The following is a 56940-nucleotide window of genomic DNA, read 5'->3' on the forward strand; positions in this document are numbered from 1 at the left end:
CATCCGCAATGGTCTGGCTGATCACTGGAGCCAGCTCGAAGAGGCGCTGATGGGCGAACTCAAATCCAGGCAGCGCAAGAAACTGGCTGAGCGTCTCAAGCGTTTCGTAGAGTTGCTGCGCCTCTGATCGGAACCTGACAGGTCCATTCAGCTTCGGTTCAGGCGCAAAGGCGTTTTCTGTCGTTCAAAGGCATTCACGTGCCGCAAAACGAAGGAGATCAACAATGGCTCTCAGCAAGAAGATCATGGCAGGTGGCCTCGCGGCACTGGCGCTTCTGGCGACGACTGCGACCGCATTTGCCGCCCCGGCCTATGCTACCGGCAACGTCAATGTGCGTTCGGGTCCAGGCACCGGATACGCCCGTGTCGATACCCTGCGCCGAGGCGAACAGGTCGATGTGCAGCAGTGCCGCGGCAGCTGGTGCTACGTGGAGAAGCGCGGCCCCGATGGCTGGGTTTCGGCCAATTACCTGAGCCGCAGCGGCGGCGGTTGGGACAATGACGACGATTGGGATCGCCCGCCCCACTGGAATCCGCAGCCGCCGCGCCCGCCGCATTGGAACCCCTATCCCCCGCGGCCGCCGCATTGGAATCCGCGTCCGCCGCGTCCGCAGCCCTGGCCGACCCATCCGGGCAACAATAGCGGCAGCGTCTGCTTCAACGGCCCCAACGGCTATTTCTGCATCGGCAACTAAGCCATTTCGAGCGCCGCCCCCAAAATTCCGGGGCGGCGTTCTGCTATTCCTGCCCCGGCATTGTCGGGGTGGCGACCACGGGCACGCGCTTCAGCCGCTCGCGCGCCATCACCACCAGCCCTGCCGCCACGATGATCGCCGCGCCGGCCAGCGAGATCGGGTCGATCCAGTGGCCGAAGACGAAGGCACTGAGCAGGATCGCCCAGGGCAACGAGAAATAGTTGAACGGCTGCACCACGCTGGCCGGCGCCATGGAAAGCGCGAACACCATCACCCCATGCCCCGCGCAGGTCGTCCCCATGATCACCACCACCAGCAGGAAGTCGCTCCAGCCCATCGGCTGCCAGAAAAACACGCCGACCACCCCTGACAGCACCAGCCCGATGGTCGCCGTATAGACCATGCTGGTCGCCGCGCTGTCATACTGGCTCACCTTGCGGGTGATGACGATATAGATCGAATAGAGCGTCGCCGAGGCCAGTGCGAACCCCACGCCCCAGTCGAGCGGCAATCCGCCCGGCCGCACGATCACCAGCGCCCCGGCAAAGCCGACGCCGACAGCCACGAAGCGGAACACCCCCACCTTCTCGCCCAGGATGGGAATGGCGAACAGCGTCACCAGCAGCGGATAGACCACGGTGATCGCCTGCAACTCGCCCAGCGGCACCGTGCGCAAAGCCAGCGCGAAAAACCAGATATCGGCCATCAGCAGCACGCCGCGCAGCACCTGCAGCACCGGCACTTTTGAATTCAGCGCCTGGCGCAGCGGCGCCTGCCGCATCACCAGCAGCAGCGAGAAGGCGGCAAAGCCCCAATAGCGCATCATGGTGATCTGGAATGGCGAATAGGTCTGTACCAGCACCTTGGACACCGCATCCTGCACGCCGAATACCCCGATGGTAATGAGCGTCAGGACGATCGCGCGACCGACATTGTCGGTGCGGATATCGGTGGTTGGGGAAGCCATGACGGGTACAATCAGCAGGACACGAGAAAACGCCCCGGCTTGGCTGCCGGAGCGTTCAAAGCGCTATCGCAAAGCCCGGAGCGTTTCCAGCAAAAGCGGATACGGCTTTGCGATTCGGAAACGTGGCAAATCAGGCCTTGGCCATAGAGGACTTGATGAGGCCGGCAATGGCGGTGAGAATACCGCCGCTGACCAGGCCCGTTGCGCCCTGGCCTGCCAGGGCGCCAAGATCGAGCCCGCCCGCCGTGCCTGCCGCACCGGCGGCGGCGCCGACCAGGCCGTCAAGCCCCGGGATCATCCCGGCAAGCCACGTCCCGGCGATGCCGCCAATCGCGCCGACGATCGAGTTGCCGGCCGGACCGAGATTGAGCGATTTGACGATTTGCCCGATGACGTTGCCGCCGACACCGCCGGCGACAAGCTGGACCAGAATAGGCACGATGACTTCCATTTGCTTCCCCCTCATGGAATGCCCCGCGGGGCCACCTGCCGCGCGATGACAGAGGGAGCCTACGCCCGAACCCCTGCCAACAAAAGGACAAGACTGCTGTCCGAACCTGTCAGCAGACCCCAGCAAATCTGCCATTGTCGACGATATTGAACCGGGGGCCCAAAGCGGCCTATGGTCCGCCCACAAGGTCTTGTATGCCCATTATGTCGAATCGCCCCACCCCATCACCGGCCTCCTCCGTCGCCCTCGTCACCGGCGCCGGCGACCGCATTGGCGCCGCCATCGCCCTGGCTCTGGCCGATGCCGGCCATGCCGTGGTCATCCACTATCGCTCCGATGCCGACGGCGCCCGCCAGGTGCGCGACCGCATCAATGCCACCGGCGGCCGCGCTGCCACCCTCAAGGCCGATCTCGCAAAGCGTAGTCAGCGCGCCGCTCTGATCGAAAAGGCGGCCGGCCATTTCGGTCCGCTGACGGTGCTGGTCAACAACGCCTCGGTGTTCGATCCCGACAGCGCCCGCGACATCGACGAAAAGCTGTGGGACCAGCATTTCGCCATCCATGCCGAAGCGCCGGTCTTTCTCGCCCGCGATTTTGCCGCCCAGCTCCCCGAGGGCGCCGAAGGCAATATCATCAACATCGTCGATGAGCGCGTGCTGCACCCGTCGCCGGCCTATTTCAGTTACACTCTGTCCAAGTCCGTGCTCTGGACCGCCACCCGCACGCTGGCCCAGTCTCTGGCGCCCGCCATCCGGGTCAACGCCATCGGGCCTGGCCCCGTATTGCCCCATTCGCGGCAGGATGAGACCACCTTCCGCGCCAATGTCGCCGCCCTGCCCTTGCGCGTCCATGCCGGCCCCGAAGCCATAGCCGACGGCGTCCTCATGCTGCTCCGCACGCCATCCATGACCGGCCAGATGCTGGCGCTCGATGGTGGCCAACACCTCGAATATCCGGCGCGCCGCGCGCCCACGCCCCGATCATGAGCGACGATACCGCCCCCCCGCCCCCCAGCGGCCACGAGGTCATCCGCGCCTTCGTCCGCACCCTGCCTGCGGCCCCCGGCGTCTATCGCATGCTCGATGCCGAGGGCGCGGTCATGTATGTGGGCAAGGCCCGCAATCTCAAGGCGCGCGTCACCAACTATACCCGCCCCGACGGCCTCGAAGTCCGCCTGCAACGCATGATCGCGGCCACCGTGACCATGGAATTCGTGCGCACCGAGACCGAGTCCGAAGCGCTGCTGCTCGAAGCCAACATGATCAAGCGGCTCAAGCCCCGCTTCAACGTGCTGCTGCGCGACGACAAGAGCTTCCCCTATATCCTGATCGCCACCGATCACGAGGCGCCCGAGCTCACCAAGCATCGCGGCACGCGCCGCCGCCAGGGCCACTATTTCGGCCCCTTCGCCTCGGCCACCGCCGTCGGCCGCACCATTGCCAGCCTGCAAAAGGCCTTCCTGCTCCGCAATTGCTCGGACAGTTTCTATGCAGCCCGCACCCGCCCCTGCCTGCAGTTCCAGATCAAGCGCTGTGCCGCCCCCTGCACCCGTGAAATCAGCCTCGAAGGCTATGGCGAGCTGGTCGAGGATGCCCGGCAATTCCTGTCGGGCAAGTCTGACGCCGTCCGCAGCCACCTGCAGTCGGATATGAACATGGCGGCCGAACAGCTCGATTTCGAACGCGCCGCTCTGCTGCGCGACCGCCTCTCGGCCCTCGCCCTCATCCAGAGCCAGGGCGACGCCACCGCCCGCTCGGTGGAAGAAGCCGACGTCTTCGCCATTCATCACGAGGGCGGCCAGTTCTGCGTGCAGGTCTTCTTCTTCCGCGCCTTCCAGAACTGGGGCAACTACCCCTATCGCCCCCGCGCCGACGCCAATCTCTCCGACGCCGAAGTGCTCGAAGCCTTCATCGGCCAGTTCTACGAAAATCGCACCCCGGCGCGCCTGGTCCTCATCAGCCATGAACTCAGCGAACACGCGCTGATGGAGGAGGCCCTTTCCACCCGCGCCGGCCGCCGCGTCTATATCGAGCAACCCCGGCGCGGCGAAAAGCGCGACCTGGTCAACCACGCCCTCAACAATGCCCGCGAGGCCCTCGGCCGCCAGCTTGCCGAGGGCGCCACCAACCGCACCCTGCTCGAAGGCGTGGCGGAAACCTTTGGCCTCGAAGAGGTGCCGCGCCGCATCGAGACCTATGACAACTCCCACATTTCAGGCACCAACATGGTCGGCGCCATGGTGGTTGCGGGCGAGGAAGGCTTCTCCAAGAAGCACTACCGGACCTTCAACATCAAATCCGACATCGCGGCCGGCGACGACTTCGGCATGATGCGTGAAGTGCTGACCCGCCGCTTCACCCGGCTCGCCAATGAGAGCGAGAACGACGCCGAAGACGACAATACCGGCATGCCCGACTGGCCCGATGTCGTCTTCATCGACGGCGGCGCCGGCCAGATGAGCGCCGTGCGCGGCGTCATCGCCGAATTGAACCTGCCCAAGGAAGTGACCTTCATCGGCATAGCCAAGGGCGAGGAGCGCGACGCCGGCCGCGAAAAATTCTTCATGGAAGGCCGCGAGGCCTTCATGCTGCCCCATCGCGATCCCGTCCTCTACTACGTCCAGCGCCTGCGCGACGAAGCCCACCGCTTCGCCATCGGCACCCACCGCGCCAAGCGCAAGAAGGACCAGGTCAAGAACCCGCTCGACGAGATCGAAGGCATCGGCCCCACCCGCAAGCGCGCCTTGCTCAACCATTTCGGCTCCGCCAAGGCCGTCGGCCGCGCCAGCCTCCTCGACCTGCAGGCCGTCCCCACCATCTCCAGCGCCATGGCACAACTGATCTACGATCACTTCAACCGGGTGGAATAGGAGGCCCCGCGCCAAAAGTCGGACTCGACAAAGGCCAAAATCCCGCGCTACAAATCCCGCATGATCCGTTCCGTCGCCACCGTTTCGTTTTGGTTTAGCTATCCGCTCCCGGCGGAGGCTACCGCGCGCTTGATCTGATCTCACAAGATACGACCAAACCCGAAGCCAGCCGCCCCCCAACGAGGCGGCTTTTTTGTTGGCCGCCTCCGATCAGAAATCCCGAGGAGACCATCAAGTGCTCAAATCCACCGACGACCTTCGCATCACCGCGATCAAGCCGCTGACCACCCCGATCGAGGTGATGCGCCAGCATCCCCGCACCGACGCCGCCACCCGCACCGTCATCAGCGCCCGCCACGCCTTCCACAACATCCTTGCCGGCACAGACGACCGCCTCGCCGTCATCGTCGGCCCCTGCTCCATCCACGATCCCGCTGCGGCGCTGGATTACGCGGAACGCCTGGTGGCGCTGCGCGAATCCCTGGGCGACCGGCTTGAGATCATCATGCGCGTCTATTTCGAAAAGCCCCGCACCACCGTCGGCTGGAAAGGCCTCATCAACGATCCCAACCTCGATGGCAGCTTCGATATCGATACCGGCCTGCACACCGCCCGCGCCCTGCTGCTCGACGTGGCCAATCTCGGCCTCCCCGCCGCCTGCGAATTCCTCGACATGACCACGCCGCAATACATCGCGGACCTCGTGAGCTGGGCCGCCATCGGCGCCCGCACCACCGAAAGCCAGATCCACCGCGAACTGGCCTCCGGCCTCTCCTGCCCGGTCGGCTTCAAGAACGGCACAGACGGCAACGTCAAGATCGCGCTGGATGCCGTGGCTTCGGCCGGCCAGCCGCACCATTTCCTCGCCGTCACCAAGGACGGCCGCTCCGCCATCGCCGCCACCACGGGCAATGAGGATTGCCACATCATCCTGCGCGGCGGAAAGGCCCCCAACTACGACGCCACCAGCGTCGATACCGCTGCCGCTGCCGCCGAGAAAGCGGGCCTGCCGCCGACCATCATGATCGACGCCAGCCACGCCAACTCCTCCAAGAACCCGGAAAACCAGCCCCTGGTCCTCGCCGATATTGGCAATCAGCTCGCCGCCGGCGACCGCCGCATCATCGGCGTCATGATCGAGTCCAACCTCGTGGCCGGCCGCCAGGACCTCGTCGAAGGTCGCGAGCTGGTCTACGGCCAGTCCATCACCGACGGCTGCATTGACTGGGATACGACGGTCGCGGCGCTGGAGGCATTGGCGGAATCCGTGACGCAGCGGCGTGCGGCGACCAACCAGGCGGTGGCTTAGGCGCCGATCCGTCCACCGCCCCCTCCCCCTTGTGGGGAGGGAAGCGAGATAGGACTTGGCGTCAGCCAAGTCCGTTGAATCGAGCAGGGTGGGGGTGAGTAAGCCCCGATTTCCGGGCCAAACGCCCCCACCCTCATTCCCTCCCCACAAGGGGAAGGGAGGCGATGGAGCCAACAATGCAGGTCAAACCAACACCTTGACCCCCTCCCACCATTCCTGTTCTGTCCCTCCATGGCCAAGAACCCGCTGCTGCTCGTCCCCAATCTCATCACCATCGCCCGCATCCTGGCGATCATCCCCATCGTCTATCTGGTGATGCAGGGCGACATCATCCTGCGGCTGGTCGCCCTCATCCTCTATGTCATTGCCGCCGCCAGCGACTGGCTCGATGGCTATCTCTCCCGCGCCTGGAATCAGCATTCGCCTTTCGGCCGCATGCTCGATCCCATCGCCGACAAGCTGCTGGTCGGCATCCTCATCGCCGCCCTCGCCTGGGACGGCAGCTTTTCCGGCTGGGACATGATCCCGGCTTGTGCCATCCTGTTCCGCGAATTCTTCATTCCCGGCCTGCGCGAATTCCTCGGCAATATCAAAGTCGTGCTATCGGTGACCTGGCTCGCCAAGTGGAAGACCACGTTGCAGTTGGTCGCCCTCGCCGTGGTGCTGCTCGAGCGCGTCATCCCCGGCCTGGGCCTCGTCAGCGACATCCTGCTCTGGGTCGCCGGCATCCTGACACTGTGGACCGGCTGGCAATATCTGCGCGCCTCCTGGCCCCATCTGGTCGAAGAGCAAAAATGAAGATTCTCTATTTCGCCTGGCTGTGCGAGCGCCTCAACCGCGGCGAGGAAGAGGTGTCCCCGCCCGCCAGCGTGGTGACCATTGCCGACCTCATCGATTGGCTTGCCGGCAAAGACGAAGCCTTCGCCCTCGCCGTCGAGAAGCGCAGCCTCATCAAGGCGGCGGTCGATGCGAAACTGGTGACCCACGGCACCCCCATTGCCGGCGCCAGAGTCGTCGCCCTGTTCCCGCCGATGACGGGCGGCTGACATGGCTGTCCGCGTCTCCACCGACCCGTTCGATCCCGGCGCCGAAACCAACGCCTTCCTCGCCGCCGGCCAGGGCGCCGGCGCCGCCGTGACCTTCACCGGCGTCGTCCGCAGCCGGCCCGATGACCCCATCACCGCGCTGACGCTCGAATGCTATCCCGAACTGGCCATCAACCAGCTCGCATCAATCGTCGAGCAGGCCACCAGCCGCTTCGGCCTCCTCGCCGCCACCGTCATCCATCGCTACGGCACGCTCGCCCCCGGCGAGCCCATCGTCCAGGTCATGACCCTCTCCCCCCACCGCGAAGCCGCCTTCAAGGGCGCCGAATTCCTGATGGACTACCTCAAGACCGGCGCCCCGTTCTGGAAACAGGAAACCGGACCGAACGGCACGCATTGGGTCGAGGCCAAGGCCGAGGATGATGTGGCCAAGGCGCGGTGGGAGTAATGCCACGCCCTCGTGGCACGAAACCAACAAAAAAGCCGGGCACTTGGCCCGGCTTTTTCACAAACTGATTCCGTTTATTCCGCCGCAGCGCGCTTGGGCTGAACCTCTGCGCTATAGGCATCGATCAGCGTCCTGCACCCTTCGCCCGACGTGAACTTGTACTGCCCGATCTCGCTGACCGGCGTGACCTCGGCAGCCGTACCCGTCAGGAAGCACTCGTCGAAGTCGGCAAGCTCTTCCGGCAGAATATGGCGTTCGGTAACCGTGTAGCCATTGCGCTTGGCCAGGTCGATCAGCGTCTGCCGCGTAATACCATTGAGGAAGCAGTCCGGGGTCGGCGTGGTGATGTCCTTGCCCTTGATGAAGAACACGTTGGCGCCGGTGGCCTCGGCCACATAGCCGCGATAGTCCAGCATCATGGAGTCGGCATAGCCATTGGCCATGGCCGCGTCCTTGGACAGCGTGCAGATCATGTAGAGGCCGGCGGCCTTGGCCGAGGACGGAATCGTCTCCGGGCTCGGGCGCTTCCACTTGCTCCATTCCAGGCGAATGCCCTTGAGCTTTTCCTCGACCGAAAAATAGCTCGGCCACACCCAGGCGGCGATCGCCAGATGCACCGTATTGTTGCGCGCCGGAACGCTCAACTCTTCCGAGCCGCGCCAGGCCACGGGACGCACATAGGCATCGACCAGGCCGTTCTTTTCCAGCACCGCGCGCTTGGCTTCCTCGATCTGCTCCACCGACCACGGCATGGGCATGTCGAGCGTCTTGGCCGAGCGGATCAGCCGCTCGGTATGCTCGCGCGACTTGAAGATTTCGCCGCCATAGGCGCGCTCGCCCTCGAATACCGAGCTGGCATAGTGCAGCCCGTGCGTCAGCACGTGAATCTTTGCGTCTTTCCACGGTTTGAATTCGCCATCAAACCAGATCCAGCCATCGCGCTGGTCCATCGGCACGCCTGCCATCGTCCTCTCCCGCATATTCCTGTTGGGCGCCGCCACACGCGGCCATCCGTTTGGCGCCAATCATGCCTCAGGCCCAAGGCCTTGGCAAACCACAAAGGCTGAGGGATAAGACGGAACGGCGTCCTGATGGGAAGACAATGGCAGCGCACCAGAAAAATGTCAACATAGCTGACATAAATTCCGCCCCGCCCGGCGGCGAGGCGCTGCCCCTCGACATTATGGGCCTGTTTTTCTTCGCCTATCGCGATTTCACCGGCGATGCCGATGCCCTGCTCGGCCGCCAGGGCTTTGGCCGGGCGCATCACCGCGTGCTCTATTTCGTCAATCTGCGCCCCGGCATGCCGGTGGCCGACCTGCTCGATATTCTCAAGATCACCAAGCAGAGCCTGGCCCGCGTGCTGCGCCAGTTGATCGACAACGGCTATATCGAGCAGAAGACCGGCCATTCCGACCGCCGCCAGCGCCTGCTCCACGCCACCGACAAGGGACGGCAATTCTTCGCCACCCTGTCCGCCACCCAGGCCAGCCGCATCACCGCGGCCATCGCCGCCCTGCCGCCCGATTCCCGCCGCGTGGTCACCCGCTTCCTCGCCGGCATGGTCGACCCCGCCGACCGCCCCGTACTGGACCGGCTGAACCTGACGAACGGGCTGTAGCCTAGATCGGCAGCCCGGTTCGCGCCTTGACCGTGCGGATGCTCATGTTCGAGTGAATTCGCGCCACCCCGGGCAGGCGCGCGCTGAGCCGCCGATGCAGCCGCTCGAAATCCTCATGGTCCTGGCAGACCACCCGCAGGATATAATCCGATTGCCCAGCCATCAGGTGGCATTCGAGCACTTCGGGAATGTCTTGCACTGCGGCTTCGAACGCGTCCAGCGCCGCCTCGCTCTGGCTGGTCAGCCCCACCTCGATGAAAAACTGCATCGAATAGCCCAGCCGCCCGGCATTGAGCACGGCGCGATAACCCTCAATCAGCCCCTGCTCCTCCAGCGCCTTGAGCCGCCGGTGGCAGGCCGAGGCAGATAGGCCCACCGCATCTCCCAGCACCTGCACGCTCTTGCGGCTGTCTACCTGCAGCGCCCGCAACAGCTTGCGGTCCACACCATCGATCTGCAATGTCATTGCGCGTTTTCCGTCCTGCCTCGAATGTCATTCGACATTTCAGCGGCGGGCGCCCGAGTGCAAGCCAAAAAGAAAAGGGCGCGAAACCGAAGTCTCGCGCCCCCACCGGAGACACCACAAAGGAGCGTCAGCCTCTGCAGCAGTCCACCGATCGCCTGGCGCCCGGGAGGAACAGGCACCAAAGCCAATCCCGGACTACCGCGGTGGACCGCGGCCGGGTTCAGTCGGATAACGATGCTGACCGGCAAGAGTTCCCGGCGACCGGCCCTGCCTAGAAATCGCCGCGCAGCGACAGGCCGATGCCCGCCTTGTCGTAGCTCTCGCCGGGATCGGCATGGCGCGACCACGATAGCGTCGCCCGATAGGTGAAGCGTTCGGACACGGCATAGCTTGCCCCCACCATGGCCGTGCGCACCGAACGGCTGATACTGTCGTCGAACAACCCCCATTCCTGCTGCGCCGCGAGGCTTGCCGACAGCGCAATATCCGGCGTCAGCAGCCATGTCGCGCCGAGATCCAGGGCGGCCGTTCGTCCCGCCGCCCCATCGAGCGGATCGGCCAGTTCGACTCCGGTTTCCGCATTGAGCGCCAGCGTCACCCCGGCCATCGGCACCACGCTCGCCGAGACCGAGACATAGGGCATGGTCCAGATCATCCCGCTCAAACCCTTGGGCCAGACCAGGTCGAGGCCACCGGCCCCCTCTGCCGACCAGCCGCCATCGGCCACCCTCAAGCCGGCGCTGACCCGGCCGCCATCGACCGGGATGCGCAGATAGGTGATCCGGTCGGCTTCCGGGATCAGCGTGAACCACGCCTCCAACCCCGTCAGCATCGCCAGATTGGGCGACAAAGCCCGCTCCCAGTCTATCCGCCCCGCGACCGAACCCACCTGGGGCGTCAGCCGCAATGGCGGCAGGCCGAGCCCGCCCAGCACGCTCTCGCCAGGCAACACCCAGTCGCCCGTCACCGCCACGACTACCTGCTGGTCGACCCCTCTCAGGGTGAACTCGGCCACATATTCATGCTCGCTCGCCGGGCTGCGCACCGGAACCACGAGCCCTCCGACCGACAGGTCATCCCCGGTCCAGCTCTGCGTCACCGCATAGCCCAGCCGCAACGCCGCCGCCCCCAGCGCCAGTTGCGCCTCGATGGCGCCGGTCACTTCCGCATCATCCTCGAACCTAAAGGTCGCTAAGCGGGTCTGGCTCATGGCCAGGCTGCCACGCAGCAGCAGGTTGCCGGTCTGGCCGGTCAGCGACATGTCGTGGCTATGGGTCACGTAGAAATCCGCCCCGCCCGCCGCGCTGTCGGTGGCGTTGGAGGTCCAGCCGGTTTCGATTTCGCTCGACAGCGCCAGGGGCGATTGCGCCACGCTCGGCGCGGCGCCCAGAATTGCCATCAACACCGGAGCAACGCAAAGCCTGCCCATCCCCGCCTCCTGTCACGGATGCAGGATCGACGGTTTCGGTAACCAATATTTCACGTAGGGGCTAAGTCATTCCCCGTATTTGTCCTGGTTGAAATTGACCATTAACGCAGGAGAACCGGTTTGTAAGTATTTGATTAACTATATTCTTCTTCGCTCAACCCGGATTTTGTCGGGCATGATGCTCAAGCACGATCACGACCGGACCGAAGAGATTTGCGGCGAATTGCGCGCCTGGCGTATCCGCTCGCGGCTGCGCCAGGATGCCATCGCCAAATGCCTGGGCGTGGCGCAAAGCCAGATCAGCCGTTGGGAAAGCGGGCGGGAATTGCCGCGCCCGCACAATATCGAAGCCATTCGCCGGCTCATTCGCGGGCCGGAAATCGATCCGCTGCTGGCGCTCAAGCATTTCGTCATCCATTCCAGCCAGCACCTGCTGCTGTTTGATGACCAACTCGCCATCCTGGCGCGCAGCCTGCCCTTCCAGGCCTCGCCCAATCCGCTCGACCGCTTCGGCTGGGTGCTCGATCCCGAGCGCAACCCGCCCTTCGCTCCGGTGCAGCGGCGCTATCTTGAATTGCTGCGCGATCCCGGTGGCGTGGTCGGCCTTACCATCACCCTGCCCTTCCGCCATGAAGGCACGCACTGGACCGCCAGCATCGGCAAGACCATTCATTCCATTGCCGGCATCAGGGTGTGCCTCTGCGAATTGAGCTTCGGTCCTGCCGGCCCCGGCGCCGCCGATATCCGCGTCGAGGAAGTCCGGCTCGATCCCACCGGAGAAACGCGCCGCTCCATGACCCTCTGGCATTTGCCGCAATAGGAAAGGTCCGCACCGGGGCAGCGGCGCGGACCCTCCGGGGTGGGGCCTGGAGGTCTGGCCCCAGGGGAGCGCGGCCTACCAGTGCCTGCGGTTGTGGCCGCCCAGCCCAAGAATGCCGTTGCCGCTCAGCACGCCGTTCAGCAGGCCGTTGCCGCTCAGCAGGCCATTGGCATTGCCGTTGCCGATCCCCGACAGGATGGAGCTGTTATTGCCCACCGCGATCGTATTACCGTTGAGCACGTTGATGTCGCGCGTGGTCAGCCCCACGGCGATACCGGTGATATTGGACAGCAGGTTATTGCTGACCCGCTTGTGAAAGAAGCCGCCGGCCTGGGCGCCCGAAGTCATCGCCATGACGGCAACGACCGATACCGCGATCAAGGTCTTCATCTTACGCATACTCCCGATTTTTCTGTGTCGTATTCGACGCAGCAACGGAAACATCGAGCACCGGCGCCCGGCAATCTTGCCCCCCGATTTTATGCGTTCCATGCGAACTATGCGTGCCAAGGGCGTCAAACCGGTCGAAAACCGCCATAATCGGCCGCCACTTTGCCCGCAAATCAGGAGATGCCCCATGCTGTCCCGAACCCTGCTGAGCCTCGCCGCCTTGGCCCTGTTGTCGATCCCCGCCGCCGCCGATGGCGACCCGCTGGCCGATCTCATCGGCACCAATTGGCAACTGGCTGCGCTCGACGGCGCTCCCGTCGACACGAAAGTCACCTCTACGCTGGTCATCTCGGCCGACAGTATTGGCGGCAATGGCGGCTGCAACACCTATGGCGGCAATCTCGCCGCGACGCCTGATGGCATCGACATCACCGAGGTCTTCTCCACCATGATGGCCTGCGATGGCCTGGCCCAGGAACAGGCCTTCTTCGCCGCACTGGAAGCGACGGACGGCTTCGCCATTGTCGATGGCAACCTGCATCTGCTGGAAGGCGACACCATCGTCGCCGAGTTCACGCCGGGTAGTTAAACCAACGTGCCGGTATCGCCGCGCATGTAACCCGCCCGTGGCTTCAATCACGGTGTCCTCCGGGCGCGGATAGACCTCAAGATGGATCCTGGCCTTCGCCGGGATGACATCGCCTAAGCGAATGCTCATGAGTTCAAAGTGAACACGAAAATCAAAAGCCCCACGCCCGGAGGCGCGGGGCCGAGGGTGTTGGTGCAAACAACCTCTGCCGAAGAAAAATCTTCGGTGCGCCGAGTTTAGCCCAACCCCCGGCCCCGGTCACCCCGCCGCCCGATTTTCGTGCAGCGATCCACCGGCATTGCACGATCTGCACATTATTTAACCACACCTCGATATACCCGCCTCGAAAACAGGCAATCGCTTGGCGCTGGCTGGTTGTGGTCAGGCCGCAGGTCACGCAGCACTTCCTCATACCCACATTGAATCAAAGCCTTAGGGCTTGCCGCCCGGCGCTGGCATGGCCTTTGCAATTATTCCGACGGTGCAAACACATATCTGTCGGAGGTAAACATGACAGGAGTAAACCGCGCTATTGCGGGGCTGGGGCTGGGCGTGGCTATGACGATGGGCGCAATTGCCGTTCCGGCAGTCGCCCAGGACGACACCATCAAGGTCGGCGTCCTCCATTCGCTGTCGGGCACGATGGCCATTTCCGAAACGACGCTCAAGGACACGATGCTGTTCCTGATCGACGAGCAGAACAAGAAGGGGGGCCTTCTCGGCAAGCAGCTTGAAGCCGTCGTGGTCGATCCCGCCTCCGACTGGCCGCTCTTCGCCGAAAAGGCCCGTGAACTGATCGAAGTCAATGGCGTCGCCGCCGTGTTCGGCTGCTGGACCTCGTCTTCGCGCAAGTCGGTCCTGCCGGTCTTCGAGGAACTGAACTCCATCCTCTTCTACCCCGTGCAATACGAGGGCGAGGAAAGCCAGCGCAACGTGTTCTATACCGGCGCCGCCCCCAACCAGCAGGCCATTCCGGCCGTCGATTACCTCATGGAAAATGCCGGCGTCGAACGCTGGGTGCTCGCCGGCACCGACTATGTCTATCCGCAGACTACCAACAAGATTCTCGAGCAATACCTGCTCGATCACGGCGTTGCCGCCGAAGACATCATGATCAACTATACCCCTTTCGGCCATTCCGATTGGCAGACCATCGTCTCCGACATCAAGGCCTTCGGCTCGACCGGCAAGATGACGGCGGTGATCTCGACGATCAACGGCGACGCCAACGTGCCCTTCTACAAGGAACTGGCCAACCAGGGCATCAAGGCCGAGGACATTCCGGTCATCGCCTTCTCGGTCGGCGAAGAAGAGCTTGCCGGCTTCGACACCACCCCGCTGGTCGGCCATCTCGCCGCCTGGAACTACTTCCAGTCCGTCGATACCCCGGAAAACGAAGCCTTCATCGCGGCCTGGCGGGCCTTCATGGGCAATCCGGACAAGGTGACCAACGATCCGATGGAAGCCACCGTTATCGGCTTCAACCTCTGGGTCCAGGCCGTCGAAAAGGCCGGCACCACCGATACCAATGCCGTGCTCGACGCCATCATCGGCCTCGAAACCCCGAACCTGACCGGCGGCATCGCCAAGATGCTCCCGAACCACCACATCACCAAGCCGGTGCTGATCGGTGAAATCCAGGCCGATGGCCAGTTCGAAGTCGTGTCGGAATCCGACCTCGTCCCGGGCGACGCCTGGTCTGACTTCCTGCCCGAATCCAAGCTGATCGAGGCCGACTGGACCGCCCCGATCTCGTGCGGCAACTACAATACCGAAACCAAGACCTGCGGCGGCGACGTAGCCGCGGTGCAGTAGCGGCCAATTGATTGCGAGGACGGCTTCGGCCGCCCTCGCCCAGCGATCTCTCAAAACCCGCGATGTCATCCCGGCGAAGGCCGGGATCCATCCTGAGATCTCAAGACGGGTCCCGGCCTTCGCCGGGATGACACCGAGTTACTGGTCAGATCGGGGCTGCCATGGCGTTCTCCAAAATACTAGCAACCCTGATCATATTGCTGGGCGCCGTCCCGGCCTACGCCCAACTCGTCGACACCGAACTCACCTCGCTCATCGACGCCCTCGCCCCCGGCAGCTTCAAGGACCGCGAAGCCGCCATCGGCACACTCGTCGCCACCGGCGACCAGCGCGTCGTGCCGATCCTTGAAACCCTGCTCGAAGGCGAGCTCTACTTCGATGAACCCAGTGGCAAGGTGGTCTTCACGACGCAACCCGGTGGCAAGGGTGACCTGACCGATCCGCTCACCGAAGCAGAATTGGCGCCGCTCACCGGCGACAACCTCGAAAAGGTCAAGGTCAATAACGGCCTGCGCCGCGTCCTGCGCACCGCCATCGGCCAGATGACCCTGCTGAGCGAAAACAGCTCCGTGCGCCTTTCCGCCGCCCAATCCATCCTGCGCGATGCCGATCCGGCCCAGCTCGAACTGCTCGATAGCGCCCTGGCTGCCGAGGCGGACCCCACCATCAGGCGCGTGATGGAACAGGCCCGCGCCGTCATCATGCTCAAGTCACCTGATGCCTCGATCACGGACAAGACCGCCGCCATCGCCGTCGTCCAGGCCATTGGCGGCCGCGACGCGCTCAATACGCTGACCACGGCCCTCGCCAGCGCACCCGATGAGCTCAAACCTTCTATTCAATCCGCCATTGATGGCCTCGCCCGCGACCAGGCCGTCTGGGACGTGGCGCAGAACGTCTGGTTCGGCGTCTCGCTCGGCTCCGTCCTGTTGCTCGCCGCCATCGGCCTCGCCATCACCTTCGGCGTCATGGGCGTCATCAACATGGCCCATGGCGAAATGGTCATGCTCGGCGCCTACACCACTTTCGTGGTGCAGGAGATCATCCGACAGAATGCCCCCGGCCTGTTCGACTGGTCCCTGGCCATCGCCCTGCCCCTGGCCTTTCTCTTCACCGCCCTTGTCGGCGTCGCCATCGAGCGCGGCATCATCCGCTTCCTTTATGGCCGGCCCCTCGAAACCCTGCTCGCCACCTGGGGCCTGTCCCTCATCATCCAGCAGGCGGTGCAGCGCATCTTCACCGCCAATATCCGCGAAGTCGGCAATCCGAGCTGGATGTCCGGATCGTTCGAGCTGGGCGGCCTCGCCATCACCTGGAACCGCTTCTACATCGTCATCTTCGCCGCCCTGGTCTTTGTGGCCCTGCTGCTGGTGCTCAAGTACACCGCCATTGGCCTCCACATGCGCGCCGTCACGCAAAACCGCCGCATGGCCTCCGCCATGGGCATCCGCACCCCCCTGGTCGATGCCCTGACCTTCGGCCTCGGCTCCGGCATTGCCGGCCTCGCCGGCGTGGCCCTCAGCCAGATCGGCAATGTGTCGCCCAATCTGGGCCAGGGCTATATCATCGACAGCTTCATGGTCGTGGTCTTCGGCGGCGTCGGCAATCTCTGGGGCACCCTGGTCGGCGCCCTGACGCTGGGCATCGCCAACAAGTTCATCGAGCCCTATGCCGGCGCGGTGCTCGGCAAGATCATCATTCTCGTTCTCATCATCCTGTTCATCCAGCGCCGTCCCCGCGGCCTCTTCGCGCTCAAGGGACGCTCGATCGAAGCATGATTGCTGCTTTCAACAAAACCCCCTCATCCGTCGCTTCGCGCCACCTTCTCCCACGAGGGGAGAAGGGTCCTGACTGCGGACTCACGGCTCAATCCCCTTCTCCCCTCGTGGGAGAAGGTGCCCGAAGGGCGGATGAGGGGTCCTTCCTTGGAGGCGCGTTGCCATGCTGACCCAGGCCCTGTTCCGAGCCCTCGACAAAAAGGCCCTCATCCTGGTCGCCATCCTCATCCTGGTCGCCGTCGCCGTGCCGGCCTCCAACCTGCTGCTGCCGGCCGACAACCCGTTCCGCCTGCCCAACTATGCCGTGCCGCTCTTCGGCAAATACCTGACCTACGCCATGCTCGCCTTGGCCCTCGACCTCGTCTGGGGCTATTGCGGCATTCTCTCGCTCGGCCACGGCGCCTTCTTCGCCATCGGCGGCTATGCCATGGGCATGTATCTCATGCGCCAGATCGGCACCCGCGGCGTCTACGCCAACCCGACCCTGCCCGATTTCATGGTCTTCCTGAACTGGAAGGAACTGCCCTGGTACTGGCTCGGCATGGACAATTTCGCCTTCGCCATGCTGATGGTCGTCCTCGTCCCGGGCCTGCTCGCCTTCATCTTCGGCTTCCTCGCCTTCCGCAGCCGCGTCACCGGCGTCTATCTCTCCATCATCACCCAGGCCATGACCTATGCCCTGCTGCTGGCCTTCTTCCGCAACGATATGGGCTTCGGCGGCAATAATGGCCTGACCGACTTCAAGGACATCCTCGGCGTCCCGGTCCAGGCCACCTCCACCCGCGCGGCCCTCTTTGCTGCATCGGCCATCGCCCTGGCGCTGGCCGTCCTTGCCTGTTCGATGATCGTCAATTCCAAGCTCGGCAAGGTCATGGTCGCCGTGCGCGACGCCGAAAGCCGCACCCGGTTCCTCGGCTACCGCGTCGAATATGTTAAGCTCTTCGCCTTCGTGGTGTCGGCCATCATCGCCGGCATAGCCGGAGCGCTCTATGTGCCCCAGGTCGGTATCATCAATCCGTCCGAATTCGAGCCGGCCAACTCCATCGAAGTGGTCATCTGGACCGCCGTGGGTGGCCGCGGCACCATTATCGGGCCAATCATCGGCGGTATCCTGGTCAACGTGGGCAAGTCCTACTTCACCGGCGCCTTTCCCGAATACTGGCTCTTCGCTCTCGGCGCCCTCTTCGTCGTGACGACGCTGTTCCTGCCCAAGGGCATTGTCGGCCTGATCGGCCAATATCGCGCCGCGACAACCAAGCGCGAGCAGCATGATCGCGACGCGCCGACCCCGATGCAGGTGGAAGCCGGCACCGATCCCCAACCCAATCCGGCGGAATAGGCCATGACCACCGACAAGACCGGCACCATGCTCTATCTCGACGGCGTCTCCGTCGCCTTCGACGGCTTCAAGGCCATCAACAATCTCTCGATCATCGTCCACCCCGCCGAAATGCTCGCTATTATCGGCCCCAACGGCGCCGGCAAGACCACGATGATGGATATCATCACCGGCAAGACCCGCCCCGATGATGGCCAGGTGCTGTTCGACGGCCGCACCGATCTCACCAGGCTCGACGAAGCCGCCATCGCCAACCTCGGCATCGGCCGCAAGTTCCAGAAACCCACGGTCTTCGAAAGCCACACCATCTGGGACAATATCGAGATGGCGCTCAAAAAGCCGCGCGGCGTCTTCCCGGCGCTCTTCTATGTCGCCGACGAAGCCGATATCGCCCGCATCACCGAAATTCTCGAGACCGTGCGCCTGCTCGGTCGCAAGGACGACTATGCCGCCAATCTCAGCCACGGCCAGAAGCAGTGGCTCGAAATCGGCATGCTGCTGGCCCAGGATCCCAAGCTGCTGCTGGTCGACGAGCCCGTCGCCGGGATGACCGATGCCGAAACCATCGAAACCGCCAAGCTGCTCAAGCAGATCGCCCAGACCCGCTCCGTCGTCGTGGTCGAACACGACATGAGCTTCGTGCGCGAACTCGGCTCCCGCGTCACCTGCCTCGCCGAAGGCGCCGTCCTGGCCGAAGGCAGCCTCGACCAGGTCAGCGCCAATCCCGTCGTCATCGAAAGGTACCTCGGACGATGAGCACCGCCCTCTCCATCAACGCCGTCGACCTCCATTACGGCGCCGCCCAGGTCCTGAAATCGGTCTCCATCACCTGCAAGCCCGGGCGCATCACCGCGGTTCTGGGCCGCAACGGCGTCGGCAAATCCTCCACCCTGCGCGCCATCACCGGCATCAACACCATCACCTCGGGCGAAATCACCTTCGGCGACGAAGTCCTGCGCAAGGCCCCGCCTTACAAGCGCGCGCGCCTGGGTATCGGCTACGTGCCGCAGGGCCGCGAGATTTTCCCGCTGCTGACGGTCAAGGAAAACCTCGAAACCGGCTATGCCGGCCTGCCGCGCGCCGACAAGAACATCCCGTCCTACATCCTGGAGCTCTTCCCCGTGCTCAAGTCCATGCTGGGCCGGCGGGGCGGGGACCTCTCGGGCGGCCAGCAGCAACAGCTCGCCATCGGGCGCGCGCTGGTCACCCGACCCAGGGTGCTGGTACTCGACGAGCCCACCGAGGGCATCCAGCCTTCCATCATCAAGGATATCGGCCGCGCGCTGCAATTCCTGCGCGACGAAAAGGGCATGACCATCCTGTTGGTCGAACAGTTCCTCGATTTCTGCCGCGAGATTGCCGACGATATCTACGTCATGGATCGTGGTGAAATTCAGCATGCCGGTCTGGCCAGCGACCTCGACCTGCCCGATGTCCGCCGCCACCTCATGGTCTAGACGAAAAAACGCCCGGCAATGCCGGGCGTTCAGAATATTGGGAGGATAGTTTACTGCGGAGCGGCAACGGGCTCTTCGATGAAGCCGGCTTCCAGGCAGTTCTCGAGGGTAACCTGTTCGATATCGACAGCACCCAGGGTCGTGCCACCTTCTTCGGTGACCGAATCCTCAGTAGGTTCGCTAGAGTCGGTTTCGGACGTTCCGACAGCCTGGTTGGCTTCGGTCTGCAGGTCCACGCAATAGTTCTTCACGCGTTCCATGTCCGCCTCGGACACTTCTGCATTGCCGATCATGGTCTGGGCATAAGCCATACCGCTGAAGCCAAGGGCGGCGGTGAGTACAGCAGCGGATGCAATGGTTTTGATGTGCATTTTAATAGCCTTCTATAATGTCTCAATGAATGAGCATCTGCTCGCTTAGGAAACGTCCTTCCTTGACAATCGTTGCTGAAAAACCTGCAGGATCAACAAGTCGTGCGCCCGCAAATGCCTTGCAACGGGCCCGTGGCGAGGGCGGCGTGACGACGCTGCAGCGCGCTGGTGCAACCCGGCTGGCAACGCTTTATCAGGACGGTTGCGCCAAGATTCGCCTGCCCCACACCCATTCTCCGGCGCTGGAAGCGGTGCTCATCAATACGGCCGGCGGCCTGACCGGAGGCGACCATATGCAATGGTCCGCCGAGCTGGCGGCGGGTGGCCACATGGTGCTCACTACCCAGGCTTGCGAACGCATCTATCGCTCCATCGGCGGCCCCGCCACGGTGGAAACCAGACTATCGGTCGGTGCTGGCGCCCATCTCGACTGGCTGCCGCAGGAGACCATCCTCTTTGCCGCCAGCCAGCTCGATCGCCGCATCGATATAGACCTGGCCGAAGGCGCCAGTCTGACCGCAGTGGAAGCCATCCTGCTCGGCCGCGACGCCATGGGCGAAGCCGCGCTCGACGCCCGCTTGCGCGACAACTGGCGCATCCGCCGCAAGGGCCGCCTGATCCACGCCGAAGCGACCCGCCTCGACGGCACCCTGGCCGAACGCGACGGCCTGTCGCTGCTGGCCGGCAGACGCGCCTTCGCCTCCATACTGCACATTGCCTCCTCGGCCGACCAATGCACCGCCACGCTCGCCCGACTGCGCGCCCTCCTGCCAACAGGCGACGGCCGCATCGCCGCCAGCGCCAATGGCGAACGGCTGGTGATGCGCGCTTTGGCCCAGACCGGGCTGGCGCTGCGCCGGCTGATCGTTCCAGTTCTGACAGAACTCACCCAAGCCGGTTCGCTGCCGCGCCTCTGGCACCTCTAGGACCCCGCCGATGAACCTGACGCCCCGCGAAAAAGACAAACTGCTGATAGCCATGGCCGCCATCGTCGCCCGCAAACGCCTGGAGCGTGGCGTCAAGCTCAACCACCCCGAAGCCATCGCCCTTATCACCGATTTCGTGGTGGAAGGCGCCCGCGACGGCCGGCCCGTGGCCGAATTGATGGAAGCCGGCGCCCATGTGGTCAGCCGCGCCCAGGTCATGGACGGCATTGCCGAGATGATCCACGATGTGCAGGTGGAAGCGACCTTCCCCGACGGCACCAAGCTCGTCACCGTCCACGAACCCATTCGCTAGGGCGTCTCCCCGCAAAGTGGATACGGTTTTGCGGTTCGGAAATGCGACAACAAGGAGAGCCCCATGATCCCCGGTGAAATCATCCCGAAATCCGGCGAAATCGAACTCAATGCCGATGCGCCGCAGCTCACCATCGAGGTCGCCAATACCGGCGACCGCCCCATCCAGGTCGGCTCGCACTACCACTTCTTCGAGGCCAATGCCGGCCTGCGCTTCGATCGCGACAAGGCAAGGGGCATGCGCCTCGACATCGCCGCCGGCACTGCCGTCCGGTTCGAGCCGGGCCAGGCTCGCGAGGTGCGGCTGATCCCGCTGGGCGGCGATCGCGTGGTTTTCGGTTTTCGCCAGCAGGTCATGGGCGCCCTCTAAGGTCGAGATCATGGCGCGGCCTGTGCAAATGCGCTAAGGGCGGATCATTGCATCGATCCGGACCCGCCATGACCAAGCAGCAAGACTTCAAGATTCGCCTCGCCACTGTCCTCTCGGACCTGCAGCAGAGCGGCACAGATGATGGTGAGGCCATGTTCCTGCTGGGGAGCCTGGCGGCAGGTCTTGCCGATGACCTCAAGAGTTCCGACTGGCTCACCGCCAAGCGGACCATGATGCCCAAGACGCGCGACGACGTGCTGCGCGCTTTCCAGGACCAGGGCAACCTGCATCACCGCGAAGGCCGCGCCAAGCAGGCCTATGCCATCCAGGCCCTCGCCATGTCGCTGATATCGGTTACGCTGCGTGACGACCCCGAGATAGCGGCCGGCGAACCCCTGCTCGATCAGATCATCGCCGCCGCCGAAGCCAATTTCCGCCGCGCCGTCCCGCGCGCCAACTGACTGCGATACGCGCCCAGTTTGGCGCCACCCTGCCCACACTTTAGGCAGGCATGACAAGACGATGCTTCCTGCATCGCTTTTCCTTGCAAGGGCAACTTAACGGGGACAGAGTTGGGCCGACGCGCCCCCTGTTCCCGGATTGCCCATGCCCGCCCGCATCTCCCGCGCCACCTATGCCGACATGTATGGCCCCACGACCGGCGACCGCGTCCGGCTGGCCGATACGGAGCTCTTCATCGAGGTCGAGAAAGACTTCACCACCTATGGCGAGGAGGTGAAATTCGGCGGCGGCAAGGTGATCCGCGATGGCATGGGCCAGTCCCAGCGCACTCGTGCCGAGGGTGCGGTCGATACCGTCATCACCAATGCGCTCGTGGTCGATGTCACCGGCATCTACAAGGCCGATATCGGCCTCAAGGATGGCCGCATCCATGCCATTGGCAAGGCCGGCAATCCCGATACCCAGTCCGGCGTCACCATCATCATCGGCCCCTCGACCGAGATCATCGCCGGCGAAGGCCGCATCCTCACATCGGGCGGTATGGATGCCCATATCCACTTCATCGCGCCCCAGCAGATCGAGGAAGCGCTGATGAGCGGCGTCACTACCATGCTCGGCGGCGGCACCGGCCCGGCCCATGGCACGCTGGCCACCACCTGCACAGGCGCCTGGCACATCCAGCGCATGATCGAGAGTTTCGACGGCTTCCCGATGAACCTGGCCCTGGCCGGCAAGGGCAATGCCTCCCGCCCCGCCCCGCTGGCCGAAATGATCCTGGCCGGCGCCGCCTGCCTCAAGCTCCACGAGGATTGGGGCACCACGCCGGCCGCCATCGACAATTGCCTCGCCGTCGCCGACGACTACGACGTGCAGGTGATGATCCACACCGACACGCTCAACGAATCCGGCTTCGTCGAGGATACGATCGGCGCCTTCAAGGGCCGCACCATCCATGCTTTCCACACGGAAGGCGCCGGCGGTGGCCACGCCCCCGATATCCTCAGGGTCGCCAGCCTCCCCAACGTCATCCCCTCCTCGACCAATCCGACCCGCCCCTACACCGTCAACACCATCGCCGAGCATCTCGACATGCTGATGGTCTGCCACCACCTCTCGCCATCCATCCCCGAAGACGTCGCCTTTGCCGAAAGCCGCATCCGCAAGGAAACCATCGCCGCCGAGGATATCCTCCACGACATGGGCGCCCTCTCGATCATCTCCTCGGACAGCCAGGCCATGGGCCGCGTCGGCGAAGTGCTGATCCGCTGCTGGCAGACCGCCGACAAGATGAAGCGCCAGCGCGGTCGCCTGGCCCAGGAAACCGGCGAAAACGACAATTTCCGCGTCAAGCGCTACATCGCCAAATACACCATCAACCCCGCCATCGCCCACGGCATGAGCCAGCATATCGGCTCCATCGAAGTGGGCAAACGTGCCGACCTGGTGCTGTGGAACCCCGCCTTTTTCGGCGTGAAGCCCGAAATGGTGCTGCTCGGCGGCTCCATCGCCGCCGCCCCGATGGGCGACCCCAACGCCTCCATTCCCACGCCCCAACCGGTGCACTACCGGCCCATGTTCGCTTCCTTCGGCAGGCTGCTGACCTCATCGTCCGTCACCTTCGTCTCGCAGGCCGCTTTCGACGATGGCCTGCGCGACAAGCTCGGCGTCGCCAAGCATATGCTCCCCGTCACCAATACCCGCGGCGGCATCGGCAAGGCATCCATGATCCACAACGCGGCGACACCCGACATCGACGTCGATCCCGAAACCTACGAGGTCCACGCCGACGGCGAATTGCTCACCTGCGAGCCTGCCACCATCCTCCCCATGGCCCAGCGCTACTTCCTGTTCTAGCCCTCTGGACAGTCTCTCGCAGCAGGCGCAGGCTGCCCCTCCTAAGCGTCAACCGGGGTTCATCATGATCTACGTTCTTGCAGTTCTCATCGGTATCACGGCCGGTCTGCGTGCCGTTACACCGATCGCCGCCATTGCCTGGGGGGCCTGGCTCGGCTGGATCGACCTCAGCGCCACCCCGCTCGCCTTCCTCGGCAACATCATCGCCGTAGTCATCATCACGCTGCTCGCCATTGCCGAGCTGGTCAGCGACCAGTTGCCCAATACGCCCAGCCGCAAGGTGCCGGTGCAGTTCGGCACCCGCATCGTACTGGGTGCGCTCGCAGGTGCATTGCTGATGGTCGACAACTGGATCGTCGGGGCCGTTCTGGGCGCGGTCGGCGCCGTCGTCGGCACCTATGGCGGCGCCGATATCCGCGCCCGCCTCGCCAAGGCATTCGGGCGCGACCTGCCGGCTGCCCTGATCGAGGATGCCGTTGCCATCGTCGCCGCGCTGGCAGTCGTCTACCTGGCCTGATCGGCGCTTTGACCCCATTTCCGCCGCGCCGCGGCGGCATCATGGCGCAACTCAATCGGAGCTCCCCATGACAAAGCCCCTTCTCGCCGCCGTCCTCGCCACCGGCCTGCTGCTGCCCACCGCGTCCCAGGCCGTGGAAACCTCCCTCCAGATCGAGCTCGGAACCCAGTCCGATTTCGAACGCCGCACCATGGTCTATGACTGCGCGACCGGCGAACCCGTCACTGTCACCTACATCAATGCAGCGCCCAATTTCCTGGCACTGGTGCCCATCGCCGAGGAGCCCGAGCCTCTGGTCTTCGTCTCGCTCATCGCAGCCTCGGGCGTGCGCTACGCCTCCGGCCAGTGGATCTGGTGGTCCAAGGGCGCCGAGGCAAACCTCTACGACACCACGCTTGGCGACGACACCGCGCCCGTGCTTACCTGCAGCGAAGTGAACAACACACCATAGTCTGGTTTCATGGAACATCTGGGCTCGGCCGAACTCTTCCCCCATGTCCGCATTCTGATGGGCATGGTTATCGGCCTGGGCATGACCCGGCTGCTGATGATCGTTGCCGGGCTGATCCAGCACCCCCATCGCGCGCGCCGGTCGGTGCTTCACCTGCTCTGGGTCTTTTCGATCCTGGTGGAGCTGGTTCTGTTCTGGTGGTGGGAATTCGCCCTGTTCCGGCTGGAACAGTGGAGCTTCGCCATCACGCTGTTCCTCATCTTTTACGCGGTCACCCTGTTCCTGCTCGCCGCTTTGCTTTCGCCCGACAACATCGCCGAATATGACGGCTACGAGGATTTCTTCCTCAAGCGCCGCAGCTGGTTTTTCGGGCTGTTCGCCTCAACCTTCGTCCTCGACGCCATCGACACGATGATCAAGGGCGACGGTTATTGGACCCGTTTCGAATTCGACTACATCATCCAGATACCGTTCGGGCTCATTCTTTGCGCCGTCGCCATCCGCTCCTCCGACCGGCGCGTCCAGTTGGGCGCCGTGCTGCTGCATCTGGTCTATCAGGGCTATTTGGTTAGCCGGTTTTTCTATACGATACCCTGATCGGACCCCAGCCATCTGAGCCCCATGCTTCGCGTCGTCTCCCTGCTGCCATCCGGCCATGACCGCGGCCTGCCCTTCGATACCGTCACTCTCGAACACACCGAGCGCCGCCTGCGCCGCAAGCTGCTGCTTCTGGCCCATGGCGAGGAGGTGATGGTGGATTTTCCCCAGACGGTCACGCTGGACCATGGCAGCGCTCTGGAACTGGAAGACGGCCGTGTCGCCGGCATCATCGCCGCCGACGAACTGCTCTACGATGTCAGGGGCCGCGACGCCGCCCATCTCGTTCGTCTCGCCTGGCATATCGGCAATCGCCACACCGCGGCCCAGCTCGAAGAGAGCCGCATTCTCATCAAGCGCGACCACGTGCTCAAGACCATGCTCGAAGGCCTCGGCGCCACCGTAACCAACGTCACCGAGCCCTTCTTCGCCGAACACGGCGCCTATCACAGCCACGGCGATGCCGGCCACGCCTTGCTGGCGCGATGACCCAAAACCGCGACCTGCAAAAGCTGCTGACCTGGCTGTCGCCCGCCTTCCCTGTCGGCGCCTTTGCCTGGTCGGCCGGTCTCGAAACCGCCATTGCATCAGGCACTGTGCGGAATCGCGCCACCACCCAGGCCTGGATCGAGGGCGTCCTTCACCACGGCAGCCTGCGCACCGACGCCATTCTTTTTGCCCACGCCCACCGCGCCGCCAACGACCCGGCCACCCTGCGCGACCTCGCCACTCTCGCCCTCGCCCTGACCCCGGCCCGTGAACGGCACGAGGAAACCACCATCACCGGATCGGCCTTCGCCGTCGCCGCCAAGGCCTGGCCGACACCCGTCATTGCCAACCTGCCCCAGCCCTGCCCCTACCCCATTGCCGTCGGCGCCATCGCCGCCGGCCACGCCATCGCCCTTGATGCGGCTTTGCTGGCCTGGCTCACATCAGCCATCCACAGCCAGGTCTCGGTCGCGGTACGCCTCGTCCCCATCGGCCAGTCCGATGGCCTCGCCGTCATGGCCGCATTGGAGCCCGCCATAGAATCGGCCGCTACGCTGTGCCAGCATGCCGCACTGGACGATATTGGCGCGGTGGCCTACGCGGCCGATATTGCCCAGATGGCCCACGAAACCCTCAGCACGAGAATCTTCCGCTCATGAGCATGCTCATCGCCGCCTTTATGTTCATCGCCCTGCTGGCCGTCTCGACTGCCCATTTCCTCTGGTCCATCGGCCGCACTTGGCCCATTCGCGGCGAAAAGCTGCTAGCCCAGACCGTGGTCGGCTTCAAGGATATCGAGCGCATGCCGCCACGCCTGGCCTCCTTCGCCGTCGCCATGGCCACCCTGGCCGCCGGCATCATCGCTTTGGCGCTGGCCGACCACGACAGCGGCGGCCTGCCCCTGAGCCTCCTGGGCCTGCCGCTTGCCGCCGTGTTCCTCGCTCGCGGCATCATCGGCTACACGGCGTGGTGGGCCGAAAAGACCCCCGAGTCCAATTTCCGGCTCAACGATATCAGGGTCTATTCCCCGCTCTGCCTGTTCCTTGGCCTGGGCTTTGCCGCACTCGTCATTCTGCGGCTGCTATGAAATCTCCAAATGGACCTTTGAGGATCGGCATCGGCGGCCCTGTCGGCTCGGGCAAGACCACGCTGTGCGAAATGCTGCTCAAGGCGATGCGCGACCGCTATTCCATGGCCGTCGTCACCAATGACATCTATACCCGCGAAGACGCGCTGATCCTCGCGCGCGCTCAGGCCATTTCCGAAGATCGCATTGTCGGCGTCGAAACCGGCGGCTGCCCGCATACCGCGATCCGCGAGGACGCCTCGCTCAACCTCGCCGCCATCGACGATCTCGTCGGAAAGTTCCCCGATCTCGACATCATCCTCATCGAGAGCGGCGGCGATAATTTGGCCGCCACCTTCTCGCCCGACCTGGCCGATCTCACCATCTACGTCATCTCCGTCGCTCAGGGCGAAAAAATCCCCCGCAAGGGCGGTCCGGCCATTTCCCGCTCGGATCTCCTGGTCATCACCCATACCGATCTCGCCCCCTATGTCGGCGCCAGCCTCGAAGTAATGGAAGCCGATACGCAGAAGGTCCGCGAAACCCGCCCCTACATTTTCACCGACCTGCTCCGCCGCGAAAGCCTCGACCGGATCATCACCTGGATCGAACGGGCCGGCGGGCTCGCCGATACCCAGGCTGCGCAATAGGGTCATCGCCCTTTCCAGCCATGACGAAAGCGCCGAACCCTTGGGGGTCCGGCGCTTTGACCCAGCTCGGGGACACGCTGGGTCTGGGGCACGATGGGCTGGCAAGGCCCCTGGTTCAGCGCCCTAATACAGGAAGATTTCCGGGTTTCCGTTGGGATCGGAGACCGCGACCACCCGGTTGATGTCGATCTTGTTGGCGGCGAACCAGCCATTGAGCGCGCTGTCGGCGCGGATGGCATCGCGGAACTTGCCGAGTTCGCCGGCCTCGACCGTCTCGGCGGTGGCGATCTGCGCCTGCTCCGCGGCCGGATAGAGGGCCTTGGTGTCATAGGTCTTGATGCTGGTCGCCTTGTCGAGGAAGGCCAGGTCGCTCGGCTTCCAATGTCCGATCATGTTGACGAGGCTCCCCACGGGAACCAGGTCCGCCTTGACACCCATCGTCACCTTGGCGGTGTCGGCCGCATTGGTGGCGGCGAAGGCCGCGGTGCCGGGAATGGCAAGAATGGCAGCGAGCAGCACTGCCGCCGATACGTTGCGCATCGGTTTCATTTTGAGCTCCATACGATTTACGAGATTAGGCCGCAGGGTTCTGCGAGCGGTCATCGGCGTGACATCGCGTCGACGGGTGGGATATCGCTCCCCGCCCGCGGCGGATTTTGGATGAATATGGGGAATTGTCGCGGCATGATTTGGGCTTTCCGGTGGATTGTGGAAGCCTTCAAATCATGTCCGAAACGTAACCTTGGAAAGGTAGGCGCAATCCCCCCAGCCGCCTATTGCTCCGCGGCCTTTGCCCCGCGCACCAGCGCCACCACCGACCGGGAGGTCAGCGTTGCCGTGCCCTCCGACAGCACCACGCTGGCCGAATTGTCGGAGAGAATTCCCACCTGCCATTCTCCCTCCGGCAGCCGCGCCACCACCGGCTCGGTGCGCCGGTTGAACCAGACCAGCACTTCGTCATCCTTGTGAGTCAGGTGCATGCCGAGCACCGAGGCCCCCGAATAGTCCCAGTCGCCCTCGTTCATCTCACGGCCATCCGGATGCAGCCACACCACGTCGCGTACGCCGTTCTTGTCCTGGCCGGTCAGGAAATGGTCATGCGTCAGCGCCACATGCGCCTTGCGGAACTTGTGAACCGAAGCGACGAAATCCACCAATTCGCCATCGCCGTTTTCCCAGTCCAGCCAGGTGATTTCATTGTCCTGCGCATAGGCATTGTTATTGCCCCGCTGGGTGCGGAACATTTCGTCGCCCTGCTGCAGCAGCGGCACCCCGCGCGACAGCAGCAGCGTCGCCAGCAGCGCCCGCACGTCGCGTTTGCGCGCCGCGTTGATCGCCGGGTCGTCGGTTTCTCCTTCGGCGCCGCAATTCCACGAGGCATTGTGGTTATGGCCGTCGCGATTGTCCTCGCCATTGGCCTCGTTATGCTTGTCCTGATAGCTCACCAGGTCGCGCAGGGTGAAGCCGTCATGCACGGCCAGCATGTTGACGCCGTGGCTGGGCTTGCGGCCGGCAAAATCGAAAATCTCGGCCGAGCCGGCCACCTTCCCTGCCAGCGCGCCGATCTTGCCATTCTCGCCACGCCAGAATTCGCGGATTTCGTCGCGGAAAGTGTCGTTGTGCTCCTTGAATTCCTTGCCGAACTGCCCGAGCGCATATCCCCCCGGACCCGGATCCCACGGCTCGGCCACGAGGATGCACTTGCTCAGCACCGGGTCGGCCTTGATCTTCCTCAGCATCTCAGCATTGGGATTGAACCCCGGATCGCGTCCCAGCACGGTCGCCAGGTCGAAGCGGAAGCCCGAGACCCCCATTTCCTCGACCCAGTAGCGCAACGAGTCGATCACCAGCCTTTGCACCGCCGGATGGTCGCAGCGCAGCGTATTGCCGGTTCCCGTGTCGTTGACCAGGTGCTGTTTTCCATCGGCTTCGACAAAGCGGTAATAGGTCCGCGCATCCAGCCCCATCAGGCTCAGCAGCGGTCCGTTGGCATCGCTCTCCCCGGTATGGTTGTAGACCACGTCGAGGATCACCGAGATGCCGTTCTTGCGATAGAGATCGGTCATGTTCCGCAATTCCTGCGGCCCGCGCGGCGCCAGCCGCGGGTCGATGGCCGAATAGACCACCGGATTATAGCCCCAGGCATTGGTCAGCCCCAGCACCGGCAGGTGGCCCTCGTCGATCCAGGCAGCCGTCGGCATCAATTGCAGCGTATCGACGCCGATATATTTGAGATGGTCGATCACCCTTTGCGTCGTCAGCCCGGCAATCGTGCCGCGTAGCGGCCCCTGCACGCTGGGATGGCGCATGGTGTAGCCGCGCACATTCATTTCGTAGAACAGCCCCGGCGCCTTCTTGCGCGGCATTATGTTCTCGTTGCCCATGTCCCCGACAATGGCCTTGGGGATCAGCGGCGCCGTATCCACCGCCTCGGCGCGATCCAGCCGCAGCCGCGGCGAACGCACGAAGACCCGGTCGAGCCTTTTGGCATAGGGATCGACAAGCAGTTTCATCGGATCGAAGAAATAGCCCTGGTCCGGTTCATACGGCCCATCGGCCCGCAGCCCGTAGCGCGTGCCCGCGCCCAGCCCCGCGATCAGCCCGGCGCGGATATGCTCCTGATGCACATCCAGCTCGAACCGGTCCGTTTCCTGGTCCTGCTCATCATAGATCGACACCCAGATATTGGTGGCGCTTTCCGAATAAACGGCAAAATTGACTCCCGCCTCCGTCAGCGTAGCGCCGAGATGGGTAATACTGCCCCCATTGGGGACAAGCATGGGTTTCATTGGTCTTCCGATGCTAGGTGATGACGCTGGGTTCCTGGCGCCCGGTGCGCTGCTTGATCCCCGTGAGCTGGTCGGCCAGCCCGATAAGGGGCCCAAGGGCGGATTGGGTTTCAAGATCATGTCGTCCATCGGCGGCCTCGTAGCGCTCCAGATAGAGCCGCAACGTGGCGCCGACCGTGCCGGTTCCGCTCAGCCGGACAACGATCCGCGAGCCGTCGGTAAAGCCGATCCTGATCCCCTGCCTGGCGCTGGTCGAACCGTCGACAGGATCGTGGTAGGTGAAGTCGTCGGCATAGGCAACCTGCAGGTCATCTGCAAGAATTCTACCAGCAAGCCTGGGCAATTCTGCCCGCAAATCGTCGACCAGCTTGTTGGCGATGGCAGCATCGACCTCTTCGTAATCGTGCCGCGTATAATAGTTGCGCCCATAGGTCGCCCAGTGCTCACGCACGATCTCGTCGACGCTTTGCTTGCGCACCGCGATGATGTTGAGCCACAGCAAAACCGCCCACAACCCATCCTTTTCGCGCACATGGTTCGAGCCCGTTCCAGCGCTCTCCTCGCCGCAGATCGTGACGCGCCCGGCATCGAGCAGGTTGCCGAAAAACTTCCAGCCCGTCGGCGTTTCGTGCATTTCTATGCCCAGCTTTTCCGCCACCCGGTCGGCCGCCGCGCTTGTCGGCATCGACCGCGCAATGCCCGCGATCCCGCCCTTATAGCCCGGCGCCAGATGCGCATTGGCCGCCAGCAGCGCCAGCGAATCCGATGGCGTCACGAACCGGTTCTTGCCAATGACGAGGTTGCGGTCCCCGTCGCCATCCGACGCCGCCCCGAAATCGGGGCCATCGGGGGTCATCAGCAGGTCGAACATGTCCTTGCAATAGACCAGGTTCGGATCGGGATGCCCGCCGCCGAAATCCGGCGACGGCGTGCCGTTGAGCACCGTCCCCTTCGGCGCGCCCAGAATGCCTTCCAGGATCGCATGGGCATAAGGCCCCGTCACCGCGTGCATGGCATCGAACGTCATGCGGAAGCCCGAGGCGAACAGCGCCCGGATCGCGCCGAAATCGAACAGCGTCTCCATCAGCGCCGCATAGTCGGCCACCGGGTCGATCACCTCGACCACCATGTCGCCCACCCGCTGTGAGCCGATCGTGCCCAGGTCGATATCGCCGGCATCCACCGTCTTGTAGCTGTCGATCACCTGCGTCCGCGCATAGACCGCATCGGTGATCTTCTCCGGCGCCGGCCCGCCATTGCCGATATTGTACTTAATGCCGAAATCGCCCTCCGGCCCGCCCGGATTATGGCTGGCCGACAGCACCAGCCCGCCGAACGCCTTGTAGTGGCGGATCAGGTGGCTGGCGGCCGGCGTCGACAGAATGCCGCCTTGCCCCACCAGGACCTTACCGAACCCATTGGCCGCCGCGATGCGGATCGCCTTCTGGATGGCGACATCATTGTAGAACCGCCCGTCCCCGCCGATGACCAGCGTCTTGCCGCTAAACCCTTCCAGGTTATCGAAGATCGCCTGGATATAGTTCTCCACATAGTTGGGCTGCTGCCAGACCGTCACCCGCTTGCGCAGGCCCGACGTACCCGGTTTCTGGTCGCCATAAGGCGTGGTCTTAGTTGTCTGGATCGTCATTGCTCATCAGCCCGGTAATATTGGCGTAGAGATCGGCATAGCGCGCGGCGCTGGTGTCCCAGGACACGTCCGACTTCATTCCCCGCCGTTGGATTTTCTTCCAGATTTTGTCGTCATGATAGAGCCGCACCGTCCTGCGCACCGCCTCATAGAGCGCATGCGCGCTGCCCGCGTCGAACACCACGCCCGTCGCCACCTCGGCCGCGAGGGCGGCCGGGTTGGCATCGATGACAGTATCGGCCAGCCCACCGATGCGGCTCACCACCGGCACGCAGCCATAGCGCAACCCATAAAGCTGGGTCAGCCCGCAGGGCTCGAAGCGCGACGGAATGAGAATGGCGTCGCACCCGCCCTGCATCAGGTGGCTCAGTTGCTCATTGTAGCCGGTAATGATGCTGACCTTGCCCGTATGCCTGGCCCACGCGGCCCGAAACCCGTCCTCCAGCGCCGCATCGCCCGACCCCAATACGGCCAGCCTGCCGCCCAGATCGACCAGCCCGTCCACGGTCTGCAGCAGCAGGTCCATGCCCTTCTGGTCGGTCAGCCGGCTGACAACGCAGAACAGCGGCCCATCGACCCCATCGAGTCCGAATTTCTCCACCACATCACGTTTATTGGCCTGCCGCGCCTGGATCGTATTGGCCGAATAGGTCTGCGCCAGCGCCGCGTCACTCGCCGGATTCCAAGCATGCACGTCGATGCCGTTGAGAATCCCCACCACCGTATCGGCTCGCCCGTTCAGCAGTCCTTCCAGCCCCATGCCGAATTCCGGCGTACGGATTTCGTCGGCATAATTGGGGCTGACCGTAGTCACATAGTCGGCACATTCCATGCCCGACTTCAGATAGGAAACCCCGCCATAGAACTCGACGCCGCCCATCTCGAAAGCATGCGGCGGCAACCGCAACTGGCTGAAGATTTCCGCACCGAAGGACCCCTTGAAGGCGATGTTGTGGATGGTCATCACCGTCTTGACGTCATTGGTCGGCCCGAACTTGATATAGGCTGGCGCCAGCCCCGCCTGCCAGTCATGGCAATGCAGCACTTGCGGGTGGTAGCCCTCGACCAGCCCCTGGGCCAGCTCGGCCGCAACCCAGCCCAGGGCCGCGAAGCGCTTCCAGTTGTCCGGCCAGTCCCATCCGTCAGGACTCACATAGGGATTGCCCGGCCGGTCATAGAGGGCCGGCGCATCGATGACGATCACATCGAGCCCTTCCACCCGCGCCGCGATCAGCTTGGCCGGAACCCCGAACAGGTCATCGAGCTCCCTGACCACGCGCCCACCGCCGAGCTTGCCCATCACGGCGGGATAGCCCGGCACCAGCGTCCGCATGGTGACGCCGCGGCTGCCGAGCGCGCCCGGCAGGGCGCCCGCCACGTCGGCGAGCCCCCCGGTCTTGATCAGCGGATAGACCTCGGAAGCAACCGAGAGAACTTCGATCATCGGCCCGCCAGGTATTTGTTGATCATCGCCTGGGTGATCAGCGTCACCCCGTCATCCGTCCGCCGGAACCATCTGGCGTCGAATTCGGGATCCTCGCCCACCACCAGCCCTTCGGGGATGTTGACGCCACGATCGATCACGACCTTCTTGAGCCGCGCATTGCGCCCGACGTCGCAATAGGGCAGCACCACCGCCTCTTCGAGCACCGAATAGGAATGCACGCGGCTGCCGGTCGAGAGCAGGGTGCGCTGCAAATGCCCGCCCGAAATGATGCAGTCGCCCGACACCAGCGAATTGACCGCCGAACCGCGCCGCCCGTCGAAATCATGCACGAACTTGGCCGGCGGCGTGATTTCCGCATAAGTCCAGATCGGCCAGTCGCGGTCATAGAGGTCGAGCTGCGGCTCGATATCGGTCAGGTCGATCGAGGCCTTCCAATAGGCGTCGATCGTGCCGACGTCCCGCCAATAGGCCACGTCTTCCTTGGACGAGCGCACGCAGGAGCGGGTGAAGCGATGCGCCCAGGCGGTGCCGTTCTTGACGATATAGGGGATGATATCCTTGCCGAAATCGCGGCTCGATCCCTCGGTCGCCGCGTCGCGGCGCAACTGCTCCATCAGGAACCGCGTCTCGAACACATAGATGCCCATCGACGCCAGCGCCGTGTCCGGCTTGTCGGGAATGGCCGGCGGATCCTTGGGCTTCTCGACGAAATCCATCACCCGGTCGCGTCCGTCCACATGCATGACGCCAAATCCGGTGGCCTCCATGCGCGGCACTTCGAGGCACCCGATGGTCACGTCGGCGCCCGTGTCCACGTGCTGGCGCAGCATGATTTCGTAGTCCATCTTGTAGATATGGTCGCCCGCCAGGATGACGATATAGCGCGCGCCGTAATCCTCGATGATGTCCATGTTCTGGTACACCGCGTCGGCCGTACCGGCATACCACATGTCCTCGGCCACCCGCTGGCTGGCGGGCAGCACGTCGAAACTCTCGTTGCGTTCCGGCCGCAGGAAGTTCCAGCCGCGCGACAGGTGCCGGATCAGGCTGTGCGCCTGGTATTGCGTCGCCACCGAAATGCGCCTGATGCCCGAATTGATCGCATTGGAGAGCGCGAAGTCGATAATGCGGGACTTGCCCCCGAAATAGACGGCGGGCTTGGCGCGCCGGTCGGTCAGTTCCATCAGGCGCGTGCCGCGTCCTCCCGCCAGCACATAGGCCATGGCCTCGCGGGCCAGCGGCGATGGTACTCTGTAGTCTGCCATTCTTCTAACCCTCCACTACTGCCCGTTTGCCGGGACGTATTGCACTCCATCCGGTCAAGCCGGCTCGTATTTCAGGTACAGCGTCGAGAGCGGCGGCAGATAAATCTCCGCCTCCGCCGGCCAATGCCTGCCCTCGACCGCATAGGCTTCGACCGCTCCCTGGTTTCCGGTGTTGGACCCTGAATACCACCCCGCATCGGTATTGATGCGTTCCACCCATTTGCCGGATAGCGGCATGGGTATCTTGTAGCCGCTGCGCGGAACCGGCGTGAAATTGGAAACCACCAGGATCGGGTCGCTCCCCGGCGCCTTGCGCAGCCAGGCAAACACCGAATTGGCGTGGTCGTTGCCGATCACCCATTCAAACCCGTCCGGCTCGCAATCGCGTTCATGTAGGGCCGGCAATTGCCGATAGGCCAGGTTGAGGTCGGCAACCAGCCGCCGCATACCCTCATGCATGCCCGCATCGAGCAGGTACCAGTCCAGCGATTTGCCCTCGGCCCACTCATCGCGCTGCGCGAATTCCTGGCCCATGAACAGCAGTTTCTTGCCGGGGAACCCCCACATGAAGGCGTAATAGGCCCGCAGATTGGCGAACTGCTGCCAGTCGTCGCCCGGCATCTTCTCCAGCAACGATCCCTTGCCATGCACCACCTCGTCATGGCTCAGCGGCAGCACGAAATTCTCGCTGAAGGCGTAGACCGTGGCGAATGTCATGTCGCCGTGGTGGTATTTGCGATGCACGGCCTCGCGGCTCATGAAGCGCAAAGTGTCGTTCATGAAGCCCATGTTCCACTTGAACCCGAAGCCGAGCCCGCCCGTATAGGCCGGAGCGCTGACGCCAGGCCAGGACGTTGATTCCTCCGCGATCATGAACGTGCCGGGATGCAGTCGATAGGCTTCCGAATTCACCCGGCGCAGGAATTCCACCGCTTCCAGGTTCTGGTTGCCGCCGAATTTGTTGGGCACCCACTGCCCCTGCTGGCGCGAATAATCGAGATAGAGCATCGACGCCACCGCATCGACGCGCAGCCCGTCGAGATGGAATTTTTCCAGCCAGTAGAGCGCGTTGTTGACGAGAAAACTCACCACCTCGCGCCGGCCGAAATTGTAGATCGCGGTATTCCAGTCCGGATGATAGCCTTGCCGCGGATCGGCATGCTCATAGAGCGCGGTGCCGTCGAAACGGGCCAGCCCATGCGCGTCGGTCGGGAAATGGGCCGGCACCCAGTCGAGGATGATGCCCAGCCCTGCCTCATGCGCCGCATTGACGAAGCGGGCAAACGCCGCCGGATCGCCATGGCGCGAGGTCGGCGCATAGAGGCCGGTCGGCTGGTAGCCCCAGCTCGGATCGAACGGATGCTCGGTGATCGGCAGCAGCTCGATATGGGTATAGCCCATATCCGCCGCATAGGGCACCAATTGCTCGGCCAGTTGGTCATAGGTCAGGAACCCGCCATCCGGCCGCCGCCGCCAGCTGCCCAGATGCACCTCGTAGATCGACATCGGCGTGCGGCGCCAGTCGCGGGTGGCGCGGTCCTCGATATACTTGGCATCCGTCCAGGCGAATTCGGTCGGGTCAGGCACCACCGAGGCCGTACGTGGCCGCAATTCCGATTGCCGCGCGAACGGATCGGCCTTCAGCGGCTGCACCACGCCATCCGGCCCGACGATTTCATACTTGTAGAGTGTCCCGGTCCCCAGCACCGGGATGAACACTTCCCAGATACCGGTCTCGATGCGGTTCCGCATCGGATTGCGGCGTCCGTCCCACTCGTTGAACAGCCCGACCACGCTCACGCGCTGCGCATTGGGCGCCCACACGGCAAAATGGGTGCCGTGGATGCCCTCGAATTTCATCTCATGGGCGCCGAGCTTGTCGAACAGCCGCAGGTGGTTGCCTTCGCCGATATAATAATCGTCCATCGGCCCCAGCACAGGCCCGAAGCAATAGGGGTCGTACACATCCCATTCCCCGCCGGCATTCTTGGCGCGATAACGGATCGGCTGGCGCTGGCCGATGGCGATCTTGCCCTCGAAGAAACCGGCTGCATGGCGCGGGATCAGGTGGCCGAGCGCCACCCCGTCCAGCGAATAGGCCGATACCAGTTCCGCATGCGGGATAAAGGCCCGCAGCACCCATTGCCCGCCGACCTCATGCAGGCCCAGAAACGCGAACGGATTGGGGTGGCGACCATTGACGATCGCCTCCACTTCCCGCGCATCGGCTTGCCAGTCTTCCTTGCTCACACGCACGCTCCCCCGGTCTTGCTCGCCGCTTGCCGTCCGCTGGCCACCGTCATGCCTGCGTCACCGGCACGTCCCAGATATCCTGGGCATATTGCCTGATCGTCCGGTCCGACGAGAAGAAGCCGACATGGGCGGTGTTGCGGATCGCCATGGCGTTCCAGCGCCTCTTGTCCCGCCACATCGCATTCACTTCGGCCTGCGCTTCGGCATAGGCATCGAAATCGCGCGCCACCATGAACCAGTCATGGTCATAGAGCCCGCCGATCAGGTCACGATAGCGATGCGGATCATCGGGCGAGAACACGCCTGACGCGATCGATTCCAGCGCTTCCTTGAGGCGTGGCGAGGCGTCTATGGCGGCCCGCGGCACTTCGCCCCGGGCGCGCTTGTCGTTCACTTCCGCCGTGGTCAGCCCGAAGATGACGATATTGTCGGCGCCCACTTCCTTGTGCATTTCGACATTGGCGCCGTCCATCGTGCCGATGGTGATGGCGCCATTGGCCATGAACTTCATGTTGCCGGTGCCCGAGGCTTCCATGCCGGCCGTCGAGATTTGCTCGGAAAGGTCGGCGGCGGGCACGATCACCTCGGCCAGGCTCACATTGTAATTGGGCAGGAACACCACCTTGAGCAGCCCGCGCACCGCCGGGTCATTGTTGATGACCTTGGCCACGTCGTTGATCAGCTTGATGATGAGCTTGGCGTTCCAGTAGCCCGGCGCCGCCTTGCCTGCGAAAATCTTAACGCGCGGCACCCAGTCCCGTTCCGGATGGGTGCGGATATCGTCGTAGAGCGCCACGGCCTGGATGATGTTGAGCAATTGCCGCTTGTATTCATGAATGCGCTTGATCTGCACGTCGAACATCGCATCGGGCGAGACCGCGATCCCCAGCCGGTCCTTGATCAGCCGCGCCAGCTTTTGCTTGTTGGCCTGCTTCACCGCCGCGAACTGCCCCTGGAAACCGGGATCGTCCGCATGTGCGTCGAGTCCCCGCAACAGGTCGATATTGTCGAGGAATTCCGGGCCGATCCGCTCGCTGATCAGCTTGGTCAGCTCAGGATTGCACTGCATCAGCCAGCGCCGCGGCGTAATGCCATTGGTCTTGTTGTTGATGCGATCGGGGTAGAGCTTGTGCAGGTCGGAAAACACGGTCTGCTTCATCAATTCGGTATGCAGCGCCGACACGCCGTTGATCGAATGTGACCCGACAAAGGCCAGTTGCCCCATGCGCACGCGCCGGTTACCTGCCTCGTCGATCAGCGACACATTGGCGATCTGCGCGTCGGTAAACTTGGCGCGGGTCCGCGCATCGGCCAGCACATCGGCATTGATTTGATAGATGATCTGCATATGCCGCGGCAGCAGCCGCTCCAGCAGGGCCACCGGCCAGCTCTCCAGCGCCTCGGGCAACAGGGTGTGGTTGGTATAGCCGAATGTGCCCTTGGTCAGCGCCCAGGCATCCGCCCATTTGATGCCGTTGTCATCCACCAGTATGCGCATCAGCTCGGCAATCGAGATTGCCGGATGGGTGTCGTTGAGCTGGATGGCGACCTTGTCGGGCAGCGAGCCCAGGTCGCCATATTGCTGCAGATGCCGCCGCACGATGTCCTGCAGCGAAGCCGACGAGAAGAAGAATTCCTGCCGCAGCCGCAATTCCTGCCCGGCGGCCGTCGAATCGGCCGGGTAGAGCACGCGGGTAATCGCTTCCGCCCGCGAGCTTTCCTCAAGCGCGCCGATATGGTCGCCCGAATTGAACTTGTCGAGCAGGATGGGGTCGATGGGCTGTGCGCTCCACAGCCGCAGCGTATTCACCCGCGCCCCGCGCCAGCCCACGATCGGCGTGTCATAGGCCACCGCCAGCACATGGTCGTTCGGCCGCCATTCCTGACGCTCGGAGCCATCGGGGTCGGTCACCTTCTCGACATGCCCGCCAAAGCCGATCTCATAGGCGCTTTCGCGCCGCTCGAATTCCCAGGGATTGCCATGCGCCAGCCATTCCTCGGGCAGCTCGACCTGCCAGCCCTCGCTCATTTCCTGGCGGAACAATCCATGCACATAGCGGATGCCATAGCCATAGGCCGGAATTTGTACCGTCGACATGGATTCGAGAAAACACGCCGCCAGCCGCCCCAGCCCGCCATTGCCTAGGGCCGCGTCGGGCTCCAGGTTGATCAGGTCGCCCAGGTCGACATTGAGGTTCTTCAACGCATCGCGCACCGGTTCGATGAGCCCCACATTGCTCATCGCGTCGCGCATCAGCCTTCCGATCAGAAATTCGAGGCTGAGATAATAGACCCGCTTGCGCGATGTGCGCCACGTCTCGCGCGACGACTCCATCCAGCGATCCATGACCCTGTCGCGCACCGCCAGGATCGTCGCCSCCAGCCAGTCATGCGGCCGGGCGACAATGGGATCCTTGCCAACCGAGTAGATCAGTCTTTCGAGGATTTCAGCCTGGATAGCCTCAACAGTTCTGGCACGGGGCTCCGGCGTAGGGGCGTCGTAAACGATCGGCTGTTGCGGCATATCGCAATCCAGGTTTCATGACGATGTATTCCCCTCTAGAGACTTTAGTCTTGCACTTAATTTGTGCAGGCGGAAGCCCCCATGCAATGCAGCCGGCTCAGACAGGCTTTACCGGCTGCGTGCTCTTGGCCACTGCATCTTCCGCCGTTTCTTCGGCCACGGTGACGCCGCTCTCACGCGCCTGATCCTGCGCATTGCTGATCAGCAGCTGGCCCAGGCTGCGCCAGTCCTCGCCGGCCAGTTGCAGGTCGAAGCGCTGGCCATCGCGATTGCGCACCCCCTCGACGACCGCCGCTGCCTCCTCCTCGCTCGCCCCCAGCATCCTGATCGCCTCGCCCCCGAAGGTGAGCGCCGACTCGAATGTTTCGCGCAACTGATATTCCACGCCGGCCGTGACCAGTTCGATCGCATGCGCCCGATCGAAGGCCCGCGCCATCACCCGCACCAGCGGGAACTCGTCGCGCACCAGCTCGGCGATGCGCGTCGTCTGTTCCTTGCGGTCGGTGCAGATGAGAATGAGATCGGCCGTACCCGCCCCGGCCGCATGCAGGATATCGAGCCGCGTGCCGTCGCCGTAATAGACCTTGAAGCCGATCTGCGCCGCCGCCCTTATCATCTCGGTGTCGTTGTCGATGATCGACACCGAGTGCCGCAAGGCCAGCAAAGGCTGGCTGGCGATCTGCCCGAACCGCCCGAAGCCGATGATGAGGATGCGTCCGGACAGGCCATCGGCCGCTTCCACGCCTTCCATCGACTGCTCTACCGGCTTGGGCATCACGAAGCGCAACCCGATGATGAAGAACGGCGTCAGCACCATCGAGACGATCACCGTGGCGGTAAAGATCGCATTGGTCGGCCCGTCGATGATCCCCGCCGAAACGGCGGTCGTATAGAGCACGAAGGCGAATTCGCCGCCCTGCCCCATCAGCACGGCTCGCTCCAGCGCCATGGCATGGCTCGATTTGAGCAGCCGCGCGATGACATAGATCGCCGTCGCCTTGACCAGCATATAGGCCGCGACGCTGATGGCGATGATCTGCCAGTTGGCGCCGACAATGCCGAGGTCCAGCGACATGCCCACCGCCAGGAAGAACAGTCCCAGCAGGATGCCGCGGAATGGCTCCACATCGGCCTCAAGCTGATGCCGGAACGTCGATGTCGATAGCAGCACCCCGGCCAGGAACGCCCCCATGGCCATGGACAGCCCGCTTGCCTGGAACAGCAGCGCCGCGCCCAGCACCACCAGCAACGCCGCCGCCGTCATCACTTCGCGCAGCTTGCTCGACGCCAACAAGGCGAAGAACGGATTCATGATGCGCTGCCCGATGAAAATCAGCAGCAGCACCGCTCCGATCGGCGCCGCGATGCCGATCAGCCGCGTCACCATATCGACCTCTTCGCCCGTTCCTGGCGCCAGGATTGCCACCACGGCCAGCAGCGGCACGATGGCCAGGTCTTCCAGCAGCAGGATCGACACCATGCGCTGCCCGCCATCGGTCGACAGCTCGCCGCGTTCGCCCAGGATTTGCATGACGATGGCCGTCGAGGTCATCACGAACCCCGCGCCGAAAACGAAGGCCACCACCGGCGCAAAGCCCAGCAGCACGCCGACCCCGGTCAGCAATGCCGCGCAGCCGGCCACCTGGATCACGCCCAGCCCGAATATCTGCCTGCGCAGCGCCCATAGCTTGGACGGCTCCATTTCGAGCCCGATGATGAAGAGGAACATCACCACGCCCAGTTCGGCCGTGGTCAGCACCGACTCCGGATCGTTGATCAATCCGATTCCCGATGGCCCCAGCAGCAGCCCGGCAGCGAGGTACCCCAGCACCGACCCCAGCCCGATCCGCTTGAACAGCGGCACGGCGATAACAGCCGCACCCAGCAGGGCCACCACCGGAATGAGGTCCACGCCATGCGCCGCGGCTTCCGCCGCATGTCCGATACCTTCACCCGCCACTATAGACTCCGCACCTGATCAGGGCCGGAGTCTTTCGTCCTCGCGCTATCGCGTCAAGGTCATCCTCGGCATGGCACCTAAGCCGCCGGCTCCGCCCCGCTCGGCGCGGTTCCCTCGGGTGGCTGCAACCGCTCTTCCTTGCGCTTCTCGACCGGCTCCTGTTCGAGTTCGGCCTGCTCGCGGATGGCCTTGGCCGTATTGGCTAGCAACTCCTGACGCTCGGTCATCCTGGCCGTGCGGCGCACCGGCCGGCTGGGCACCATTGGCTTGCTGGGCAGCATATGCGCCAGCATCGACGTCGCGATCAGCAGCGTCGGCACCGCCACGAGCCCCCCCATCGGCCCCCAGGCCCACAGCCAGAAGGTGATGGACAGGAAGATCAGGAACGGGTTGAGCGTCATCGTCCGCCCGATGAAGTGCGGCGTCACGATCTGGCCCTCGATGAAGTTGATGGCGATGTAGCACCCCACCGGCAGCAGAATATTCTCCAGCCCCGTCTGCGTACCCAGTCCCACCGCCAGCAGCACCAGCACCATCACGCCCTGCCCCACATAGGGGATGTAGTTGAGCACCGCCGCCATCGCGCCCCACAGGATCGGCGAGGGCATGCCGATGGCCCACATGGCCAGCGACACGGCGCAGCCCACGCAGAAATTGATGAAGGTAATCGACAGCAGGAACCGGCTGACCTTCTGCTCCACATCGCGAAACACATGCGCCGTGCGCCAGCGCATCCGCCGGCTCACACACAGCGACAGCACCGAGATACGGATATGGTCGCGCGTCGCCACGAAGAAATAGAGGCTGGCAAGGAAGATCAGCATCTGCGCCAGAATGGCGGGGGCCAACATGGCGACGCTGATCATCTGCCCGCCATCCTCCACCGTCACCGCCATGGCGCTGTCGCTGCCCAATATGGACGAGATTTGCTCCTGAAAGGCGCTGACCGATTGCAGCGGCCCCTGCAGGCTCGCCAATTGCTGCTGCAGCTTGGCCCAGATCATCGGCGCCCGTGCCACCCATTCCGACAGCGGCACCGCAAACAGCGTCACGCCCGCCGCGATGACTCCGATCAGCATCAGCACCACGACGCCCGCCGACAACGCCGGCGGCACACCGAACCGCTCGACCCGGTCGGCCACCGGCCCGAACATCAGCCCGATCACAATGGCCAGCGTCACCGGCGCCAGGAACACCTGGCCCACCTGCAGCGCGAACAGCAGGGCGAGAAATCCAACGAACACGATTGCAATGCGCGCGGCATTGGCGATGACGCGCTCGAACTGACTTTCGCTCACGTCTTGTGGTGTCGCCGGCTTTGCTGCGCGTGCCATGTCTTTTTTCCTGAATCCCCTCGCGGATCGGTAACGCCGCCCCGGTACAAACGTTCCGTTTGAGCAAGGCGGCGCAGACCAGTCGACCCCGGCTTCGCCAGCCGCTAGTGTGCCGCCCGATTCTCCCGCCCTGCCAAGACCCGTCATGCCCCGCAAGATCATCATCGATACCGACCCCGGCCAGGACGATGCCGTCGCCATATTGCTGGCGCTGGCTTCCCCCGAAGAGTTGGAGGTGTTGGGCATCGTCGCGGTGGCCGGCAATGTGGGCCTGCACCACAATGCCAACAATGCCCGCAAGGTAGTCGAACTCTCCGGCCGCCACGACATTCCCGTCTATGCCGGCTGCGCCCGCCCCATGCGCCGGCATCTGGTGACGGCGGAACATGTCCATGGCGATACCGGCCTCGACGGCCCCGACCTGCCCGAGCCCACTATTCCACTGCAGGCTCAGCATGGCGTCGACTACATCATCGACACGCTGATGGCGGCAGAACCCGGCACGATCACCCTCTGCACCCTCGGGCCGCTGACCAATATCGCCATGGCCCTGGTCAAGCAGCCCGCCATTGCCGAACGCATCGCCGAAATCGTCATGATGGGCGGCGCCTATTTCGAGGTTGGCAACATCACCCCGGCGGCCGAATTCAACATCTATGTCGATCCCGAAGCGGCCGATGTCGTGCTGCGTTGCGGCGCGCCGATCACCATGCTGCCGCTCGACGTGACCCACCAGATCCAGTCCACCCCCGAGCGTCTCGCCACCCTTCTCGGGCTAGGCAACAAAACCGGCAAGGCCGTCTACGATATGCTGACCTTCTCGGAAGGCTTCGACCTCAAGAAATACGGCTGGTCCGGCGCCCCCCTGCACGATCCCACCGTCATCGCGTTTCTCCTCCGCCCCGACCTCTTCGAAGGCCGCCACTGCAACGTCACCATCGAAACATCAAGCGAACTCACCGTCGGCATGACCGTCACCGACTACTGGCACGTCACCGGCAAGGTGCGGAACGTCAACTATCTCAGAAGCGGCAATGCCGAAGGCTTCTATCAGTTGCTCACCGAGCGCCTGGCCCGGCTGCCATAGCCGCCCAAAAGGCCGATCCGCCCCACCCTCATTCCCTCCCCCTTGTGGCAAGGGCTATCGCCTATGGAGTGGAGCGAAGTCACCTCTCCCCTCAGGGGAGAGGTCGACCCGAAGGGGCGGGTGAGGGGTTCAGCGCCGCGTCGGGCACCGTGCTCACACAAGCACTGAACCCCTCACCCCACCCTCTCCTCTCAGGGGCGAGGGAGCCCACGCTCGGTATGCGGTAGAGGGTGGGGGTGGGCCAAAAGCACCGGCCCAAAAAAACTTATCCCCACCCCCAAACCCTCATGGCATGATCACCCCATCCCCGCCATCACGCGGCCCCGACGCAGGGCCGGGCGGGGAGGCTGGAGACGGGGGCGCCCGTTTGGCCGGGCAGAAAGTCGGCAGCTGGGCTTGCGATATAGTCCATGTCGACAGTTCTTGGTCCAAAGGCCGCCCATCATTCGTATCCGCGACGCCTCCGGGCCGGGCGGCATTTCGTGCTGCAGGTCACCCGCCGCCTTGGCAACCGCCCGACCCAGGCGTAGTGTCCGCCTCCCAAACCGAGACCCGGCGCCATGGACCTGTTCACCCTCACTGCCTTCACCATCGCCTATGCTATCGCCGTGCTCGTTCCCGGCCCCGGTGTCGCGGCCGTGGTCGCCCGCGCTCTGGGCGGCGGCTTCAAGGGCGCCTTCCCCATGGTGCTCGGCATCCTGGCCGGCGACCTCGTCTATTTCGTCTTCGCCGTCTTCGGCCTCGCCGCCATCGCCACGTATTTCGGCCCCATCTTCGTCATCGTCCGCTGGGCCGGCGCCGCCTACCTGCTCTATGTCGCCTATCGCTTCTGGACCGCCCGTCCCGGCTCCGAGCAGATGAAGCCGAAAAACGAGGACGGCTGGAAGACCTTCCTGGCCGGCTTCTCGCTCACCATGGGCAATCCCAAGACCATCGTCTTCTATCTCGCTATCCTGCCCACCGTGATCCCGCTCGACCAGATGAACCCCGTCGCCTTCGCCGAACTGACCGCCATCGTCGTGGTCGTCCTGCTCATCATCGGCTGCGGCTATGCCTGGCTGGCCTCGGCCGCGCGCGAAATGTTCAGGAGCCCCCGCGCCCTCGGCCGCCTCAACAAGACCGCCGGCGCCATGATGGCCACCGCCGCCGGCCTCGTCGTCTGGCAGCACTAACCCCTTCACCTCTCCCTTCGGGGAGAGGTCGGCGCGCAGCGCCGGGTGAGGGGGCCTTCCCACTCACCTTGCTGCCGCCATTTGCAGGCCGGCCTCAGCCGAAAATCGGCCGCACCTCGATATCGCCCTCCCATTCCGGCCAATGTTCCTTGTGCAGGTTCGCAAACCGCACCGCCCATTCCATCGCCTCTTCCATGCCCGGCACGTCATAGACCGCGTAGCCACCGACCAGTTCCTTGCTCTCGGCAAACGGCCCGTCGGTAACGATCACCTTGCCGCTGCGGATATTGATGAAGGCGCTCTGCTCCTTGCCCATCAGTCCGCCCTGCGTCACCAGCACTCCGGCAGCCTCCGCATCGGCGCCCAATTGCCCGATCGCCTGCATCAGCGCCATCGGTGGCGCGCCGGCTCCAGCCTTGGTCGTCTTGACCAGTGTCATGAATTTCATCGTCGTCTCCTTCCAAAGGCCCGTTCGGCCCACCCTGGCAACGAGTGAAGGTGTCCGGATTCGACAGGGACGCAAGCTGCAGACGAAATGCGCATTTGATAATCGATAGCGCACCACTGCTTATTTATTGCGCAGTTTGACGTTGGATTGAGCGGCCTCGCTTTCCGTGATTCGCGGCGCCCTTCTCCCATGATTTCATTCAAACAGTTGAATATGAACGACAATTCAAACCAATCCGATACTGGCACGCTTCGTGCTTCATAGGAATTGCGGCACGTCGCGTGCCCAACGAATTCGGTGTCCAATGCCGGGCACCACCTCAGGCAAAGCTGCCAACTGACAAACGCCTTCGGTCTTCGGACCCGGCGGGTCGGTTGGCGGCTTTTTTGTTTTCACGGCTGCCCGGCAGCAGAGTGGGAGAAAGACGTCGATGGTCGAAAGACTCGTCATCATTGGTGCAGGCATGGCCTCCGGCCGCGCGCTGGAGCATATTTTCGAGGATGCCCCCGGCCGCTTTGACGTCACCCTGTTCGGCGCCGAGCCACGCGGCAACTACAATCGCCTGATGCTCTCCCCGGTCCTGGCCGGCGAAAAGGACTACGAACAGATCATCACCCACGACGACGCCTGGTACGAGGCGCATGGCGTCCATACCCGGTTCGGTGAAAGCGTCACCGGCATCGACCGGCAGCGCAAGATCGTCATCTCGAAAAATGGCGAGACGCCCTATGACAAGCTGATCGTCGCCACCGGCTCCGCGCCCTTCATCATTCCCCTGCCCGGCAAGGACCTGCCCGGCGTCATGGCCTTCCGCGACCTCGACGACGTCAACCGCATGGTCGAGGTCTCCCGTCGTCCCGGCGCCAGGGCCGTGGTCATCGGCGGCGGCCTGCTCGGCCTCGAAGCCGCTGCCGCCCTGCGCGCCCGCGGCATGGAAGTAGTCGTGCTCCACCTCATGGGCCATGTCATGGAGCGCCAGCTCGATCCGGCCGCCGGCTACCTGCTGCAGCGCGATCTCGAAGCGCGCGGCATCAAGGTTCATTGCAAGGCCCAGACCAAGGCCATTCTCGGCCAGGACCGCGTCGAGGCCGCCGCCCTCGAAGACGGCACCGTCTACGGCGCCGATATCGTGGTCATGGCCGTGGGCATCCGCCCCGAAGTCCGCATCGCCACCGATGCAGGCCTGCATGTCGAGCGCGGCATCGTCGTCAACGACCAGATGGTCACTTCCGACCCCGACGTGCTGGCGCTCGGCGAATGTGTCGAGCATGAACGCATTGTCTATGGCCTCGTCGCCCCGCTCTATGACCAGGCCAAGGTGCTGGCCAAGACCCTGGCCAAGATCGACGCCGCCTTCCGCCCGGTGCAGACCGCCACTCAGCTCAAGGTGACCGGCGTCTCGGTCTATTCGGCCGGCGATTTCGCCGAGGCCGAAGACCGCAACGAGATCGTGCTGCGCGACGCCACTTCGGGCGTCTACAAGCGCCTCGTGCTCAAGCAGGACAAGGTCATCGGCGCCGTCCTCTATGGCGAAACCGGCGACGGCCCGTGGTTCTTCGACATGATCCGCAAGGGCACCGATACCAGCGAGATGCGCGATACGCTGATCTTCGGCCAGGCCTATCAGGGCGGGTCCCCGCTCGATCCCATGGCGGCGGTGGCCGCCCTGCCCGACGATGCCGAGATTTGCGGCTGCAACGGCGTCTGCAAGGGTGCCATTACCGGCGCCATCACGGCCAAGGGCCTCACCACCCTTGATGGCGTCCGCGCCCATACCAAGGCCTCGGCTTCCTGCGGCTCCTGCACCCATCTCGTCGAGCAACTGCTCCACGCCACGCTCGGCGACGCCTACAACCCCGCCGCCATCCAGCCCATCTGCCCCTGCACCGAATATGGCCACGACGACGTGCGCCGGCTGATCATCGCCAAGAGCCTCAAGTCCATTCCCGCCGTCATGCAGGAGCTGGAATGGAAGACCTCCTGCGGCTGCGCTAAGTGCCGCCCGGCCCTCAACTATTATCTCGTCTCCGACTGGCCAGGCGAATACGAGGATGACGGCCAGTCCCGCTTCATCAACGAGCGCGTCCACGCCAATATCCAGAAGGACGGTACCTATTCGGTCGTGCCCCGCATGTGGGGCGGCATGACCAATCCGAAGGAACTGCGCGCCATCGCCGATGTCGCCGACAAGTTCCAGATTCCCGCCGTCAAGGTCACCGGCGGCCAGCGCATCGACCTGCTCGGCGTCAAGAAGGAAGACCTCCCGGCCGTCTGGGCCGATCTCAATGCCGCCGGCATGGTCTCGGGCGCCGCCTATGCCAAGGGCCTGCGCACCGTAAAGACCTGCGTCGGCTCCGACTGGTGCCGCTTCGGCACCCAGGATTCCACCGGCCTGGGCATCCGCCTCGAAAAGTTCATGTGGGGTGCCTGGACCCCGGCCAAGGTCAAGCTCGCCGTCTCCGGCTGCCCGCGCAACTGCGCCGAAGCCACCTGCAAGGATATCGGCGTCGTCTGTGTCGATAGTGGCTACGACATCCACTTCGCCGGTGCCGCCGGCCTCGACATCAAACCCACCGAACTCCTCTGCCACGCCGATACCGAGGACGAAGCCCTCGAGATCATCGTCGCCCTCACCCAGCTCTACCGCGAGCAGGGCCGTTATCTCGAGCGCATCTACAAATGGGCCAAGCGCGTCGGCACCCCTTCCATCCTGGCCAATGTCGTCACCGACCGCGACAAGCGCCGGCACTATTATGAGCGCTTCGTCTTCTCGCAGACCTTCGCCCAGGTCGATCCATGGGAAGAGCGCGTCAACGGCAAGGACGCCCACGAATTCGCCGCCCTCGCCGAGTTCGGCATGCCTGTAGCAGCAGAATAGGGAGATCACCCATGACCGACTGGATCGAGATCGGCACCATCGACGCCATCCCGCGCCGTGGCGCCCGTTGCGTCAACACGCCGGCAGGCCGGATCGCTGTGTTCCGCACCCAGCAAGACCAGGTTTTCGCCATCGAAAACCGCTGCCCCCACAAGCAGGGCCCACTCAGCGAAGGCATCGTCCACGGCGCTTCCGTCACCTGTCCTCTGCATAACTGGGTCTTCGACCTCGCCACTGGCAAGGCGCTTGGCGCCGACGAGGGCCAGGTCAGGATCTATCCGATCGATCTCGTCGATGGCCGCATTTTCATGGCGCTCGAAAGCGCCCTGGTCGCCGCCGAATAACCCCCTCCCCAACCCCAAGCCCCCTGCCCAAGGAGCCGCTATGGCCTACGTGATACCAACCGAATTTGTGACCAAGATGATCGATGCCGGCGAGGCCAAGGTCTTCATGTCCACCCGCGACACGCTGATCCGCGCCTTCATGGCCGGCGCCATCCTGACCCTTGGCGCGGCCTTTGCCGTCACCATCACGGTCAATACCGGCCAGCCGCTGGCCGGCGCCATTCTGTTCCCCGTCGGCTTCTGCCTGCTCTATCTCATGGGCTTTGACCTGCTGACCGGCGTCATGACCCTGGTGCCTCTGGCGCTCATCGACAAGCGTCCCGGCGTCACCCTGCAGGGTATGCTGCGCAACTGGGGCCTGGTCTTCACCGGCAATTTCGCCGGCGCCTTCACCGTCGCGGTGCTGATGGCCATAACCTTCACCTTCGGCTTCACCCAGGAGCCCAACGCGGTCGGCCAGGCCATCGGCCATATCGGCGAAGGCCGCACCGTCGGCTATGCCGCCCACGGCGCCGCCGGCATGCTGACCCTGTTCGTCCGCGGCGTGCTCTGCAACTGGATGGTCTCGACCGGCGTCGTCGGCGCCATGATGTCTACCTCGGTTTCCGGCAAGGTGCTGGCCATGTGGATGCCCGTCATGCTGTTCTTCTACATGGGCTTCGAGCATTCCGTCGTGAACATGTATCTGTTCCCCTCGGGCATCATGCTGGGCGGCCAGTTCTCGATCATGGACTACCTGATCTGGAACGAAATCCCCACCGTGCTCGGCAATCTCGTCGGCGGCTTCGCCTTTGTCGGCCTGGCGCTCTACGCCACCCACAGCGCAAGGGCCACGCAGCGCGCCGCTTCCGGCAAGTTTGCTCCTGCCGAGTGATACAATCGGGCGCTCCGCATCGCGGGGCGCCGTCTTCTCCGGATTATCCATGAGTGCCAGCCTCGCCATTTCCCTCGGACAGCATTCCGACAAGGGCCGCAAGCCGGCCAATCAGGATTTCTATGGCGCGCTGATCCCGGCCCAGCCGGCGCTCGACCTCAAGGGCATCGCCATCGCCCTGGCCGATGGCATTTCCAGCAGCGATGTCGGCTCCATCGCCGCCCAGACGGCAATCAAGAGCTTCCTGACCGACTATTACGGCACCTCCGACTCCTGGCCGGTCAAGACATCGGCTCATCGCGTCATTGCGGCCACCAATGCCTGGCTGCATGCCCAGACGCGCGCGCAACAATCCGACGATGTCGATAGCGGCTATGTCTGCACGCTGAGCGTTCTCGTCCTCAAGTCCCGCGCCGCCCACATCTTCCATGTCGGGGATTCGCGGGTTTATCGCCTCGCCGGCCGTTCGCTCGAGCAATTGACCATCGATCACCGCGTTCCCGCTGCCGCCAACCGCTTTTATCTCGGCCGCGCCCTGGGCATCGGCGGCAATGTCGAGGTCGACTATCGCAGCGTGCCGGTCGGCGTCGGCGATGTCTTCGTGCTCACCACCGATGGCGTCCATGAACATGTCGATGGCGCCACCATTGCCGACGCCATCGATGCCAGCCCCGACGATCTCGATGCCGCCGCCCGCCGCATCGTTGTCAGCGCCCTGGGCAATGGCAGCCCCGACAACCTCACCATCCAGATCGCCCGCATCGACGCCCTGCCCGGCGGCGAGGCCGCCGATTTCCTGGGTCAGTCCGCCGACCTGCCCCTGCCGCCATCCATCGCACCCGGAACCGACTTCGATGGCTACCGCATCCTGCGCCCGCTGCATGCCAATGCCCGCAGTCAGGTCTTCCTTGCCCAGGACCATACCGATGGCCGCCTTGCCGTCATCAAGGTGCCCGGATTGGACATGCGCGACAATCCGGCCTTCCTGCGCCGCTTCATGATGGAAGAATGGATCGCCCGCCGCCTCAACACGCCGCATGCCCTCGGCGTCCACCGGCAGGACCGCAAGCGCCACTACCTCTATCTCGCCACCGAATATGTCGATGGCCAGACCCTCACCCAGTGGATGACAGACAATCCTCGACCCGATCTCAACGCAGTGCGTGACATCATCGAGCAGGTCGCCCGCGGCCTCAACGCCTTCCATCGCCAGGAGATGGTCCATCAGGATCTGCGCCCCGACAATATCATGATCGACCGGACCGGTACGGTGAAGATCATCGACTTCGGCTCCACCAAGGTCGCTGGCGTCATCGAGGCCCAGCCCGTTGGCGATGAAGACCTGCTCGGCACCGTGCAGTATGCAGCCCCCGAATACCGTATCGGCAATGCCGGCACCGATCGCTCGGACCAGTTCTCGCTCGGCGTCATCGCCTATCAGATGCTCACCGGCCAGCTCCCCTACGGCCCCCACGCAGCTATGCTGCGCGGCGCCGCCGATCTGGCACGCCTGCGCTACCAGCCCGCCTCCACTCCCCAATTCGGCATTCCCGAATGGGTCGACCGGGCCCTCGAAAAGGCACTCCACCCCGACCCCGCCCAGCGCTACGAGGCCCTGTCGGAATTCACCTACGATCTCCGCCATCCCAACCCCGCTTTCGCCACCCTGCCCGCTCGTCCGCTGCTGGTCCGCAACCCGATGCGCTTCTGGCAATTGCTCTGCCTGGCGCTCGCCGGCGCCGTGTTCGTTCTCCTCGTTCTGCTGCTCGCCTAGCGGGGAAACCGTGGCCAACTGCCTGGTCGGAATAAGACTTCCGGCGGGATGGTGCATCTGGGGCGGCGCATGCGACAGTGGCGACACACACTCGCCAGAGGCCAATTATGCATCCCTTCACCGCGCAACTGCAGCAAGCTCTCCAGCACGACAGGCCGGTCCCGCGCCGCGACGCTGCCGTTCCATCGGCACAGGCCGACACAATGGCGATCCAGGCGGAACTGGTCGGTATCCTGGGCGGTACGGGCGCCTGGAAAGTGTCCCCCTGGTCCGAGGACAAACCGATGGTGGCGGCGCCCATTCCCCAGGCGTGGATTTATCAGTCCGGCCAGGGCATTTCGCTGCTGCCGGGCCTGCGGCTCGAGGTCGAATTGGCCCTGGTCAGCGCTGCGGACGGAACATTCTCGATCGCGCCGGCCTTTGAGCTTGTCCGCTCGCGCCTGGAGCCGGGCGCCGATTGGCCGGACCTCGCCAAGAAGGCCGACCTCATGTCGACTGCCGGCCTGGTTCTGGGGCCGGCCCAGCCGCTTCCTGCCGGCGACAATCCCGATTGCCCCGTCCGGCTGACCACCGGTGACGGCGCGACACAAACCAGCACGACGCCGCTGCTGCGCGACCCATTGCTGCGCGCCGCCGCCTGGGCCGCCGACTATGCCGACAGGCTCGGACTGCCATTCGCCGCCGGAACGGTTATTATGACCGGCGCCCGGGTGGGCCCCATGGATATCCTCCTCGGCGAAACCGTCGCGGAACTGGGCAGCCTGGGTACGGTGCGGTTCCACACGCTCTAGGTGGCTGATGTTCACATGAGCATCAGAGATTCAACACTTCATTCTAGGCTGTTGAAATCTCCTTGTCGGTCAAGGCATTTCTCAGAAAATTCAAACTCCTAGCCAGGCGATCCTCGCCTTCCCGAACCACAAAAATGTTCAAATGAACATTTTTGAGTTGCAAACACCCTGCTGGCTGATACCGTTTGGGTCAGCACGGGGCGGGGAGGCCCTGGCGAAAACAAGGGAGTGAGCATGTTTAAGAACGCATTGCGTCTGTCGGTAGGGTTGGCCACCATCCTCGCGGCAACGCCGACTTTTGCACAGACCGAAATCGCCTGGTGGCACGCCATGGATGCCGAACTCGGCCAGAAGCTCGAGGCCATCGCCCAGGGTTTCAACGATAGCCAGGACGAATTCGTCGTCGTGCCGTCCTACAAGGGCACCTATCCCGAGACGCTGACCGCCGCTATCGCCGCCTTCCGCGCCAACGAACAGCCGGCCATCGTGCAGGTCTACGAAGTGGGCACGGGCACCATGATGGCCGCCAAAGGCGCCATCAATCCCGTATACCAGTTGATGGAAGCGGCCGGCGAACCCTGGGATCCGTCGGCATTTCTGGCCCCGGTAACCGGCTACTATTCCGACACGGACGGCAATATCCTGTCCATGCCCTTCAATTCGTCCACGCCCATCATGTACTACAACAAGGACGTGTTCGAAAAAGCCGGCCTCGATCCGGAAACCCCGCCCAAGACCTGGGCCGAACTGGAGGCCATGAGCCGCCAGATCATGGAATCGGGCGCCGCACCATGTGGCTTCACCAGCGGCTGGATCACCTGGATTCAGACCGAGAATCTCTCGGCCATCCACGACCAGCCCTATGGCACGCTCGAAAACGGCTTTGGCGGTCTCGGTTCCGAATTCACCTTCAACGGACCGGTCCAGGTCAAGCACTGGGGCAACCTGAAGAAGTGGGCCGATGAAGGCCTGTTCGAATATGGCGGCCCGGTCGGGGGTGGCGATGCTCCGCCCAAATTCTATGCGCAGGAATGCGCCATGTACATGAACTCCTCGGGCTCGCGCGCTGGCGTCATTGCCAACTCCAAGGAGTTTGAAGTCGGCTTCGCGCCCCTGCCTTACTATGACGACGTGATCGCCGAGCCGAAGAATTCCATCATCGGCGGCGCCACGCTATGGGCGCTCAACGGCAAGGATCCCGAAGTCTACAAGGGCGTGGCCCAGTTCTTCACCTATCTGTCGAGCCCCGAGGTCCAGGCCACCTGGCACCAGGGAACGGGCTACCTGCCGATCACCTACGCTGCCTACGATCTGGGCAAGGAACAGGGCTATTACGACGCCAATCCAGGCGCCGATATCGCCATCAACCAGATCACTCGCGGCACGCCGACGGCCAATTCCAAGGGCGTCCGCTTCGGCAACCTGACCCAGGCCCGCACCGTGGTCGACGAGGAATTCGAAGCCATGCTCTCGGGCAGCAAGACCGCCCAGGAAGCCCTGGACTCCGCCGTCGAGCGCGGCAACCAGATCCTGCGCGACTTCGAAGCCGCCAATAGCTGATCCTCCCGGCTCGTCCCCACCTGGTGGGTGGGGACGACCACTCCCGGACGGCTTCGGCCGCCCGGGACCTGCAGTCGTGACCGTCGGGAGACCCCATGCAAACCAAGCGCACAATCTTCCCCAATAAGCTGCTCCCCTACGTCCTTCTGGCGCCGCAACTCGCGGTGACGCTGATTTTCTTCATCTGGCCGGCAGCGCAGGCGGTGAAGTCCTCGTTCGAGCGGGAAGACCCCTTCGGCTTCCGCACCACCTTCATCTGGTTTGAAAACTACACAAGGCTGTTCTCCGAGCCCGGCTATGTGAATTCGCTGGGCAAGACCGCCATTTTCGCGGTTTCGGTGACGCTGCTCTCGATGAGCCTGTCGCTGCTGCTTGCCGTGGCGGTGAACCGGGTTCTCAAAACCAACCGCGTCTATACGACCCTGCTGGTCTGGCCTTATGCCGTGGCGCCGGTGGTGGTGGGTATTCTGTGGTGGTTCATGTTCAATCCCACCATCGGCATTGGCCCCTACATGCTGCGCGGCCTGGGCATCGACTGGAACCATCGCATCGATGGCACCCAGGCCATGATCCTCGTCGTTATGGCTGCGAGCTGGAAGCAGATTTCCTACAATTTCCTGTTTTTCGTGGCCGGCCTGCAATCGGTGCCGCAATCGCTCACCGAAGCGGCGGCCATCGATGGCGCCGGGCCCTTCAAGCGGTTCTGGACCATCGTCTTCCCGCTGCTGTCGCCGACCACGTTCTTCCTGCTGATCGTCAACATCAACTACGCCATGTTCGACACCTTCGGCCTGATCGACGCCACCACCAATGGCGGCCCGAACCAGGCCACCAATATCCTGGTCTACAAGGTTTATGCCGATGGCTTCCTGGGCCTCAATATCGGCTCGTCGGCCGCGCAATCGGTGGTGCTGATGCTGATCGTGATCGTGCTCACCGCCATTCAGTTCCGCTATGTCGAGCGGCGCGTTCAGTACTGAGGAGAGCAGAGAATGGTCGAAAATCGCCCCTGGCTCTCGTTCATCACCCATCTGGTGCTGATCGTCGGTGTCGTCATCGTCGTCTTTCCGGTCTATCTGGCATTCGTCGCCTCGACCCATGGCAGCGGGGACTTTCTGCGCGGCCTGGTGCCGCTGCTGCCGGGGCCCTACCTGATCGAAAACTATGGCCGCATGCTCACCGAGGGCATTTCCACCGCCGGCGCGCCGCCGCTCTGGATCATGCTGTCCAACTCGCTGATCATCGCCATCATCATCGCGGTGGGAAAGATCGTCATCTCGCTGCTCTCGGCCTATGCGATCGTGTTCTTCAAGTTCCCCCTCCGCATGGTGGCCTTCTGGATCATCTTCATCACGCTGATGCTGCCCGTCGAGGTCCGCATCATCCCCACCTTCGCCGTGGTGGCCAATCTGGGCCTGCTCAATTCCTATGTCGGGCTGACCCTGCCGCTGATCGCCTCGGCCACCGCGACCTTCCTCTTCCGCCAGTTCTTCCTCACCATTCCCGATGAGCTGATGGAAGCGGCGCGGGTGGATGGCGCCGGGCCGATGAAGTTCTTCCGCGATATCCTGCTGCCCCTTTCGCGCACCAATATCGCGGCGCTCTTCGTCATCCTCTTCATCTACGGCTGGGTGCAGTATCTCTGGCCGCTGCTGGTGACCACTGAAAGCCGCTACTACACGGTCGTCATGGGCATCAAGCGCCTCGCAGCCACGGCCGATACCGAGCCGTTATGGCACCTGGTCATGGCCTCGGTGATCCTGGCCATGCTGCCACCCGTCCTTGTCGTCATCTTCATGCAGCGCCTGTTCGTCAAAGGCCTCGTGGAAACGGAGAAATAAGCCATGGCCACGATCAACCTCGTCGACCTGAAAAAAAGCTACGGCAACGTGCCGGCGGTAAAGGGCGTCAACCTGTCGGTGGCAGATGGTGAACTCATAGTCCTGGTCGGCCCCTCGGGCTGCGGCAAGTCCACCTTGCTGCGCATGGTGGCCGGCCTTGAATCGGTGACCTCGGGCCATATCGAGATCGCCGGCCGCGACGTGGTCAAGGCCGAGCCGGCCGAGCGCGATATCGCCATGGTATTCCAGAATTATGCGCTCTATCCGCATATGACGGTGCGCGGAAACCTGGAATACGGCCTCAAGAACCGTGGCACGCCACGGACCGAAATCGATCGCCGGGTGAACGAGGCCGCCGACATTCTTGAAATCGGCCAATTGCTCGATCGCAAGCCGCGCCAGCTTTCCGGCGGCCAGCGCCAGCGCGTCGCCATGGGTCGCGCCATCGTGCGCGAACCGGCCGCCTTCCTGTTCGACGAACCGCTGTCCAACCTCGACGCCAAGCTGCGCGTGCAGATGCGGGTGGAAATCCGCAAGCTGCAGCGGCGGCTCAAGACCACCAGCCTCTATGTCACGCATGACCAGCTCGAAGCCATGACGCTGGCCGACCGGCTGGTGGTGATGAATGGCGGCCTCGTCGAACAGATCGGCACGCCGACCGAGGTCTACGATCACCCCGCGACGCTGTTCGTGGCCGGCTTCATCGGCTCGCCGCCGATGAACCTCATCCCCACATCGGCACTGGGAACCGATGGCGCCAATGGCCTGCCGGCAGGAACCGACATTGTCGGCGTCCGCCCCGACGCCCTGCTGATCCAGCGCCCGGAAGGCCCCTGCATCGCACTTGAGGCAACCGCCGATCTGCTGGAACCGATTGGCGGCGAGAGCCACCTTCACGTCAAGCTGGAAGGCTCGGGCCAGGCCATCATCCTCAGCGTTCCGGGCCGCCCCGACATTGCCGAGTCGGCGCACCTCACCATCTACGCGCGGCCGTCCGAGCTGCATCCATTCAGTTCGCAGACCGGGCGCCGCACCGACACCGTCGCAAAATCGTAGCAAGACCGGGCTAAGGCCCACTGGACCAATTCAAAGACGCACCATGACAGCCAATCCAGCAATCGGTCCCAACCGGGATGAAGTCCAGGCCCATCGCGGCGCTTCGGCAGTGGCACCCGAAAACACCATCGCCGCCTTTCGCGCGGCAGCGGAACAGGGCGCCCGCTGGGTGGAGCTGGACGTGGCCCTGTTGGCCGACGATACGCTGGTCGTGATCCATGACGACAGTGTCGACCGGACCACGTCGGGAACCGGCAAGCTGGCCACGCTGCGTCAGGCCGATCTCCCCGCGCTCGACGCTGGCGCCTGGTTCGATGCGCGCTTTGCCGGCGAACCCCTGC

At 63.8% G+C, this 56940-nt stretch carries 57 protein-coding genes (2 of these 57 cut by a window edge); 40 read left to right on the forward strand and 17 right to left on the reverse strand.

Going from position 1 to position 56940, the window contains the following annotated elements:
• Together ASD04_RS06090 and ASD04_RS06095 are read left to right on the forward strand one after the other, a co-directional pair.
• A protein-coding gene (locus tag ASD04_RS06090) for a MarR family transcriptional regulator (RefSeq protein WP_056254059.1) crosses the window boundary here: on the forward strand, positions 1-127 show its 3' portion. The gene continues 296 nt to the left of window position 1, outside the view; only the last 127 of its 423 coding nucleotides appear in the window; its start codon lies off the left edge, out of view; the stop codon is at positions 125-127.
• Positions 128-224: 97 nt separating this feature from the next.
• Positions 225-695 (forward strand): SH3 domain-containing protein, encoded by a 471-nt coding sequence (locus tag ASD04_RS06095; protein WP_244488261.1) that lies wholly within the window; start codon positions 225-227, stop codon positions 693-695.
• Positions 696-738: 43 nt separating this feature from the next.
• Here ASD04_RS06095 and ASD04_RS06100 read toward each other — a convergent pair whose 3' ends face one another.
• A complete protein-coding gene (locus ASD04_RS06100; RefSeq protein ID WP_056254062.1) occupies positions 739-1662 on the reverse strand; it encodes a DMT family transporter in 924 nt (307 codons plus the stop codon).
• Between the two features lie 130 nt (positions 1663-1792).
• The gene (locus ASD04_RS06105) at positions 1793-2113 is read right to left on the reverse strand and encodes a hypothetical protein (RefSeq protein ID WP_056254064.1); all 321 of its coding nucleotides are present in this window, start codon (positions 2111-2113) and stop codon (positions 1793-1795) included.
• Between the two features lie 194 nt (positions 2114-2307).
• Here ASD04_RS06105 and ASD04_RS06110 point away from each other — a divergent pair, with 194 nt between their 5' ends.
• The 6 genes from ASD04_RS06110 to ASD04_RS06135 all read left to right on the forward strand — a co-directional run bounded on the left by ASD04_RS06110 (position 2308) and on the right by ASD04_RS06135 (position 7785).
• Positions 2308-3099: an SDR family oxidoreductase gene (locus ASD04_RS06110; protein ID WP_056254066.1), complete on the forward strand. Its 792-nt coding sequence runs from the start codon at positions 2308-2310 to the stop codon at positions 3097-3099.
• The gene (uvrC, locus tag ASD04_RS06115; protein WP_056254067.1) at positions 3096-4982 is read left to right on the forward strand and encodes an excinuclease ABC subunit UvrC; all 1887 of its coding nucleotides are present in this window, start codon (positions 3096-3098) and stop codon (positions 4980-4982) included. Before ASD04_RS06110 ends, uvrC begins: the two co-directional genes overlap by 4 nt.
• Positions 4983-5217: 235 nt before the next feature.
• Entirely contained in the window at positions 5218-6291 is a 1074-nt protein-coding gene (locus ASD04_RS06120; protein ID WP_056254070.1) for a 3-deoxy-7-phosphoheptulonate synthase, read from the forward strand.
• A gap of 231 nt (positions 6292-6522) precedes the next feature.
• On the forward strand, positions 6523-7089 hold the full coding sequence (pgsA, locus tag ASD04_RS06125) for a CDP-diacylglycerol--glycerol-3-phosphate 3-phosphatidyltransferase (protein WP_056254075.1): 567 nt from the start codon (positions 6523-6525) through the stop codon (positions 7087-7089).
• The gene (locus ASD04_RS06130) at positions 7086-7337 is read left to right on the forward strand and encodes a MoaD/ThiS family protein (protein WP_056254078.1); all 252 of its coding nucleotides are present in this window, start codon (positions 7086-7088) and stop codon (positions 7335-7337) included. The genes pgsA and ASD04_RS06130 overlap by 4 nt, the downstream gene beginning before the upstream one ends.
• Before the next feature lies 1 nt (position 7338).
• Positions 7339-7785 (forward strand): molybdenum cofactor biosynthesis protein MoaE, encoded by a 447-nt coding sequence (locus tag ASD04_RS06135; RefSeq protein WP_056254081.1) that lies wholly within the window; start codon positions 7339-7341, stop codon positions 7783-7785.
• Between the two features lie 74 nt (positions 7786-7859).
• Here ASD04_RS06135 and ASD04_RS06140 read toward each other — a convergent pair whose 3' ends face one another.
• Entirely contained in the window at positions 7860-8750 is an 891-nt protein-coding gene (locus ASD04_RS06140) for a branched-chain amino acid aminotransferase (protein ID WP_056254086.1), read from the reverse strand.
• 137 nt (positions 8751-8887) lie between these two features.
• Between ASD04_RS06140 and ASD04_RS06145 the strand changes: the two genes are divergently transcribed.
• Positions 8888-9406, forward strand: a complete 519-nt coding sequence (locus ASD04_RS06145; protein WP_056254090.1) for a MarR family transcriptional regulator — start codon at positions 8888-8890, stop codon at positions 9404-9406.
• Position 9407: 1 nt separating this feature from the next.
• Here ASD04_RS06145 and ASD04_RS06150 read toward each other — a convergent pair whose 3' ends face one another.
• Together ASD04_RS06150 and ASD04_RS06155 are read right to left on the reverse strand one after the other, a co-directional pair.
• Positions 9408-9872: an Lrp/AsnC family transcriptional regulator gene (locus tag ASD04_RS06150; protein ID WP_156461134.1), complete on the reverse strand. Its 465-nt coding sequence runs from the start codon at positions 9870-9872 to the stop codon at positions 9408-9410.
• Between the two features lie 271 nt (positions 9873-10143).
• Complete coding sequence (locus ASD04_RS06155; protein WP_156461135.1) at positions 10144-11301, reverse strand: hypothetical protein; 1158 nt, start codon at positions 11299-11301, stop codon at positions 10144-10146.
• A gap of 175 nt (positions 11302-11476) precedes the next feature.
• Here ASD04_RS06155 and ASD04_RS06160 point away from each other — a divergent pair, with 175 nt between their 5' ends.
• Positions 11477-12121, forward strand: coding sequence for a helix-turn-helix transcriptional regulator (locus tag ASD04_RS06160; protein WP_056254096.1), 645 nt, complete (start codon positions 11477-11479; stop codon positions 12119-12121).
• 75 nt (positions 12122-12196) lie between these two features.
• Here ASD04_RS06160 and ASD04_RS06165 read toward each other — a convergent pair whose 3' ends face one another.
• Positions 12197-12511, reverse strand: coding sequence for a hypothetical protein (locus tag ASD04_RS06165; protein ID WP_056254098.1), 315 nt, complete (start codon positions 12509-12511; stop codon positions 12197-12199).
• A gap of 187 nt (positions 12512-12698) precedes the next feature.
• Here ASD04_RS06165 and ASD04_RS19590 point away from each other — a divergent pair, with 187 nt between their 5' ends.
• The 6 genes from ASD04_RS19590 to urtE all read left to right on the forward strand — a co-directional run bounded on the left by ASD04_RS19590 (position 12699) and on the right by urtE (position 19489).
• Entirely contained in the window at positions 12699-13100 is a 402-nt protein-coding gene (locus tag ASD04_RS19590) for an META domain-containing protein (RefSeq protein WP_056254099.1), read from the forward strand.
• Between the two features lie 558 nt (positions 13101-13658).
• Complete coding sequence (urtA, locus tag ASD04_RS06175; protein WP_156461179.1) at positions 13659-14915, forward strand: urea ABC transporter substrate-binding protein; 1257 nt, start codon at positions 13659-13661, stop codon at positions 14913-14915.
• A gap of 161 nt (positions 14916-15076) precedes the next feature.
• Positions 15077-16693, forward strand: coding sequence for an urea ABC transporter permease subunit UrtB (gene urtB / locus ASD04_RS06180; RefSeq protein ID WP_056254104.1), 1617 nt, complete (start codon positions 15077-15079; stop codon positions 16691-16693).
• A 163-nt stretch (positions 16694-16856) separates the two neighbouring features.
• Positions 16857-18032, forward strand: a complete 1176-nt coding sequence (gene urtC, locus ASD04_RS06185; protein ID WP_056254107.1) for an urea ABC transporter permease subunit UrtC — start codon at positions 16857-16859, stop codon at positions 18030-18032.
• Positions 18033-18035: 3 nt separating this feature from the next.
• Positions 18036-18788 (forward strand): urea ABC transporter ATP-binding protein UrtD, encoded by a 753-nt coding sequence (gene urtD, locus ASD04_RS06190; protein ID WP_056254110.1) that lies wholly within the window; start codon positions 18036-18038, stop codon positions 18786-18788.
• The gene (gene urtE, locus ASD04_RS06195) at positions 18785-19489 is read left to right on the forward strand and encodes an urea ABC transporter ATP-binding subunit UrtE (RefSeq protein WP_056254114.1); all 705 of its coding nucleotides are present in this window, start codon (positions 18785-18787) and stop codon (positions 19487-19489) included. The genes urtD and urtE overlap by 4 nt, the downstream gene beginning before the upstream one ends.
• A 50-nt stretch (positions 19490-19539) precedes the next feature.
• Here urtE and ASD04_RS06200 read toward each other — a convergent pair whose 3' ends face one another.
• Complete coding sequence (locus ASD04_RS06200) at positions 19540-19860, reverse strand: hypothetical protein (protein ID WP_056254119.1); 321 nt, start codon at positions 19858-19860, stop codon at positions 19540-19542.
• A gap of 146 nt (positions 19861-20006) precedes the next feature.
• Here ASD04_RS06200 and ASD04_RS06205 point away from each other — a divergent pair, with 146 nt between their 5' ends.
• From ASD04_RS06205 to ureG, 12 genes are all read left to right on the forward strand, one after another.
• Positions 20007-20786 (forward strand): urease accessory protein UreD, encoded by a 780-nt coding sequence (locus ASD04_RS06205; RefSeq protein WP_244488262.1) that lies wholly within the window; start codon positions 20007-20009, stop codon positions 20784-20786.
• 10 nt (positions 20787-20796) lie between these two features.
• A complete protein-coding gene (locus ASD04_RS06210; RefSeq protein WP_056254120.1) occupies positions 20797-21099 on the forward strand; it encodes an urease subunit gamma in 303 nt (100 codons plus the stop codon).
• Between the two features lie 63 nt (positions 21100-21162).
• On the forward strand, positions 21163-21468 hold the full coding sequence (locus ASD04_RS06215; RefSeq protein WP_056254123.1) for an urease subunit beta: 306 nt from the start codon (positions 21163-21165) through the stop codon (positions 21466-21468).
• Positions 21469-21536: 68 nt separating this feature from the next.
• A complete protein-coding gene (locus ASD04_RS06220; protein ID WP_056254126.1) occupies positions 21537-21929 on the forward strand; it encodes a hypothetical protein in 393 nt (130 codons plus the stop codon).
• A gap of 145 nt (positions 21930-22074) precedes the next feature.
• Entirely contained in the window at positions 22075-23784 is a 1710-nt protein-coding gene (ureC, locus tag ASD04_RS06225; RefSeq protein ID WP_056254129.1) for an urease subunit alpha, read from the forward strand.
• Between the two features lie 64 nt (positions 23785-23848).
• Positions 23849-24301 (forward strand): DUF4126 family protein, encoded by a 453-nt coding sequence (locus ASD04_RS06230; protein ID WP_056254131.1) that lies wholly within the window; start codon positions 23849-23851, stop codon positions 24299-24301.
• A gap of 67 nt (positions 24302-24368) precedes the next feature.
• Positions 24369-24752, forward strand: a complete 384-nt coding sequence (locus tag ASD04_RS06235) for an MliC family protein (RefSeq protein WP_056254134.1) — start codon at positions 24369-24371, stop codon at positions 24750-24752.
• Positions 24753-24761: 9 nt separating this feature from the next.
• The gene (locus tag ASD04_RS06240) at positions 24762-25349 is read left to right on the forward strand and encodes a hypothetical protein (RefSeq protein ID WP_056254136.1); all 588 of its coding nucleotides are present in this window, start codon (positions 24762-24764) and stop codon (positions 25347-25349) included.
• A 24-nt stretch (positions 25350-25373) separates the two neighbouring features.
• The gene (locus ASD04_RS06245) at positions 25374-25838 is read left to right on the forward strand and encodes an urease accessory protein UreE (protein ID WP_056254145.1); all 465 of its coding nucleotides are present in this window, start codon (positions 25374-25376) and stop codon (positions 25836-25838) included.
• Complete coding sequence (locus ASD04_RS06250; RefSeq protein ID WP_056254148.1) at positions 25835-26497, forward strand: urease accessory UreF family protein; 663 nt, start codon at positions 25835-25837, stop codon at positions 26495-26497. The genes ASD04_RS06245 and ASD04_RS06250 overlap by 4 nt, the downstream gene beginning before the upstream one ends.
• Complete coding sequence (locus tag ASD04_RS06255) at positions 26494-26925, forward strand: DUF3995 domain-containing protein (protein WP_056254150.1); 432 nt, start codon at positions 26494-26496, stop codon at positions 26923-26925. The genes ASD04_RS06250 and ASD04_RS06255 overlap by 4 nt, the downstream gene beginning before the upstream one ends.
• Entirely contained in the window at positions 26922-27554 is a 633-nt protein-coding gene (ureG, locus tag ASD04_RS06260; protein WP_056254154.1) for an urease accessory protein UreG, read from the forward strand. Before ASD04_RS06255 ends, ureG begins: the two co-directional genes overlap by 4 nt.
• A gap of 123 nt (positions 27555-27677) precedes the next feature.
• Here the strand turns inward: ureG and ASD04_RS06265 are convergent, their stop codons facing one another.
• From ASD04_RS06265 to ASD04_RS06305, 9 genes are all read right to left on the reverse strand, one after another.
• Positions 27678-28103: a hypothetical protein gene (locus ASD04_RS06265; protein WP_156461136.1), complete on the reverse strand. Its 426-nt coding sequence runs from the start codon at positions 28101-28103 to the stop codon at positions 27678-27680.
• Positions 28104-28327: 224 nt separating this feature from the next.
• The gene (gene glgX, locus ASD04_RS06270) at positions 28328-30343 is read right to left on the reverse strand and encodes a glycogen debranching protein GlgX (RefSeq protein WP_244488263.1); all 2016 of its coding nucleotides are present in this window, start codon (positions 30341-30343) and stop codon (positions 28328-28330) included.
• Between the two features lie 13 nt (positions 30344-30356).
• Positions 30357-31991, reverse strand: coding sequence for an alpha-D-glucose phosphate-specific phosphoglucomutase (locus ASD04_RS06275; protein WP_056254159.1), 1635 nt, complete (start codon positions 31989-31991; stop codon positions 30357-30359).
• On the reverse strand, positions 31972-33432 hold the full coding sequence (glgA, locus tag ASD04_RS06280; RefSeq protein ID WP_056255450.1) for a glycogen synthase GlgA: 1461 nt from the start codon (positions 33430-33432) through the stop codon (positions 31972-31974). The genes ASD04_RS06275 and glgA overlap by 20 nt, the downstream gene beginning before the upstream one ends.
• A complete protein-coding gene (gene glgC, locus ASD04_RS06285) occupies positions 33432-34703 on the reverse strand; it encodes a glucose-1-phosphate adenylyltransferase (protein ID WP_056254162.1) in 1272 nt (423 codons plus the stop codon). The genes glgA and glgC overlap by 1 nt, the downstream gene beginning before the upstream one ends.
• 54 nt (positions 34704-34757) lie before the next feature.
• Positions 34758-36953 carry a 1,4-alpha-glucan branching protein GlgB gene (gene glgB / locus ASD04_RS06290; protein WP_244488264.1) on the reverse strand — a complete coding sequence of 732 codons (2196 nt, stop codon included), beginning with the start codon at positions 36951-36953 and terminating at the stop codon, positions 34758-34760.
• Positions 36954-37002: 49 nt separating this feature from the next.
• Positions 37003-39480 (reverse strand): glycogen/starch/alpha-glucan phosphorylase, encoded by a 2478-nt coding sequence (locus ASD04_RS06295; protein ID WP_056254169.1) that lies wholly within the window; start codon positions 39478-39480, stop codon positions 37003-37005.
• A gap of 97 nt (positions 39481-39577) precedes the next feature.
• Entirely contained in the window at positions 39578-41440 is a 1863-nt protein-coding gene (locus ASD04_RS06300; RefSeq protein WP_244488265.1) for a monovalent cation:proton antiporter-2 (CPA2) family protein, read from the reverse strand.
• 77 nt (positions 41441-41517) lie between these two features.
• A complete protein-coding gene (locus ASD04_RS06305; RefSeq protein WP_056254172.1) occupies positions 41518-42774 on the reverse strand; it encodes an AI-2E family transporter in 1257 nt (418 codons plus the stop codon).
• 145 nt (positions 42775-42919) lie between these two features.
• Here ASD04_RS06305 and ASD04_RS06310 point away from each other — a divergent pair, with 145 nt between their 5' ends.
• Both ASD04_RS06310 and ASD04_RS06315 read left to right on the forward strand, forming a co-directional pair.
• Complete coding sequence (locus tag ASD04_RS06310) at positions 42920-43861, forward strand: nucleoside hydrolase (protein WP_056254175.1); 942 nt, start codon at positions 42920-42922, stop codon at positions 43859-43861.
• A gap of 560 nt (positions 43862-44421) precedes the next feature.
• Positions 44422-45033: a LysE family translocator gene (locus tag ASD04_RS06315; protein ID WP_056254178.1), complete on the forward strand. Its 612-nt coding sequence runs from the start codon at positions 44422-44424 to the stop codon at positions 45031-45033.
• Between the two features lie 94 nt (positions 45034-45127).
• On the opposite strand, the gene ASD04_RS06320 is transcribed toward ASD04_RS06315, so the two are convergent.
• Positions 45128-45481, reverse strand: coding sequence for a YciI family protein (locus ASD04_RS06320; protein WP_056254180.1), 354 nt, complete (start codon positions 45479-45481; stop codon positions 45128-45130).
• A gap of 430 nt (positions 45482-45911) precedes the next feature.
• Between ASD04_RS06320 and nirB the strand changes: the two genes are divergently transcribed.
• The 10 genes from nirB to ASD04_RS06370 form a co-directional block, all read left to right on the forward strand.
• A complete protein-coding gene (gene nirB, locus ASD04_RS06325) occupies positions 45912-48359 on the forward strand; it encodes a nitrite reductase large subunit NirB (protein WP_056254182.1) in 2448 nt (815 codons plus the stop codon).
• Positions 48360-48370: 11 nt separating this feature from the next.
• Entirely contained in the window at positions 48371-48703 is a 333-nt protein-coding gene (gene nirD / locus ASD04_RS06330; RefSeq protein ID WP_056254185.1) for a nitrite reductase small subunit NirD, read from the forward strand.
• 40 nt (positions 48704-48743) lie between these two features.
• Positions 48744-49577: a formate/nitrite transporter family protein gene (locus ASD04_RS06335; protein WP_056254190.1), complete on the forward strand. Its 834-nt coding sequence runs from the start codon at positions 48744-48746 to the stop codon at positions 49575-49577.
• Positions 49578-49626: 49 nt separating this feature from the next.
• Complete coding sequence (locus ASD04_RS06340) at positions 49627-51351, forward strand: bifunctional protein-serine/threonine kinase/phosphatase (protein WP_056254193.1); 1725 nt, start codon at positions 49627-49629, stop codon at positions 51349-51351.
• A gap of 107 nt (positions 51352-51458) precedes the next feature.
• The gene (locus tag ASD04_RS06345) at positions 51459-52142 is read left to right on the forward strand and encodes a hypothetical protein (protein WP_056254195.1); all 684 of its coding nucleotides are present in this window, start codon (positions 51459-51461) and stop codon (positions 52140-52142) included.
• A 234-nt stretch (positions 52143-52376) separates the two neighbouring features.
• Positions 52377-53702, forward strand: a complete 1326-nt coding sequence (ugpB, locus tag ASD04_RS06350) for a sn-glycerol-3-phosphate ABC transporter substrate-binding protein UgpB (RefSeq protein WP_056254198.1) — start codon at positions 52377-52379, stop codon at positions 53700-53702.
• Between the two features lie 95 nt (positions 53703-53797).
• Positions 53798-54682: a sn-glycerol-3-phosphate ABC transporter permease UgpA gene (ugpA, locus tag ASD04_RS06355; protein WP_056254201.1), complete on the forward strand. Its 885-nt coding sequence runs from the start codon at positions 53798-53800 to the stop codon at positions 54680-54682.
• A gap of 12 nt (positions 54683-54694) precedes the next feature.
• On the forward strand, positions 54695-55543 hold the full coding sequence (gene ugpE / locus ASD04_RS06360; protein ID WP_056254204.1) for a sn-glycerol-3-phosphate ABC transporter permease UgpE: 849 nt from the start codon (positions 54695-54697) through the stop codon (positions 55541-55543).
• Between the two features lie 3 nt (positions 55544-55546).
• Positions 55547-56599, forward strand: a complete 1053-nt coding sequence (locus ASD04_RS06365; RefSeq protein ID WP_056254208.1) for a sn-glycerol-3-phosphate import ATP-binding protein UgpC — start codon at positions 55547-55549, stop codon at positions 56597-56599.
• Positions 56600-56642: 43 nt separating this feature from the next.
• Positions 56643-56940: the 5' end (the start) of a glycerophosphoryl diester phosphodiesterase gene (locus ASD04_RS06370; protein WP_056254210.1), read on the forward strand. 449 nt of this gene lie beyond the right edge of the window; only the first 298 of its 747 coding nucleotides appear in the window; the start codon lies at positions 56643-56645; its stop codon lies off the right edge, out of view.

Origin of the sequence: Devosia sp. Root436, from assembly GCF_001426345.1 — a bacterium.
GTDB lineage: Bacteria > Pseudomonadota > Alphaproteobacteria > Rhizobiales > Devosiaceae > Devosia.

Coding starts and splice junctions, on each gene's coding strand:
- ugpA (WP_056254201.1), top strand. CDS start 53,798: ATGCAAACCAAGCGCACAATCTTCCCCAATAAGCTGCTCCCCTACGTC.
- urtD (WP_056254110.1), top strand. CDS start 18,036: ATGACCACCGACAAGACCGGCACCATGCTCTATCTCGACGGCGTCTCC.
- ASD04_RS06235 (WP_056254134.1), top strand. CDS start 24,369: ATGACAAAGCCCCTTCTCGCCGCCGTCCTCGCCACCGGCCTGCTGCTG.
- ASD04_RS06250 (WP_056254148.1), top strand. CDS start 25,835: ATGACCCAAAACCGCGACCTGCAAAAGCTGCTGACCTGGCTGTCGCCC.
- ASD04_RS06135 (WP_056254081.1), top strand. CDS start 7,339: ATGGCTGTCCGCGTCTCCACCGACCCGTTCGATCCCGGCGCCGAAACC.
- ASD04_RS06105 (WP_056254064.1), bottom strand. CDS start 2,113: ATGGAAGTCATCGTGCCTATTCTGGTCCAGCTTGTCGCCGGCGGTGTC.
- ASD04_RS06145 (WP_056254090.1), top strand. CDS start 8,888: ATGGCAGCGCACCAGAAAAATGTCAACATAGCTGACATAAATTCCGCC.
- pgsA (WP_056254075.1), top strand. CDS start 6,523: ATGGCCAAGAACCCGCTGCTGCTCGTCCCCAATCTCATCACCATCGCC.
- ASD04_RS06310 (WP_056254175.1), top strand. CDS start 42,920: ATGCCCCGCAAGATCATCATCGATACCGACCCCGGCCAGGACGATGCC.
- ASD04_RS06255 (WP_056254150.1), top strand. CDS start 26,494: ATGAGCATGCTCATCGCCGCCTTTATGTTCATCGCCCTGCTGGCCGTC.
- ASD04_RS06215 (WP_056254123.1), top strand. CDS start 21,163: ATGATCCCCGGTGAAATCATCCCGAAATCCGGCGAAATCGAACTCAAT.
- ASD04_RS06365 (WP_056254208.1), top strand. CDS start 55,547: ATGGCCACGATCAACCTCGTCGACCTGAAAAAAAGCTACGGCAACGTG.
- ASD04_RS06315 (WP_056254178.1), top strand. CDS start 44,422: ATGGACCTGTTCACCCTCACTGCCTTCACCATCGCCTATGCTATCGCC.
- uvrC (WP_056254067.1), top strand. CDS start 3,096: ATGAGCGACGATACCGCCCCCCCGCCCCCCAGCGGCCACGAGGTCATC.
- ASD04_RS06150 (WP_156461134.1), bottom strand. CDS start 9,872: ATGACATTGCAGATCGATGGTGTGGACCGCAAGCTGTTGCGGGCGCTG.
- ASD04_RS06230 (WP_056254131.1), top strand. CDS start 23,849: ATGATCTACGTTCTTGCAGTTCTCATCGGTATCACGGCCGGTCTGCGT.
- glgC (WP_056254162.1), bottom strand. CDS start 34,703: ATGGCAGACTACAGAGTACCATCGCCGCTGGCCCGCGAGGCCATGGCC.
- ureC (WP_056254129.1), top strand. CDS start 22,075: ATGCCCGCCCGCATCTCCCGCGCCACCTATGCCGACATGTATGGCCCC.
- ASD04_RS06110 (WP_056254066.1), top strand. CDS start 2,308: ATGCCCATTATGTCGAATCGCCCCACCCCATCACCGGCCTCCTCCGTC.
- ASD04_RS06155 (WP_156461135.1), bottom strand. CDS start 11,301: ATGGGCAGGCTTTGCGTTGCTCCGGTGTTGATGGCAATTCTGGGCGCC.
- ASD04_RS06200 (WP_056254119.1), bottom strand. CDS start 19,860: ATGCACATCAAAACCATTGCATCCGCTGCTGTACTCACCGCCGCCCTT.
- urtE (WP_056254114.1), top strand. CDS start 18,785: ATGAGCACCGCCCTCTCCATCAACGCCGTCGACCTCCATTACGGCGCC.
- ASD04_RS06165 (WP_056254098.1), bottom strand. CDS start 12,511: ATGAAGACCTTGATCGCGGTATCGGTCGTTGCCGTCATGGCGATGACT.
- ASD04_RS06140 (WP_056254086.1), bottom strand. CDS start 8,750: ATGGCAGGCGTGCCGATGGACCAGCGCGATGGCTGGATCTGGTTTGAT.
- ugpE (WP_056254204.1), top strand. CDS start 54,695: ATGGTCGAAAATCGCCCCTGGCTCTCGTTCATCACCCATCTGGTGCTG.
- nirD (WP_056254185.1), top strand. CDS start 48,371: ATGACCGACTGGATCGAGATCGGCACCATCGACGCCATCCCGCGCCGT.
- ASD04_RS06345 (WP_056254195.1), top strand. CDS start 51,459: ATGCATCCCTTCACCGCGCAACTGCAGCAAGCTCTCCAGCACGACAGG.
- urtB (WP_056254104.1), top strand. CDS start 15,077: ATGGCGTTCTCCAAAATACTAGCAACCCTGATCATATTGCTGGGCGCC.
- ASD04_RS06335 (WP_056254190.1), top strand. CDS start 48,744: ATGGCCTACGTGATACCAACCGAATTTGTGACCAAGATGATCGATGCC.
- ASD04_RS06160 (WP_056254096.1), top strand. CDS start 11,477: ATGATGCTCAAGCACGATCACGACCGGACCGAAGAGATTTGCGGCGAA.
- ASD04_RS06245 (WP_056254145.1), top strand. CDS start 25,374: ATGCTTCGCGTCGTCTCCCTGCTGCCATCCGGCCATGACCGCGGCCTG.
- ASD04_RS06240 (WP_056254136.1), top strand. CDS start 24,762: ATGGAACATCTGGGCTCGGCCGAACTCTTCCCCCATGTCCGCATTCTG.
- glgX (WP_244488263.1), bottom strand. CDS start 30,343: ATGAAACCCATGCTTGTCCCCAATGGGGGCAGTATTACCCATCTCGGC.
- ASD04_RS06265 (WP_156461136.1), bottom strand. CDS start 28,103: ATGAAACCGATGCGCAACGTATCGGCGGCAGTGCTGCTCGCTGCCATT.
- nirB (WP_056254182.1), top strand. CDS start 45,912: ATGGTCGAAAGACTCGTCATCATTGGTGCAGGCATGGCCTCCGGCCGC.
- ASD04_RS06305 (WP_056254172.1), bottom strand. CDS start 42,774: ATGGCACGCGCAGCAAAGCCGGCGACACCACAAGACGTGAGCGAAAGT.
- ASD04_RS06320 (WP_056254180.1), bottom strand. CDS start 45,481: ATGAAATTCATGACACTGGTCAAGACGACCAAGGCTGGAGCCGGCGCG.
- ASD04_RS06210 (WP_056254120.1), top strand. CDS start 20,797: ATGAACCTGACGCCCCGCGAAAAAGACAAACTGCTGATAGCCATGGCC.
- ASD04_RS06340 (WP_056254193.1), top strand. CDS start 49,627: ATGAGTGCCAGCCTCGCCATTTCCCTCGGACAGCATTCCGACAAGGGC.
- ASD04_RS06095 (WP_244488261.1), top strand. CDS start 225: ATGGCTCTCAGCAAGAAGATCATGGCAGGTGGCCTCGCGGCACTGGCG.
- ASD04_RS19590 (WP_056254099.1), top strand. CDS start 12,699: ATGCTGTCCCGAACCCTGCTGAGCCTCGCCGCCTTGGCCCTGTTGTCG.
- ASD04_RS06130 (WP_056254078.1), top strand. CDS start 7,086: ATGAAGATTCTCTATTTCGCCTGGCTGTGCGAGCGCCTCAACCGCGGC.
- urtC (WP_056254107.1), top strand. CDS start 16,857: ATGCTGACCCAGGCCCTGTTCCGAGCCCTCGACAAAAAGGCCCTCATC.
- urtA (WP_156461179.1), top strand. CDS start 13,659: ATGACGATGGGCGCAATTGCCGTTCCGGCAGTCGCCCAGGACGACACC.
- ureG (WP_056254154.1), top strand. CDS start 26,922: ATGAAATCTCCAAATGGACCTTTGAGGATCGGCATCGGCGGCCCTGTC.
- ASD04_RS06100 (WP_056254062.1), bottom strand. CDS start 1,662: ATGGCTTCCCCAACCACCGATATCCGCACCGACAATGTCGGTCGCGCG.
- ASD04_RS06275 (WP_056254159.1), bottom strand. CDS start 31,991: ATGACGATCCAGACAACTAAGACCACGCCTTATGGCGACCAGAAACCG.
- ASD04_RS06220 (WP_056254126.1), top strand. CDS start 21,537: ATGACCAAGCAGCAAGACTTCAAGATTCGCCTCGCCACTGTCCTCTCG.
- ugpB (WP_056254198.1), top strand. CDS start 52,377: ATGTTTAAGAACGCATTGCGTCTGTCGGTAGGGTTGGCCACCATCCTC.